Origin of the sequence: Marinomonas transparens (assembly GCF_016463975.1) — a bacterium.
Lineage (GTDB): Bacteria > Pseudomonadota > Gammaproteobacteria > Pseudomonadales > Marinomonadaceae > Marinomonas > Marinomonas transparens.
In genome coordinates, this window is sequence record NZ_JAEMNX010000018.1 from 1 (window position 1) to 57,671 (window position 57,671).

The window sequence follows — 57,671 nt, forward strand, 5'->3', positions numbered from 1 at the left end:
TGGGTATCGATCACCAAGGTGCCTGTGGTTTCACCCGCGGCTATCGTAATCTCACCTTGATCTGTAGTAATAATGAAATCGGTTTCAGCGGGATTCGACAAAGTAGCAGTGAAAGTCACATTCGCTGCGTCTTCGTTCACATCATTGGTTGTCAAGGCCAAGGTCGTAGTGTCGATGGTATCGCGGATTTGTGCGGTCGCCGTCGCTGCGCTGAAATCCACCGCTTCAAAGTTGCCACCACTCACACTACTAACGGTTACTGTGACACTACTCGCATCCAAATAGACATCGCTATCTTGAGTATTTACTCTCAATACGCCTGTCGTGGAGCCCCGTGCAATCTCGATATCACCTTGATCCGTGGTAATAGTTACATCAGTTTGTGTGGCATTCGACAGGGTCGCAATGAAAAGTGCGCTATTTTCATCTTCGCTTGTGTTAAACGCTCTCAAACTTAAAAAAGTCGTATCTATGCTGTCCGTAATCTGCGCGGTAGCACTCGCCGAACTAATGTCTACGCTTGCATCCACATCTATCACGGTCGCTGTGATACTAGTCGCATCCAGATAGGGATCACTATTTTGGGTATTAATCACCAAGGTGCCAGAAGTATCACCGGCTACGACCACAATCACCCCTTGATCTGTGGTGATGGTCATATCGGTTTCTACGGCATTTGACAAGGTGGCGGTGAAGGTCACGCTAGCGGCGTCTTCACTCACATCACTGGTGGTCAAGATCAACGCTGGGATATCTGCAGCTAAAATACTGCTTGTTTCGAATGTTTTTTGATTGTCGCTCATGCTAAATCACTCCTTGATTTAAATAAATGTAACTGAATGTAAATCCAGTGCGCTAGAGTATAAAAATTAAAAGTAAATATCTATTGCTCTTTATTACAATCTAGTCCAAATACTTACTTCCACTCTAAATACTCCCTAAGAAATTGAAATTTTTACTAAAATATCATTTTTTATTTCCATTATTAATCAGCGTAGAGCGGATTCTATCCAAAGCCCATTCTATTTTTATGCCTTCTATTTCATATACTCCTGCCTCTTTATATGACGATTTGATTAAATATATGAAAAATAAAATATATGATTTTGCATATATTTAATCCTTCCCATACAATCCAGTCACTCGGTTTAAAGGAACAAGCACAATGACACCTGATCTGTTTTATAAAGCATTGGCTGACGACACAAGGATACGCTGCTTACTACTCATCACCCTTTACGATGAGTTATGTGTTTGTGAGCTCATGGCCGCACTCAATGAAACCCAACCGAAGATTTCTCGGCACTTAGCACAACTGAGAAAAAGTGGTGTACTCAGCGACAGACGGCAGGGCCAATGGGTGTTCTATCAACTTCATTCAGAGCTGCCAATATGGGCGAAAAACGTTCTACACACCACGCTCAATAGCCAAAAACAGTGGTTAGAAAATAATATCCATCAACTTGAATCTATGGGCAGCAGACCAGATCGCCTCATCTCCTGCTGCTAACTAGCTCATCCATTTTTCATAAGGACAACACAATGACCATTAAAGTAGGAATCAACGGCTTTGGCCGCATGGGACGACTTTCTTTTCGCGCCGCCTTTGATTGGGACGATATAGAATTCGTACAAATCAACGACGCCGCTGGCGATGCAGCGACTCTCGCCCATTTAGTCAATTTCGACTCTGTCCATGGTCGCTGGCACCATGAAGCAACCAGTGACAACCACACCATTAGCATCAATGGTAAAACCATTACTTGCACACAAAATCGCAGCATAAGCGAAACAGATTGGTCACAGTGCGATGTTGTCATCGAAGCTACCGGTGTAATGAAAAGCAAAGCCTTGCTGCAAGCCTATTTAGATCAAGGGGTAAAACGTGTCGTGGTGACCGCTCCAGTTAAAGAAGACGGCGTCTTAAACGTGGTGATGGGCGTCAACGATGATGACTACGACCCAAGCCAGCACCCTATCATCACAGCGGCTTCCTGTACCACCAACTGCCTTGCACCAGTGGTCAAGGTGTTACATGAATCCATCGGTATCAAACATGGCTCCATGACCACGATTCACGACATCACCAATACCCAAACCATCATCGACGCGCCACACAAGGACCTACGTCGTGCCCGCGCCTGTGGCAGTAGTCTAATCCCGACCACCACTGGTTCTGCTACCGCCATTACGCATATTTTTCCTGAGCTAAAAGGCAAACTAAATGGTCATGCGGTGCGCGTGCCATTAACCAATGCGTCTTTGACTGATTGCGTGTTCGAAATGAACCGAGCGACAACAGAAGAAGAAGTGAACCAGCTTTTGGAAGACGCCAGTGAAGGCCCACTAAAAGACATTTTAGGCTACGAAGAACGCCCCCTAGTATCCATTGATTACAAAACGGACCCACGCTCCAGCATCATAGACGCTCCTAGCACCATGGTTATTAATGGCACGCAGGTCAAACTCTATGTTTGGTATGACAACGAATGGGGCTACGCTAACCGTACAGCGGAACTGATGCGTAAAGTGGGGCAAATAGATAAAGCGGTTTAACCAATCGCTTTATCTAGGGAAGGTCTGAATAAGTCCTCTTGTCTCAGCATGTGGATAAAAGCCTGTTATTCGAGGCGAGTGCCGAATGTGAATAGTTGTCCTATTGTCGAGGCGCTCAACAAAGAATTCAGGCTTTTAGACCATGCCCTTCGGGTCTTGCAGAGAAAACGCCACATTACGTTGCAACTCTTTGAAAGGTACCTACATTCCTTCAGAGTCGCGTCTTATTTGACGATTTCTCTGCAAGACTGAGTCTTAGTAGACTTATTTAGACCTTCCCTAGCACTAAAATCATAAAACAAACAAGGCGACAGATAATTTTATGTTTTCCCAGCTATCAAAAAGTGTTCGTCAATACCTGATCGTCACCGGCAACTATTGGTGCTTTACCCTGACCGACGGTGCCCTGCGTATGTTGGTCGTATTGCACTTTTACGAGCTCGGCTATGGCGCACTCGACATTGCCTTACTGTTTTTGTTTTACGAGGTATTTGGCGTTATCACCAATCTCTTCGGCGGCTGGCTTGGCGCAAGGTGGGGGCTCAACCGCACCATGAACATAGGACTCGGTTTGCAAATTGTCGCCCTTGCTATGCTCTTGGCGCCAGCGACTTGGCTCACGGTGTTGTGGGTGATGCTGGCACAAGCCTTATCCGGTATCGCCAAAGACCTGAATAAAATGAGTGCCAAAAGTGCCATTAAAGTCTTAGTACCAAAAGGTGAAAGCGGACAGCTTTATCAATGGGTTGCCCTACTCACTGGATCGAAAAATGCACTAAAAGGCATAGGCTTCTTTCTTGGTGGCCTATTACTCACCGCGGTAGGTTTTCATCAAGCCATCCTCATCATGGCCGTCGCCCTAACAGTGGTCTGGGTATTTAGCCTTTGGCAATTAAAAGAAGATCTAGGCAAGTCGAAAAGCAAACCTAAGTTCTCTGAAATCTTCTCGAAAAGCAGGGAGATCAACATACTCTCCGCGGCTCGACTCTTCCTCTTTGGCGCACGGGATGTATGGTTTGTCGTCGCTTTACCTGTCTATTTAAGTAGCCAGTTTGGTTGGGACCATTGGACAGTTGGTGGCTTTCTCGCGCTTTGGGTAATTGGTTACGGCATAGTGCAAAGCCTAGCGCCACACATCACGGGCAAACGTAAACAGAAAGTCCCCAAAGGCAACACAGTGACTTTATGGGCGCTCGGCCTAACCACTTTACCTGCTGCCATTGCCATTGGCTTACAGCTTTCTTTTTACCCGCAAATCACCTTATTGGGCGGACTCATTCTCTTCGGCGCCGTGTTTGCCATCAACTCATCCCTACACAGCTATTTGATAGTGCAATACGCCAGTAATGATGGTGTTTCCATGGATGTAGGTTTTTACTATATGGCCAACGCCATGGGGCGATTAATCGGCACGATACTATCCGGCTGGGTGTATCAGGAATTTGGCTTAATTAGCTGTTTATGGGTCTCATTTGCCTTTCTACTTTTCACCAGTATCATTTCTATTTGGCTTCCTAAACATCAATAGATCTTGTTGCTAATAAGGTCCACAAAAATAGAACAAAAAAGCCGAACTAGACACATCATCTAGTTCGGCTTTTAGCAGAGTACAAAAATCTCTAGCCATCAATATGAATACTGTACTCTTGATCGTTAAAAATAACCTTGATCGAATCCAAGCTATCTACAAAGCCACTCATGTCAGAATCAAAGTTCGAATCCTCTCCAAAGCTAGCAACGGCCTGACCATCAATCTCAACATTCTGATCCGTCACGGTAATATGAGCAGATAAAAAATCCGCAATGGCATCTGTGCCAGCATCACTTCCTGGGTTACCAGCAATGCCTGTCAACAAATCTGTTAGGTCCAATCTATCGTCTTTAGCATTAAAATCGGTCAGTAAATCAACAGACCCACTTTTATGAATAATAAAGATGTCTTCCCCTGCGCCGCCAGTCAATGTATCAACATCACCATCATCTTGATTAAACATGCCACCAATCAGCAGATCATTGCCATCAGCACCAATTAATGTATCAGGCCCATCATTACCGATAAGAATGTCATTACCACCCTTACCATCAATATAATCGGAAGAGTTACCCTCTGCCCCTCTCAAATTATCATCTGATGTGCTAACAATCACACCAGAAGCGGCTGATACGTCTTTAGTCAGAATATCAAATGACTCTGCAGAGCCTACGTTTCCATGATTGTCGACAAAATTAACAAGAATCTGCAACTCACCATCGGCCAAGGTCGATACATCAGCACTTTTTTCAAACGTCGCCCAGCCGCCCTGACCATCATCAGACGTTTTTGTAATCCCCTCTGTCATTGTCAATATCTTCCCTTCACTATCGGTAATCCTAATGGAAGAAATAGAGCCCCCTGAATGAAGCCAAGTTTCAATAGTGACATTACCGACATCATCAACACCAATGCTCGTATCACCCCAACCGTCTCCACCGTAGGCATCAACGTCCGCCTCTGCGGCGGTATCAACAAAATACGACTGGGTACTTGAAGTCGAGAATGGGTTACCAGCCTCATCCTCTCCTGATACAGTGACGGTAACAACGTTGCTAGTCTTACCGGTATCAAGACCCGAACCTAACGCCTCAACAGAATATAGATAATATCCATTAGCATCTTGCTCTTCAGACACAACGCCCGTTCCAATATCAACACCCGCGACGCTAACAGTGAGTGCATCACCCGGTCTCGCGGCGCCGCCAACAAAGCCAGTAATGGCCACTTTGTTTCCAGCGGCGGCTTCCTCAGCGTTGATGTATTTATCATCCGTCACTTGATTGACAGCGATATTACCAAACGCGGTCAAATCAACGCCATGTGTAGAAGTCGTCGTAGTGGTTATCCTATTGCCAGCCGCATCACTTGAAGTAACCACCGCATCAAACGCCGTGTCGGCAGCCAAGTCGCTCCCTGCCACATCGGCAGACCAGGTTCCATCCGTTTCCACTCTGGTTGTGTAAGTCGTACCATTAATCACTAAAGTGACAACATCGCTTGATGATATATCACCACCAGATGCTGTACCTGTCACGGTAATGGTTTGGCCACTTTCCGCTTTATTAATCACATCATCTGAGGTGATTTTATCGATGCTCACGGTTCCCGCATCCGCTGAGATGTCGACCGTATGAGTTGAAGAGCCTGTGCTTGTTACCGTGTTACCGGCCGCATCGCTTGACGTCACCACAACATCGAACACCGTGTCGGCGACCAAGTCGTTGCCTGCCACGTCGACAGACCAAGTGCCACCCGCATCTACGGTGGTTGTGTAGCTCGTACCATTAATTTCCAAAGTCACAACATCGCCTGCTGCGATATCACCACCGGCAGCTGACCCTGTTACTGTAATCGTCGCTTGATTACTTTCTGCCCCGTTGATCACGTCATCCGAGGTAATCGCATTCACACTCACCGCACCCGCTGTCGCAGCAAGATCAAGCGTATAAGTAGAAGTGGTTGATGCGGTAAAAGGGTTACCCGAGCTGTCTTGGCCAGTCACGCTAGCGACAAAAGAAGTACCTTGAGCTAAATCGCTACCCGCAACATCGGCACTCCAGCTTCTATCATCAATGACTGTGGTGGTATAGGTAACACCATTTATCTCCATAGAAACTGTGTCACCAACAGATGCATCAAAGCCAACACGACCTGTTACAGTAATGGTTTCACTACTTTCCTGCGAAGAAATAACATCGTCTGAAGTAATCGCATTCACTCGAATAGTGGCTCTCGTCGTTGTATCGACTAAATACTGTTCAACACTAGTAGCCGAGCCTTGCTGACCGCCCTTGTTGGAAACGACTAGGCTACCTGCAAGGACATTATCTGAATCAGCGACTAAATCCGCACCAGCAACACCAATAGAAAAAGTCCCGTCGCTAACCTCTCCTACATAGCTAACACCATTAACAACCAGAGTAACGACTCCTGAGTCAAAGGCATCCCCTGTTACACTACCCGTTACCAACACATCACCATCCGCTTCTAACGCATTAAGAAGGCCATCATTGGTAATTGGGTTAATATCCAGCTTGACCTCTAGGGGCTGGTCGACGTTAAAACCTGTCGTGGGGGCAGAAGTAAAAGCGCTCGTGATTGTTGCTAATGATGAAAACTCAGGACCAGAGATAGAGGGTAAAGCCTCACCACTTGAATCATAGCCATAGTAAGGTAAGTTACTAAGGTAATCATCACTGCTATCAAAACCATAATCCGGCAAACTGGCATCACTGTTACGTGAAACAGTCACATCAACTCGATGTTGCTCATCACCAATGACTTCTTCACCTGCCGCTGGCGCTTCCTGAATAGTGGTTGGATCCACACCCTCTGCGATAGCTTGTTGCAACGCATCAATATCTGCTCTTGAATCTTGAGACAAGGTATCTAAATCTACAATATTGAAAACTTCTTCCGTCATTTCAACAATCGCATCCGGACCAATCACAATTTCTGTATGGTCAATAAAGACAATCGTAATGCTACCGCTACGACTGGTAACGACAGTCTCAGCAAAAAAGATAGGGTCGCCTATATTAACCAGTCGATCTTGACCATCAATGGATTGAACCGTCGCTGTGCCGCTCAGTTTAGATACATAACCAATTGGGCTACCTAAGGTAGCAAATGATAACTGACTGTCGCTCACGGTGGCATTTCCTAATATAGACGTAATAAGTGTTCCGATAGCGAGTAAGATAGGACAATGCAAAAGAAGCCACTATTGTACCTTGGTACAGCGAAAGTATCTTTTTGTACATAGGCTAACGTGAGTGTGTAGTTTTGTGAAAATCGTCAAGTAATCCCTTGAATTATACTCGGTCATCGCGTTTCACTTACTGACTTTTACACAAAAGTCTCAGCCATTAAGTTCGAATGAGGTCACTAGACCGCCTATGTTAAGGTCCATTTTAAATAATCTAACCTAGTAATAAGCTGCTATTTATAAACAGACAATAAAAAAGCACTAAGTGAGAGATACCCCACTTGGTGCTTCGACTTTAGTACTTTTATTTGGTCTATTTTATTCTAGAAACGCCTTTACTCAGCCTCAAGTGCTTGAATATGAAAAGCCCCCACTTCGGCTTCCGTCACTTCCACTCGTGTTCCCGCCTCAATAGGCGTTAAACTAATAAGCTTCCAATCCACCCCAGAATAATGATACGTCCCCACTTGTAGAGGCGAAACGGCCTCTTGCAAGATAAAACGATGACCGACCAAATCGCCCTGTGCTTTTTTAGGGCTCACATGCGATTGCATGCGTTTTAAAGGTCGCCACAACATCACGGCGGCAATCAAGGTTAGCATTCCAGTGCTGAACATAGCACTCAATCCGGTATTAGGGATAATATCCACATACAATAAAACACCGGTCACCATGGCAGCCAAACCAGTAAAAAACAGCACAAAAGTGGAAAAACCCAACACGGCCACTTCAATCACCAATAGGATCAAACCAACAACAAACAGGCTTTGTGCCAGATTATTGGTAAAGAAATCCATACTTAACTCCCTTTCGACAATGTCTGAATAATGGTCATGGCTTGTGCCACAACAGCTGACGCCTCAGTGCCAGCATCTGGAAGCAAGACCACAGAAGACTCTTTGGCAATCGCACGTTTCGCTTCAATGGCCTTGGACGCCAGATCCAACTGAATGGCTTTTTGGCCTTCTTCCGTTGCAGCGGCTTCCCCTACCTGACGCAAGGCTTCGGCCTGAGCGGTTGCTACCGCAACAATCGCCTTAGCTTCACCTTCAGCACGCAACACTTGTTCTTCTTTATCCGCTTCTGCCGCTAATACCACAGAGGCCTTTTTACCTTCAGCCCGGTTAATCGCCGCTTGACGATCCCCTTCCGATTCCAAAATCTGCGCACGCTTTACTCGCTCCGCTTTCATTTGGGCTTCCATCGCTTCCATCACAGATTGCGGCGGCATGATGTCCTTGATTTCATAACGCAATACCTGAATACCCCAAGGACCAGCGGCATCGTTAATCGCCGCAACAATATTGGTATTCAACACGTCACGCTCTTCAAAGGTTTTATCCAGTTCCATTTTACCCAGTTCAGACCGCATGGTCGTTTGCGCTAACTGAGTCACCGCGAAAACATAATTGTCTACGCCATAAGTCGCTTTATAAGGGTCAAGCACACGGAAATACAACACCCCATCCACATGCAATGAAATATTATCTTTGGTGATCGCACTCTGTTCAGGCACATCCACCGCTTGCTCTTTTAACGAGCGATCGGCTGAAATTCGGTCGATGAAAGGTAAAATGAAATTCAAACCGGCTTCTTTGGTCGATTGATACTTACCAAAACGTTCAATCACATAAGCCTGATTCTGCGGTACAAACTTGATCGAATTTTTAAGCAGCACAACCACTAGCACGAGTACAAGAACCTGCACGTTTAACACATATTGAAGTAACTCTTCCATACCTATAAATCCTTAAACATTCGAAATAACACATAACCTGTATTCTGTTTTAAAAACGCACAAAAATACAAGCGGGACGATCTATTTATCGCTACCATAGTAGGCACTTTTAACCAGCAAAAGTCATTAATAAAAATCATTTACAAAATAAAACACCAACCGCTGAATAAAACACCGAACAGGGAGCCATAACATGTCGATAAACGCGACCTTTCGCTATCAACATATTGAAGAACTACCGGGCTTGGTGGTCAGCGAAGCAGCATTAACCCAATTTTCATTTCAACCCCACTTCCATCTGGGCTACCACATAGGACTGGTGACCCAGGGCGTCTTACACCAAACGTGGAACAATCAAAAATACCACCTCACAGCAGGACAAATTTGCCTAATGCCCCCCGGTGTAGTCCACCATGGTACCGGCCAAGGGGAAGACATTTATCACCTCACCACCTTCCGTGTTACTCCTGAACGACTAAATAGCAGCTTTTTTGATTGCGAATATAGAGGCACTGGCCATCAGCTCGCTCCCATAGTGATCGAGCAAGCTTCACTGGCTCAAAGTTTCATTCAGCTAAAAAACCTGTTTGCCTCCAACAATGAGGCTGACCAGCTCCATAGGGATAGCCTTTGGACCAGCAACATGGCCGAGCTACTGCGCATCGCTGAAAAGAAGCCACAACAAGAAGAAAACTACGGACTAAGCAAGCAACAGCTCACCACCATACGAGACTATTGCGAAGCCAATCTGCACAACAAAATCAGCCTCAACCAACTGGCAACTCTAAGCGGCTTAACTCGTTTTCAATTTATCCGCCGCTTTCAAAAGCAAACTGGCCTTGCGCCTCATGCTTGGCTAACCTGCCTGAGATTAGAACGAGCCTGTGCCAGCCTAACCTCCCCCAACGCCATGATTGCTGACATCGCCGCCGACATGGGATTCTATGATCAAAGCCACTTCAATCGTGTATTCAAAACCGCTTATCAGGTCGCGCCTTCCCAATACCGTTTACAGGCTTAAAACTTTTTTCAGTTTCTTTAAAAGAACAAGCGGCGATGGCATCACCATCACCGCTTTTAATCAGAACTCCTAATCAGTACGACATTCAACTCAAAGTCTAAAGACCTTGTTGCTGAGCAAACTGTCTCGCACTCTCAACAAACGCCTCCACACCTTCTTTTGGCGTACGAAAAGACGTCACCAAGCGAACCACGCCCTTCTCCCAACGACCCGTATAAAACGCAAAACCTTCTGCTAATAAATAATCTGCCATGCCTTCTGGCAAGGTACAAAACAACATATTGGCCTGCGCTGGCGTATTAATGGTGATACCGGGAACCGTTTGTAAGCCTGCTTGCATCAGCGCCATCATAGCGTTGGCCTGTTCGGCATTGGTGCGCCACAACTCATCGGTTAAATAAGCGATCATCTGAGACGACAACAAACGCATTTTCGACAGCAAATGGCCACCACGCTTACGACGAAATGCCAAATCTTTGGCTAACGCCTTGTTAAACACCACAATCGCTTCCGCCGACATGGTGCCGTTTTTGGTCGCACCGAAGGACACAATATCGACCCCGGCTTTCCACGTCATCTGCGCAGGTGTACAACCTAAAGCCAGCAAGGCATTGGCAAAACGAGCGCCATCCATATGCACAGGGAGACCCGCTGCTTTGGCGACCCCAGTCACAGCGTGAATCTCTTCTAACGAATACACACTGCCCACCTCTGTGACTTGCGAAATACTCACCGCAGACGGTTGACAAGAATGCACATCACCCACTTTCTGGTTAATCACTCGCTCAAGCAACGCCGGATCCATTTTGGCGTCCGCCCCACCAATGCCGACAAACCGAGCACCGCCGGTATAAAACTCCGGTGCCGTGCTTTCATCACACAATAAATGGCTTTCCTTATGACACAAGACACTGCCCCACACAGGCGTCATAGCACTGATGCTCAACACATTCGCCGCCGTGCCAGTGGACACCATAAAGACATCCACTTCACATTCGAATAGCTCAGACAACATACGCGTTACCTGTGTCGTGTATTCATCACTACCATAGGGCATAGCATCGCCCTGGGACGCTTCCATCATTGCTTGCCAGACAGACTCTGATGCACCAGCAATATTGTCACTTGTGAACGCAACCTTCATCAAACCACTCCTTAATAAATTCGCCCATAGCCATAAAAAACAATCACATCATCATGCCAGCACAAGGCTCGGTGCGCTTGTATTTTTGTGCTTCTCTTTTTTGACAGGTAAGGAAGTGGGAGTGGCGACTAAGAGTCGATTTTGAAATGACATAAAAACAATTTTAGTTGTTTGAATTGATTTCCATTCAAACACTTTGTATTCCTAATGCTTTATTCCGCCCTATTGCATAACAAGAACGTCATCTGGGTTGCCAGATGTGCAAATGACAATACTGAAGCACTAGGTTTCTTTCTATTTTTACTTGAATTTAAGACACAAGAAGAAGGAAGTTTTGGCTTCACTGGCATTGCCTTATTAAGTGATAACGAGACACTAGTATTGTCCTTTTCTCCACCTCTTTGCGGTTATTTTTTCTAGCTTTCTACGATATTGCTGTGGTGAGAATTCGGTACTCTCTCCGCGAACAACATCAAAGAGGTTTTCACTAAGAATGGCACCGATGGCATGAATAGCATCGTGACGGTCAAGCCCTTGTCGGATCAATTTTGTAATGGCCTCCGAGACAATTTCGACACCCATAGCCAGTTGATTTTCTACTATGATATGCACCCTACTATGTATAGATAGAGCGTCATTATCTAAATCGTTATGGCTACACTCATGGAACCACCTTACCGCATTCATTCGATCATCTTCCGACAACTCTAACCAATCATCTTTATTTGGTTCAACTAGTGGATTATATTTAGTCATATTATTCACCTATACACTGTCAAACAACCACATTCATTAATGTCATTCCTTTTGACCATATATAACACCTCAATGAAGAGGCTCACTTTTTTCATTTAACACTCTCGATATAGTATGAATGTCCACATGAATGAAAAGCAGTTTTCTTAACGAACAAACTCAAGGAGTCGAAAGGGGTTTGCCCGATCAAAATCGAGCCTAGCCCTATCGGCAAAATCAAGGCTTATGAATCATAATCATAGGTATAGCTATCGTTCTCTATATCAGCAGGAGGCAATAACTCAAGTTGTATTGTTTGCTTTTCTTCATTCGTAATTTTGTAGTGTTTTATCGTTTGCGTGCCATCAACAAAGTATTCATCCCAAATGGTGATGTCATCGCCCATTTTTGCAGGTACGGTCGCCCAGCCTTTCTCATTGGTTTTTACGGTGAAAACATTATCTGCAACATAGATATAGCCAATCATGCTGTCGTGGATATTGCAGCCAAGCACCACTAGGCCTGATTTATCAAATAAGATCGGAGCAATATCAGAGCCTTTATAAAGTTTTAATTCAAAGCTTTTGGGTTTTGAAAAGCTGTAAACGTGGTGGCGAATGTCGTCACTGTTCGGAAAGCTGACATACTGACCTTTTTGAATCACAAGTACTCGGGGTTCATAGGAGGTATCAATTTGATCCATCACAGCCACGGTCTTGGCGGTAGCCATAGGTGCACTTAAAAGGGAAATAACGGCATTAGACACGGGGTTATTATCCTGATCTACAACCTTAATCTGTACGTCGGCGTAAGCCGTTTGAATGGCAAAAATACTGAATAGAACCAGTAAGTAGCGCATGCTATGTCCTTTATTTTAATGGATTACAGGTAATTTCCCTATTGTGACACCAAAAAGCATTTTGCATCACGAGATTTTCTGTAACACTTAGTGAGTAAACGAGACCTTTGCACGAAGTCACGAGCGAAGCCAAAACGAGGCAAAAATAAACGAAAAAGCGGAGTTTATGGGTTATAAATGAGCATTTTGAGTCTATTTTTAACAAAGTGTTGACGAGCACAGTAGTCGTGCAAAGGTCTCTAAACAAATTAACATATTAAAGAAGATGAGGAAAAACCAGTGCGCGACCATATAGAGGTCATTAGCTATCAAGAAACGGCGGCAACGCATTCGCACCAACACACACAAATTGTCTTACCTCTGACAGGCCATTTAATTCTGGATGTGGAGAGCCGACAACAGCCTGTTGAGTTTGGACAAGCCTGTTTTATTTCCCAAGGACAAGCCCATACGCATTTAGCGGAAACAGACAATCGCTGCCTGATTCTCAATGCCTTACCCGTATGGGATGAAGAAGTTCAAAGTACAGACAATTTCATTAATCTGACGCCTCAGGCACAAGCCTATTTGCCTTTTTTATCTAGCCTAATCGGTGATACAGCGAATGAATTAGCCATGGCTCAGGCACTAAACCTATTAGAACATTTATTGCCGATTCCACAAGACAATACGATCAAGGCGGACTCACGTTTAGAGAAAGCTCAAAAAATACTGAGTCATGATTTTCAACAAAGTTGGCCGCTGGCTAAGCTAGCAGAAGAAGTGCACTTAAGCCCAAGTCAGTTAAGCCTTTTATTTAAACGAACACTGGGTATAACCCCGAAGCAATACTTGCTAAAACGTCGCCTTAAAGAAGCTCAAGTCTATTTAGAGTCAAGCGATTACCCCTTGGAAGCTATCGCGCAAAAAATCGGCTTGCACGATGCCAGTGCCCTCGTACGCCTCTTTACAACCTTTTATAAAGTCACTCCGGGACATTATCGCCTAAGCAAACGTCAAGAAAGCCAAAGCCATAACCGGGTCAAGCACTAGTCATCACTATTCAGCTCTAGGGCGATTTCCCAGTTTTTAATAAAACGACGTTGCTTGGCGTAATCACGGCCCACCAATAATTGCTGATCCAGCTCAATCACTCCAGTTGGTCCCGGCGCATTCACTAGGTAACGTTCATCGACCACATTCTCCGCTGGATAAAGAGGAAATAGTAGGCCTTGAGTTTGCATCATACGCTGCCCTTTCCCTGATAACAGGAAATCTAAGAAGGTACCTGCATCTTCAAGATTCGGTGCACGTTTGGGTATCAAAGCCACTCGCATCAGCATTAGGGTGTAATCTTTTGGTAAAATCATTTTTAACCTTGCATCATCACGTACTCGCTGTAATGCGTAAGACCCAAGCAAGTTGTAACCTAGTACCAGTTTTCCGCTCGCCACGTCATCAATGATCTCGTGGGTACAGCAATAGGTTTGAATATCATGACTACCAAAAGCCTCCAATAAACGCCCCCAAGTGGCATCCGCTTGACGTGCATCCTGACTGGCCAACAAGTACCCCACGCCACTTTTACGAATATCATAGGTGCCAATGCGTCCTGTCACTTGCGCTTCATGTTGACGAATCGTCTGCAATAAGGCCTGACGATCCTCTGGCAGAGGGCCCGGAAAAGCCTGTTTATTTGCCAGCATGACAATGGGTTCAAGGGAAAAAGCAAACACTTGATTACGCCATTTAAAGTGGTCTGGCAAGCGCTCGGTAAAAGCAGACTGATAGGTTTGAGCATAACCATCATTGACCAACTTAAGCTGCAAATCCATGGCGCTACTGATGACTAAACTGGCCATCGGTTTTTGCTTTTCATTAATGGTTTGGTAATACAGCTCTAAGGTATTGATGTCTTGATAGGCAACCCGAATCTCAGGGTATTGCGCCACGAAAGCCTTCAGCATGGGCTCAAAAGAGTTTAAATCAATGGCCGAGTTAATATGCAATGTGCGTGGCGCATTCTGGCTACCAAACCAAACCGGTGTTGATGCCATGGCGGTTTGCAGTAACCCCATAGTCCAAACGCCAAGGACTAGAATCAAAAGCAATCTCATACAGGCTTCCTACTAAACGCAATTTTGGCGATATCCACCTGAAAAGTGGTGCCTTTTGGCTGGGTATCCAGAATCACAATGCTGGCCCTATGGTGATCAACAATGTCTTTTACCATGGCAAGTCCAACACCACTGCCCGCTATATCATAGCGCCCTCGATAAAAGCGTTCGAAGACTCGCTGCTTTTCAGCATCAGGAATACCATCGCCATAATCAATCACCTGAATACGATAAAACGCATCAAATGCCATCACTTTTACAACGACTTCCGTGGCATGCTCCACACCCAAACCACTATAACGCACCGCATTTTCGATCAGGTTCTGCATCATCTGCTGGATGGCAAAAGCATCCCCTAACACCCTAGCCTCCTTCAGTTCACAATCCAGTGACAGCTTAATGCCCTGATGCAAAGCGGTCACCGCCTGTTCTCGACAAGAAGCGTTAATCGGCTCAAGCAAATTAGTCGGTGCTAAGCGTTGCGTTTGTAAACGATGGGACACCACCGCTTGGTTCAGCAATAAGGTCACCGTTTGGCTAAGCGCATCACATTGGATAACGATATTTTCTAATGCTAGGTTTTGTTTTTCTGGTGACACAGCGTCCTTGGAAACAGTGTCATTCGATATATTGTCACGAGCGTTTTCGGCTAAAGCCCTTAGGCTAGCAAGGGGGGTACGCAACTGATGGGCCGCATCCGCCGTGTAGTTTTCTAACTGTTCCAAGTTTACCTGCAGACGCGCCATAAAGTGATTGATGGCGACTTTGAGATGGTGAGTTTCTTTTGGAGTATTAATATCGATTGGTGTTAAGTCACCATGGGGGCGCTCTTCTAAAGCTCGCTCTAAGCGATGCAAAGGACGCAGTACCATATGGCTACCAATCACGATCAAGGCAATCGCGACCAAGGCAACCAGCACCACCACTTCGATGGCTCTTTGGGTGACCGCTGAAGCCATGGCTTCTCTCGACAGCCGTGTTTGTCCCAATACAATACGCACAGTTTGCGCCGTATCTGGCTCGGTCAAACGTCGCTCTAGCCAAGCAAAGCGTACCATTTCGCCTGAATATTCTTGATTATAAAATTGCATTTCATCTAAAACAGGAGACTTAGGAGGCGTGCTATTTAAGTCCTGATAACCGGTAATAAAGCCCTGCTCCAAGCTTTCTACCTTATAAAAAACCCTGTCTTCATCCGCTTGCGCCAAGGTAGCAAAAGCCGACCAAGGAATGTCGATGCTGATCTCATTGCGAATCAGGCCCACATTCTCGTCCATCTGCAATAACGCACTGCGTAACAAACGATCATAAGATAAGTCTGCCAGTTTACGGCTGGAATCAAACACCAAATTAATCGCTAAGCTCGCAATCACTCCAATCACCAACACGCCCGCCAGAATAAAACGAAAGCGCAAAGACGGCGCTTTTTTCAACGCTCGGCGCTCGGCTGCTATTTCACTTGGGCTTGTATCACTGTGCTTTAGATGTGATTTCTGCCACATAGCCAATTCCCCTAAGCGTGCTGATCACCAGGTCACCCTGAGCGAGTTTTTTACGTAACCGCCCCACGTACAATTCTATGGCATTTGGCCCCGGGGTTTCATCAAAGTTAAACAGATGGTCGGTGATTTCATCTTTACTTAACACGCGCCCAAGATGACCTAAAAAGATCTCCAACAGACGAAATTCTCGGTTGGTGATGGCGGTGAGTTCATTGTTAACAAACACTTGGCGGCTATCTCGATTAACCAAGATGTTACCGTGTTCTGTAATATTTGTGGCATAACCTTGTTTCCGACGTAGTAAAGCTCGACAGCGCGCTTCTAGCTCACCAAAATCAAAGGGCTTGGTGAGATAATCGTCTGCGCCTTCGTCTAATAAGCGGATGCGATCTTCGATCTGGTCTCGTGCTGTCAAAATAAGCACGGGGGTCGCATCATCTCGCTGACGCAACTTTTGCAGTAACTGTAAACCAGACAAACCGGGCAAATTGAGGTCCAGCAAAATCAAATCAACCGTTTGGTATTTGAGTAATTCATCGGCACGCTTGCCATCCCCAATCAGGTCAACCCCATGACCTAAGCTGGTAAGTCGCTCGCAAATGGCTTGCCCCAACACTTGAGTATCTTCTACTACCAGAATCCGCATAACATTTCGGCCATTGTCATTATTATTGTTTTGTCGCAGAAACAACAAAGTTCGAGGGCCTAAGACACTCGAACTTTGCTCATACATTAAAAGTAATATTACAACGCTTAAGCCTCTTTAGCAGCGTCCTTTGACCTCGCCATTTTAGCGCGAACAATAGGACCAACAATAATAGGTAAAATAAGACCTAGAATCGCCACTACCCAAAGGCCAATGCTCAAACCACTGTTTAGCAACACGCCCCAATCCCCGTCAGATAACACCAAAGCATGACGAAGGCTTTTCTCCATTTCTGGCCCAAGCAGCATGCCTAAAATAATCGGCACGAGAGGAATATCTACCTTACGGAAAATATAACCCGCTACACCGAATCCCACCATAAAATAAAGGTCAAGCGCACTGTGGCTAACGGAATAGATACCCACTGAAGCGATCAAGGTAACAATCGGCATCAGGTATTTAGGTGGAATACTCAGTAACTTAACGAAAATGCCCACCATAGGAATGTTCAACAGTAACAAAACGAGGTTACCAACAAACATGGCTGCAATCACACCCCACACCAAATCAGCATTTTGCTGGAACAACATAGGGCCGGGGGAGATATTCAACGAGATCAACATCGCCAATAACACCGCAGTCGTACCACTACCCGGTACCCCTAAGGTCAACATGGGCACCAGTGCGCCCGATGCCGCACCGTTATTGCCTGCTTCAGGTGCTGCTACACCGCGAGGATCACCTTTACCAAATTCGCCTTTATCGGACGTGCGCTTTTCTAAGGTGTAACTAATAAAGCTCCCTAAAGACGCCCCCGCTCCCGGAAGCACGCCGGCAATAAAGCCCAACACGGCACCACGAAAAGAGGCTGGTAAGACTTTAACAATGTCTTTCGGAGATAACTTTAGCTTATTAATAGCGACTTGCTTAAGACCATCGCCAGCATGGCGTTCTAAAAAGAACAAGAGTTCACTAATCGCAAACAAGCCGACAATAGCGATAATAAAATCGACCCCTTCAAACAATTCAAGGGTATTAAAAGTATAGCGTTGTACACCCGTTGAAATATCAATACCGACAGTGGCGATCATCAAACCAATCGCTGCCGCCATCAGAGTTTTAAACTGGTTTTTCCCCGTAATACCACCCAAGGTAGCAAAAGCTAGGGCAAACAAAGCAAAGTATTCAGATGGGCCAAAGCGTAGGGCAAATTTCGCCAAAATAGGCGCTAAAATCACCAAACCAATGGTGGCAATGAAACTACCAATAAAAGATGCAATCGCGGAAATGGCTAACGCTTCTGCCGCCTTACCTTTCAATGCCATGGGATAACCATCTAAACAGGTCATCATGGCGGGCTCATCGCCGGGAATATTCAATAAGATAGAAGAAATTCGACCGCCGTACATGGCGCCAGCATAAACAGACGTCAGCAAAATAAGCGATGAGGTAGGAGACAAACCTAAACTAAAGGCCAATGGAATCAAAATCGCAACGCCATTCGCAGGACCAAGACCCGGCAGAGCACCAATCAAGGTTCCCAAAATCGCACCAATGACAGCAAACATAATGCTTTCCGGCGTCAGTGCAACCGAAAAACCTTGCATCAATAAGCTCATAGTATCCATAAGTTAGAACTCCAATAGACCTAGAGGCAGTGCTAATTCAAGCACATTATTAAATAGGAAGAAGATAATCACCGAGCTGGTTACCCCCGTAATCAAACTCTTGGTCACGCTCGCTCCCATTCGCCAACTTAAAAAGCTCACGATTAAAGCAGCGGCAGGCATAAAACCAATAGGTTCAATCGCCCAAGCAAAAGCCAGCAAAGCTAACACCACAATGCTGAGTTCAATCAACATAGCCATAGGCGACCATTTTTCATCTGGGTCAGGACGAACAATGAGATAGATAGAACTGATACCTAAAACAATAGATAACATGATAGGAAATGTTTCTGGCCCGACACTTTCCTGTCCGCCAAATGGAATGGGGAATTGCGTTGCTTGCCAGCCATAAGCAACAGCCAGTATTAGCATAAGCATGCCAAACACACGATCATTAATACGCATGTAGTTGCTCCGAGTTAGTCATAGGGAGTAAAAGAAAACAGGAGGGACACAAGGTGCCCCTCCGAAGATCGGCTAGCAATTACTTAATTAAGCCGATGTCTTTAGAGAGAAGCTGAATATCTAAAGTTTGATTTTTCACAAATTGAGTGAACTCGGCACCCGTTTTGTGAAATGGCATCAGACCATTTTTCGCCATAATATCTTTCCACTCTTGCGTGCTATACAACTCATCGATGGTTTTCACCCACCAGTTGTAAGAATCTCCACTGGCTTTACCCGGTACATAAAAACCACGCCAGTTTGGTGCTACAGCATCAATACCCTGCTCCATTGCGGTTGGGATAGTGTTGAATGGGGCTGGAAGACGTTGCTCAGACATGACAGCAAGGACACGTAAGTCACCGGATTCCATGAAGCCTTTTACTTCAGAAATATCACCCGTAAAAGCATCCACATGACCACCTACTACTTGCACCAAGGCTTCTGAGCCACCGCTGTAAGCTAGGTAGCGAATTTTAGGCAAGTTGCTTACATTCGATTTTTGCGCAGCGATCAATACTTTAAGATGATCCCAGCCGCCCGATGCACTACCACCCGCGAACTTCACTGCGCTGGTGTCTTGTTTAAGGGCATCCATGATTTGTGTAAGAGAAGTATATTTTGAATCTTTGCCTACCGCGATAACGCCGTAGTCTGCCCCTAAAGTGCCAACCCATTTTACTTGGCCTGAATTCATCCCCGGGAACTGGCCTTGAGCAAGGCGAGTGGTTGTCGCGGTACTAGCGGCAACAATAAGAGCGTCATCTTTAGCACGTTTACTGACCGTGTGAGCAAAAGCAACCCCACCACCAGCACCGCTCATATTCACGGTTTGTACGTTACCTTTGATGTATTTTTGGTCAACCAGTACTTTACCCACACTGCGACAGGTAAAATCCCAACCGCCACCGGGGTTAGCAGGTGCAATACATTCGGCACTGCGAGCCGGTTCGTAGGCGTACGCCTGCCCTGCAATTGTCAGTGCCGCAGCACCGGAAATGAGAACAGACTTTAATGACATGTTATTAAGCATAATGATGCTCCTAATTATTTTTTTTATTGGTTTAGTCAAGCCACTTAATTTAGGTTAGTAAGCTCGATCCGCTAAACCTTACATGGCAAACCTGTCACTAGCCTGTCATCGTTAATTTTTAATTTTAAGGTTTTTAAAGCAGCCCCCCAACACACTCGTTTTTAACAATACAAGTGCACTTTTTTTGACAATGTTTTTGTAGGGCAAACACGATATTCTGCCTTTTATTAAATAGAGACCTTTGCACGAAGTCACAAGCCAAGCCAAGCCAAGCCAAGCCAAGCCAAGCCAAGCCAAGACGAGTCTATTTTTAACAATGTATTGGCGCGCACAGCAGTCGTGCAAAAGTCTCGAATAATTTTTTAGGATAAAGGATAAAATATGTCCCATAACCCAAAAGCCACCATGATTGGCAGTATTGCGATTCTCCTTTGGAGCACCCTCGCCCTCTTCACTACTCAAGCGAATGTCGTTCCACCACTTTTACTGCTGACCCTAACCTTTGGCGTCGCAAGCCTCTTGTTTTTCTTGGTATATTTAATAAAAGGCGAGTTAAAAACCTCTTGGAAACAAACACCCAAAAGCGCCATCATCATGGGGGGACTCGGATTTTACTTTTATCACTTTTGTTATTTCTATGCCTTTCAACACGCCCCCCCCGTTGAAGCTGGATTGATCGCTTATCTCTGGCCTTTGTTCATTGTATTAATGGCGGGCATGACAAAAGGCAATTCGCTTTCTTGGGCCCATTTAGCGGGTGCCATCATCGCCTTTATTGGCACTGGCATCATGCTGCAATCAAAAGGCAACATAGAGGATGCAGGAAACACGACTTATCATTGGACAGGTTACGGGGCAGCCTTTGCCTGCGCGTTAATTTGGTCTAGTTATTCCGTTGCGAACCGCCGTTATCAGTCGGTGCCTTCTAGTGCGGTGCTTTGGTATTGTTTAATCACAACACTTTTAGCAGGGGCGTCACACCTTACTTTGGAGGAACAAGACTGGTCGCTTCCCCTAAGCACTTGGATGGCTATTTTGGGGTTAGGGTTTGGCCCCGTGGGCATAGCGTTTTTTTGTTGGGATTTTGGTGTCAAAAAAGGCAACTTGTCATTATTAGGTGTGCTGTCTTACACCGCTCCAGCCCTTTCTACCGCTTGGCTTGGGCTATTTACCGATGCGATATTAACCACAGGGCAGGTAATCGCTTGTCTTCTTATTACCGCTGGGGCCTTATTTGCCAGCTTGATGCCAAACAAAAAAATGCCTTCCACTTCTGAAGCGAAAGGCATTTAGTGGTTACTATCAATGGTATCGTAAAAGAAAAACTAAGCCACTTGGTACAGAGTACGTGGCACACTTTGCAAATAGCTTTCCATAGCCGCCATGCCATTTGGCTGATCTACTTTCACACCGAGGTCACGCATCGTACTGCCAAAGGCATGTAGTGTACGGAATAAATTATGCTCGCGGCACTGCTCGCCCATTTGACCAATACGCACGATAGGCTGGCCAAAAGAACCAGCGATTTCGACACGATAAACGTCAGAGATGTGTCGGCAAATTTGCACGGCGGTTAATCCATCAGGAATATTGATCCCCACAACGGAGTTTAAACGCGATGAAGGCTCAACAAATAACTCTAAGCCCATCGCTTCAACACCCGCTTGCAACGCTTTGGAGCAGCGTAAGTGACGCGCAAAGCGATGTTCTAGGGTTTCATCACACACCAGCTTTAAGGCTTCATGCAGCGCCATGATGCCAGAAACAGGCGCCGTATAATGGTAGCCGTCTTTATGCCAAAAATTTTCCGCCAGCTGGGCGTCAAAACACCATTGTACGGTTGGCTGAGTGCGGTTTTTGACTGCTGCCCAAGCGTCGTTTGAAAACACTAATAAAGACACACCGGGAATAGAAGACAAGCCTTTCTGACCACCAGTGATCACCACATCGACCTGCCATTCGTCCATTTTTAACGGCATGGTGCTCAAAGTACACACGGCATCGACCACCACCAAGCAACCATAAGATTTGGCGATCTTGGTGATTTCTTCTAATGAGTGATTAAACACGGTGTTCGACGTTTCCCCCTGCACTAGAGTCAGCACTTTAGGGCGAACTTCTTCAATGGCTTTTCTTACTCGCTCTGGATCTGCGGCTTCATGCACGGCCACATGCAATTCATGCACATCCGCTCCTACTCGGGTCGCCATTTCTGCCATACGGTGGCTAAAGAAACCGTTATTGATGCAAAGGACTTTTTCACCTGGTTGCAATAAATTGGCAACCGCCATTTCCATCGCCGCTGACGCCGGACCCGCTACGCCCAATACCCATTTGGATTGAGTTTGAAAAACATATCTAGCCATGGATTTTACTTGATCGATCACCTGCGCCATCACACCACCTAGGTGGTTAATGACCATTGAGTTGGCTTTCGCCACACGCTCAGGGATAGGTACTGGGCCTGCGCCCATCATGAGTAAAGGTTCATGGGGAAGTATTTCGTCTAGCGATTTCACCTGAGGACGGGGAATGTCCATTGGCGATGAAGCGGTCATGGTTATGCATCCTTTTTTCATAGTAGAAAATATCGTTTTTTCTTTTTAAACAAAATAATATTTTGCAATAATACAATATTCTGCTTTATAAAATAGTCATCAAATGGAAAACAGTGTAATAAACTGTCTTCACTCTATCTCACCTTAGATCCAACGGGTTTCCACTTGGGCTAGCAGTCTTTTTTACTCTGCGTGTTCGTTAAGAATTGTGCGATAATGGATGAAATTATTTTTCAGGATCACCTAATGATTACTTGTGGTATCGAAATCAAAGGCAGTGAAGTCATTCTTTGCTTACTTTCTAAACAAGACGGGCTGTTTCAAATCGCTGACTGTCGCCAAGTTAGACACCCCTTACACAACCCAAATGACAGCGAAAGCCTGCGCAAGTATCAATTCATGCTTAAAAAACTGTTTGAAGACTACAAGGTAGAACGTGTGGTCATTCGCGAGCGCCCAACCAAGGGCAAGTTTGCTGGTGGTTCGGTAGGCTTTAAAATCGAGGCGGCTTTGCAACTGATCGAAGGCATTCAGGTGGACCTATTTCACTCCTCTAAAACCAAAGAAATCTTACAGCATAACCCAATGCCGATCCCATTTAAGGACACGGGCCTACGTGCTTTCCAAGAAGGCGCTTTCACCATTGCCTATGCCGCACTATCTGAACCTACCGCAGAAATTTAATTGCCAGTAGATAACAAAGTGGACGAAAACTTTCTCGTCCACTTTGAATCATTTTCACTCCCTACTTCGACGCACAAAAACAAAAGCGCACCAAAACAAAGCAAAAATAGACATTATTTTTTCCTTGCGACAATGACTAACAACACCCCCCCCAACACACCTACCGTTGCATAAATCAGATGTAAGGTGATCAGTTCATTAGCAAACAGCACACCGCCCAACGTCGCAATAACAGGTACCAAGAGCTGCAACACGGCTGCCGTCGAAGTACTAATACTGGGTAAAACGCCATACCAAAGTGCATAACCTAAACCAGACATCACGGCACCAGACAGTATCGCCAGCAAAATCCCCTCAGTACTGGTCTTGGTTTCAGCATAAATAAATACCAACAATATCAATAGTATGGGAATAGTACGAAGAAAATTAGAGGCCGTCGCAAACAATGGCTTTGAGGACAACTTGCCGCGCCATGTATAAGCCCCCCAAGCAATCCCTGCCAACGTCATTAAAACAAATCCGCCCAAAGAAGAAGTCAATGACACTTCATTCTCCCCCAAGCTAGGCAACACCAAATAAACAAAGCTACCAAAGGCAATGATCAACCCAAGCCACTCAAGTCCAAGCAACTTTTGCCCTGCCCATATCGCTAACAGAATCAAGGTAAGCTGTACTGCACCAAATAACACCAAGGCTCCCAAACCTGTCGATAAGGAAACATAGGCATAAGAAAAACCGAGTGCATAAATAAACAGCGAGAAGGATGACAGCCAACTGCCTTCTAGCCAGACAGTTTTCACCTTGATCTTGTTCTCCTTAAGGAGATGATAAAAGCACAGTAAGACGAGCATGAAAGCACCGCTCGCCAAGCGCCATAGGGTAAAGCTTGCTGGATCAATCAAGCCATCCTTAAGCGCTAGTCGACATAAAATAGAGTTACCAGCAAAGGCAAGCAATGCAAGAAAAATAAAAACACACAGACGCAGGGAGATTGTCATCATTTTGTTTCAAAACTCAGTTAATCTTGAGGGAAATGTCTTTATGGAGAAAGGCTTACCTTTACTTACTGGCATTGGATTTGCAAGTCTAACCTCAACGCCTACCAGTTATTTATGGTGGACCACTATATGGAAACTACATGACCAGTCTATTGGTATTTTCAGATCTCGATGGTACTTTGCTTGATCATCACACATACAGCTTCGCCTCTGCGCTACCCGCGTTGCAAACACTTAAAACCTTTGCTATTCCCTGTGTACTCAATACAAGTAAGACCTTTGCTGAACTGGCTTCTCTCAGAAAGCAACTCAATCATCAAGACCCTTTTATTGTTGAAAATGGTTCTGCTGTCTACATCCCCAAACATCTCTCTCTTTATGTTGACGAAGCCTTAGAAGATTGTGGTGACTATTGGCTAAAGTCCTTTGGACCAAAACGCGACGCTTTGATTAAGCTCACCAACGACCAGCAAACCACCTATAATTTTAAGCGCTATAGCGATATGACTTGGCAGGAGCTTGTGTCTATTACTGGTCTAGAGGAAGAAAACGCCAAGCAGTCTATGCAACGGGAATTTACCGAGCCCATGATATGGCATGACTCAAACATTGCCCTTACCGCCTTCAGGAAATATTTAGCTGACTTCGATATTCAAATTCAAAAAGGCGGTCGCTTTGCTCATTTAATGGGGAAATATTGCGACAAGGCCAATGCTATGCTGTGGCTCAAGCAGGTATATGAAGCTCAAGGTGACGAAAACATGACGACCATGGCATTAGGCGATGGAGAAAACGATGTTGGTATGTTGAGCAAAGCCGACATTCCTGTGGTCATTCGATCTCCTGTTCATGCGCCACCAGAAGTACCCAATCGCAGTGACGCTTGGCTAACCGATGCTTATGGACCAGAAGGCTGGACGCAGGCAATTAATTTGGCACTCAGTAAACAGGGCATTCTTTAAGAGACCTCTTTAAATAGTTTTTTATCTTGACAATGGACTGACACACATTCGAATTCATTTATTAGGAGCAGCAATACTATGGGCGATTTTCATCAAAACGGTATCATCACCACACTTCACAATTTAGCACACCGTCCGCTAGAAGAAATGGAAGCAGAATTATGTGAGTTTGCAAAATCACGGCCTATGTCACTCATCCTGCCATGCCTGTATTCCGAGCTGGAAACAGATGCCATGCCTAATATTTTAAAACATCTTCAACAAGTGCCTTACCTGTCTGAAATCATCATAGGATTAGACCGAGCCACAGAAGAACAATACCGACACGCGCTTGAATTCTTTAGTGTCTTACCGCAGAACTACAAGGTACTGTGGAACGATGGCCCCCGTTTAAGAGCCATAGACGGTGTGCTAAAAGGCGAGCATCTTTCGCCTTCTGATCCGGGTAAAGGCCGCAATGTTTGGTTCTGCATGGGCTACAACCTAGCCGCAGGCAAAGCCGAATCCATTGCCATGCATGATTGCGATATCGTCACTTACGACAGAGAACTGCTCGCACGTCTTATTTACCCTGTTGCCAACCCAAACTTTAACTACGAATTCTGTAAGGGCTTTTATGCCCGTGCCGCCAATGGCAAAATGAATGGCCGAGTTAGTCGTTTATTAGTCACGCCTTTGCTGTATTCATTAAAAAAAGTCTTTGGTCATTTGGATTATTTGGATTACCTAGACAGCTATCGTTATCCACTCGCGGGGGAGTTTTCCTTCCGCCGTGACGTGATGACGGATTTGCGTATTCCGAGCGATTGGGGATTAGAAATTGGTGTATTGAGTGAGATGTACCGTAACTTTTCCACCAACCGTTTATGCCAGGTAGACATTGCCGATATTTACGATCATAAGCACCAAGACCTATCTGCCGAGAACGACGATGGTGGTTTATCTAAAATGTCTATAGATATTACCAAGGCCATCTTTAGAAAACTGGCCACTAATGGTACGATTTTCAACCAAGAGACATTCCGAACGATAAAAGCAACGTATTACCGTGTGGCTTTAGACTTTATTGAAACCTATCGTAATGACGCAGAAATCAACGGTTTAAAACTGGATGTTCACGCTGAAGAACAAGCCGTTGAACTTTTTGCTGCCAATATTATGAAAGCCGGCAATCAATATTTAGAAAACCCAATGGAGACGCCATTTATTCCAAGCTGGAACCGGGTTGTAAGTGCGTTCCCTGGCGTCATGCAGCAACTGGCGCTTGCGGTCGAACAAGACATGGCAGAATTTTCACCGAAGTAGCCTTTGGCTAGCCATTAAAACGTAACGTTATCATCGAAACCTGATCAAAACAGGTTTCGATTTTTGCTTAATAACATCATCAAGGTAGGTAGATATGGAAAATGCATTACCATCTCACTTAGAACAAAGGCTTGTTAGCCATCTTCAAACACTGTATCCCCATGTCGACGCCTCTGAACTTGCACGTAACTGCCTAACTAGGTTTCACCTAGACCCAAATACTGAGTCCCCAAGACCGCACACAAATATTTGGGATCAATCCGACATCATGCTCATTACCTATGCCGATACACTACGAGCAAAAGACGAACCGCCACTAGAGACATTGCAAAAATTTGTCAAAAGCAAACTCTCCGACAGTATTTCAGCGGTGCACCTGTTGCCCTTTTTTCCTTACAGCTCTGATGATGGCTTTAGTGTGATGGACTACACCACCGTTAATCCTGCCAGCGGCAACTGGGATCATGTTTCTAAGATAGCGGAAGACTTTAAGGTTATGGGTGACTTGGTCATCAACCACTGTTCAAGCCGAAGCATGTGGTTTGAAAACTTCAAAGCGGGTGTTGACCCCGGTTCCAAATTCTTCTACGAAGCGGACCCCAACGCTGACCTAAGCGCAGTCGTGCGGCCTCGAACTTCCCCTCTACTAAGAGAAGTACAGACCAAGAATGGCGAAAAACACGTTTGGTGTACCTTTAGCCATGATCAGATAGATTTGAATTTCGAAAACCCTGAAGTGTTGCTGGAGTTTTTAGGCATTATTCGCCTTTATCTTGAAAAAGGCATTCGCTGGTTCCGTTTGGATGCAGTGGCTTTCCTTTGGAAAATCCCCGGTACAACCAGTATTAACTTACCTCAGACCCACGAAATCATCCGTTTACTGCGCCTAATGATTGAACATTACGCGCCGGATGCGGTAATCATTACGGAAACCAATATTCCAAACCAAGAGAACCTCACCTATTTTGGTAATGCCAACGAAGCCCATTTGATCTACAACTTTTCATTACCCCCCTTGCTGATCAACAGTCTAGTAACAGGCAATTGCAGCCATTTAAAACAATGGCTCATGAGCATGCCGCCGGCACAACAGGGCACAACTTACCTAAACTTCATTGCGTCACACGATGGTATTGGTTTGCGCCCTACAGAAGGCCTGCTATCAGAATGGGAGTTAGAAACCCTCATCAATACAATGAAACGCTTTGGCGGCAAACTCAGTTCTCGTACCACTCCACAGGGAGACGCCAAGCCTTACGAAATCAATATTAGTTTATGGAATGCCTTATCAGGCTCCGCGCAGCAGGGCCCAGATCAGTGGCAGTTTGCTCGCTTTCTCTGTGCCGCTGGCGTCATGATGGCACTAGAAGGCGTTCCAGCCTTCTATATTCACAGCTTATTTGGCACGGAGAATGACCTAGAGCGTGTCGATAATACCGGTCATTTTCGTTCTATTAACCGCCATATATGGGACATGGAAGACTTACAGCATGTACTAAATACGCCAACTCATCACCAAAAAGTATTTCAGAGCATCACCAAACTTACCCAGATTCGTCGTGCTCAGCAGGCTTTTCACCCCAATGCAACGCAATATGTTTTGCACATGGGAGAAAATCTGTTTGCTTTCTGGCGCCAGAGTTTGGATAGAAGGCAAAGTCTGTTTGCGGTATACAATATGACCGATCAGCCCCAACATTTTAACTTATCTGAGCTCAATCTTATCGCCACAGATGATTGGACAGACTTGATCACCGAGCAGGTTTATGAAGACCGTTTGGGTAAGGTCACCCTGATGCCTTACCAGTTTGTTTGGTTGACGAATAAAAAAGGCAAGCTCAAAACAAGCTAATACCCAATCGCCAAACCTACAGAAAACGCGACCTACCTAGGTCGCGTTTTTTATGCCCCTCCAATAAATGCCCCTCCAATAAGAAAGAATAAAACCCTAAAAAATAGACATTCATAAGGCTCAAGCACTTGTCTATTCCAAGAAAACAAATAAAACAAACTTTATTTATATTTTTATAAAGAACAATCGACTTTATATTGCATTTTATTTACACTTTGTGTGCACTTTTTTACAAAAAATCAACTTCCCTGTGACTCTAGGAATTTTTTAATGAAAATAAAAAGTATAAAAAACCTTTTTAAAAAATATACATATGACCTGAAAGCTAGGCTCCTTGCTGTATGTCTGGCATCAATGTTGTCTGGATTTTCCGCAAATGCCCAAGCCGGTATTTTTGATGATATAGCAGATGTTTTTGACGACATAATCGATCAAATAGAAAATCTTTTCTCTTCCGCCGGCAATGTCGCGGAATCGGTTGTCGAAAAAATAGATACTACCGTCATTGCGAACATAACCGGTCGTTGTACCACTGTGAAAGCCGATGATGACTCAGGTAATAGCGAAACAACCAATGTGGTGGAACAATGTGGCCATAGCATTGTTGAACTGAAAGACGTGTTTGAAGATCTAGGCGGCGAGATTGCTGAACAAGCACAGGCTGTTGAAAATAGCTTAGGCGAAATTGCACAAGAGGAATGGGAAGATGCAACGGAACCCTTTACCAATGCCTCAAAAGAAGTCGTTGCGTTTTTAGGAGACACCAGCTTTAACGCAGTCAAAGGCGTCACGACTGATTTGTTAACGGCCATGCAAGACCCGAAAACAACCTTAGCGAATATCCCCATTCCCCTTGATGAGTTTGCTAGCACAACTGATTTGGATCTCACTTATACCATTCCTTTAGGAGCTGCTGCTCTGGAACTCGGTTTAAGGGGAGCAGGGACTAAAACTATCGGTCAGGATGGCGTAAATTTCGTCGGCTTAACGGGAAAATTATTTGTTCGACTCAGGACAGTTGCAGGTTTGGGTTACACTCCAATGGCTTGGGCGCAAATCACTTATGCTAATCCTATTATTAAAATTGAAGATGATCGCATTACCGGCATTTTTGTCATGCAACCTAACGGTTCAATTTCGCTCTCTGCTGTAGGTCTACCGCTGCAATTCTCAGCAAGCTTAGAGCAACTAGTGAAAGCACCGGGGCTTCAAAAAATCACTGTTTTACAAAAGCTAGCTCAAGCGGTTTCTTTTGATGCCGATGTTGGCACAGTGGCGATCAGTTTCCCTTTAACCAACCAAACGGATACCCGCTTTAACTTCGATTTAGAGATCTCTGCAGGTGTAGATGCTATCGTAAATATTTTCGGGGGCTGGAATGTAAAAATTCTAGAACGGGTAAGTTGGAGCCGGAACTTCACACTTGATGTACCACCTTTACAGTTACCACTGTCTTCTATTCCAGCGGGTCTGCTAGGCGAACTTGAAGCCAATTCTGAAGCAAGCTATGCGGAGAAAATTGCGTCTTATACATTTGATGATTCAGGTTCTAATTTGATTGAAGATATGTCAGGTTACGGTAACCATGCCACCTTGGTTGGCGGTGTCACTCTGCAAGACGGTGCAGCCTATTTAAACGGCAATGACGGTTACATCGATTTGCCTGACAACCTAATGGCCAACGCCGATGCCATTACTATCTACTCTGAGATTTACATTAATGAAGAACAAGCCTCGCCTTACTTCATTTATGGCCTAGGTAACAGCAATGGTGATTGGGGTGATGGCTACCTCTTTACCACAGGCGATATCTATCGCAGCGCACTTTCTAACTGTAACTGGACCTGTGAAGAAAGTACCTTTGAAGAGCGTTTAAAAGTACCACGTGGTTCATGGCAGCAATTGGTTTACACAGTGGAAGATAACGTCGCTACCACCTATTTGAATGGCGATATTGTCAGTCAAAATACCAACATAACGATTAAACCAAGTGATATAGGTAACGGTAATACCGCCGCTAACTACATTGGTCGATCACTGTATAGTAATGACCATTACTTTAACGGTGCAGTTCGTCACTTCGAAATCTGGAACGGTGCACTGACTCACGACGAGATCATTAGTAAATTTGGCGATACAAATACCATCACAGTAAGAGCTCGAGGCACCAATGGTAGCGAACAAGTCAGCTTGATTATCGGCGGTTCAACGATTGATACTTGGACCATGTCAACATCAATGCAAGACTACAGGGTCAATACGTCTGTCCGTGGCGATATTCGCGTGGCGTTCCTTAATGATGGCGGTGATGTTCAAGTCGATTACATCAGTGTAAATGGCCAAGTTCGTCAATCTGAAGATCAAGACGATAATACTGGTGTTTGGGGCAATGGCTCTTGCGGTGGCGGAACCTATTCTGACTGGTTACATTGTATTGGTTCAATCGGTTACGGTACGGTACTCGACCAAAGCACCATCACGGTCAATGCACGAGGCACCACTGGCAGTGAACAAGTTAGTTTAACCATTGGCGGTTCAACCATTCAAACTTGGACCCTGTCGACATCAATGCAAGATTACACTGTTACAACGCCCGAACGTGGTGAAGTACGTGTAGCTTTCATTAACGACAATGATGGCGACAGGGACGTGCAAGTTGACTTCATCCGAGTTGATGGTCAAGTTCGACAAGCTGAAGATCAAGATGATAATACCGGTGTTTGGGGAAATGACTCTTGTGGTGGTGGAACCTATTCTGATTGGCTAAATTGCAATGGCTCAATTGGCTTCGGCTCAAACTAATACAAGGTAATAAAACAAGCATTAAAAACGCGACCTAGGTCGCGTTTTTTGTATTTCATAACCTATGCCCTAAAACGATTAATGAGCAATGGTTTTCGAAAAAACATTAATCACCACGACACCAATGACAATCAAGGACATGCCAAGACAGGCAGCGAAATCGAGCTTTTCATTGGTAAAGAAATAGCCGAACAAAGAAATAAGCACAATACCAAGACCGGACCAAATGGCATATGTCACCCCAGTCGGCATGGAACGCATCACAATCGTCAGCAAATAAAAAGAAATACCATAACCAGCGATAAGCACAATACTTGGCCCAAGCTTAGTAAAAGAATCCGATGCTTTTAACGCAGTTGTGGCAATCACTTCTGCCAAAATAGCCAAAAACAAAAGAAAATAGACCATAACTTGTCCCCTGTTAGCCCTCCGAAAGAAATAAGAGCAGCACTTCAAAAAAACACAGCTCTATTGAGATATCAAAACCGACCACTCATTCTTTGTTTTTTTTTATTTTTAGGAAAAATAAAAAACGTCTAAGCTTCCAGTTCTAACTCTACATCTTCCGCTAAGAAACCACCTGTTTGATGCGCCCAGAGTTTGGCATAAATACCCGTCTGTTGAATAAGCTCCTCATGGGAGCCCTGCTCCACGATGCACCCTTCATCCAACACAATCAAACGATCCATCGCTGCTATAGTAGACAGGCGGTGGGCGATAGCGATAACCGTTTTCCCCTGCATCAACTTATACAAGCTATTTTGAATCGCAGCTTCCACTTCAGAATCTAATGCTGATGTAGCCTCATCTAAAATCAACAGTGGCGCATCTTTCAATAGCACACGAGCAATGGCAATTCGCTGACGCTGGCCACCAGAAAGTTTAATGCCTCGTTCGCCCACCATGGCATCATAGCCAGTATTACCAAATGGATCACTCAAGGTTTGAATGAATTCATGAGCTTCGGCTTTTTTCGCAGCAGCGATCATCTCTTCATCGCTGGCATCAGGCCGACCGTAAAGTAAATTCTCACGCACAGTCCTGTGCAACAAAGAGGTGTCCTGTGTAACCATACCAATGTTCTTGCGCAGAGAATCCTGTTTCACCTCGCTTATAACTTGCCCGTCGATGCGAATTTGCCCTGATTCAATATCATGAAAACGCATCAGCAAATTCACTATAGTGGATTTCCCTGCCCCAGAGCGTCCGACTAAACCAACTCTTTCACCCGCCTTAATAGACAAGGTTAAATTCTCAATCACCTTGCTATCTTGCTTTCCGTAATGGAAGTTTACCTGATCATAGTCAATGACTCCTTTAGAAACGAGCATCTCAGGCGCATCTGGCTGATCTTTAATATCAATAGGCTGCGACAAGGTTTTCATACCATCATTTACCATACCTATGTTTTCAAACAAGGCACTGACTTCCCACATAATCCATTGCGACATGCCATTCAAACGCAGTGCTAAGGTCACCGCTATGGCAATGGCACCCACGCTAATAATGCTACCTGTCCACAACCAAATAGCTAATGCGGCAACCACAAAAGTTAAAAGATAATTGTTTGCTTGCACACCAACATTAAGCCAAGTCACCAAACGCATTTGCTTATAAACCGTTTGCAGAAAACCATCCATGCCTTCTTTGGCATAAGCGGCTTCACGCTCATTATGTGAAAACAGTTTTACAGTCGAAATATTGCTGTAGCTGTCAACCACTCGCCCTGTCATGGTAGAGCGAGCATCGGCTTGCTCCGAAGAAACTCTTTTAAGCTTTGGCACAAAGTAAAGCTGTAATGATACGTAAAAAATCAACCAACCTAACATGGGAAACATAAGTCGGTAATCTGCACTGGCGATCAACACGACCATGCCAACAAAATACACGGCGATATAAACCAAAACATCCATCAACTTCATCACGCTTTCTCGAACAGCGAGGGAGGTCTGCATAATTTTTGTCGAGATACGTCCAGCAAATTCATCCTGAAAAAAGGACATGCTTTGACGCAAAATATAGAGATGAGACAACCAACGAATTCTCATCGGGTAATTACCCAATAGAACTTGATGCAGAATGGCCGAATGCAAAAAAGTAATCAAAGGTATGACAACCAAGACCATCAAAGACATGAGCAATAAACTCCCACCTTCTTCCGCAAAAAAGGTACTAGGATCCTTGTCAATCAACCAATCCACTAGCTGCCCCATAAAACTGAACAAGGTCACTTCTAAAGTGGCAATCATGGCCGTTAGGATCGACATAATGATCAGTGGAAGCTCTACACCTTTAGAATAATAGCGGCAGAAAGCCACCAAGGTATTTGGGGCTTGTATTGAATCAATGTCCGGATAAGGCTCTATCCATTTTTCAAAAAAACGTAACATGTTGCATCCTTAGTTAAGGTAATTCTCTGCACGATAAAATAGGTAACTAAACAGTCGATTGCTTATTAATTTGGTGCAAAATTGAAACACGCCCTCAAAATGAACACCAGAAAAGAAACTCGTGATTGATTTACCCATCCGTACTTTCTAACTAATTACACAATTATCTCTTAAAACAGCTTATAATACTGACTTGCGCAGGGGTCTATTTTAGCCTTACTCATTAAAAACCACCTTTCCATAATAAGTAGCTAATAAAATGAAACTGACTTTACCTATCATTTTGGTTTTAGGATTGCTTGCAGGACTAACACCGCTAGCCATTGATGCCTATCTACCAAGCCTCCCTTCTATAGCAAAAAGCTTAAATACAAACATTAGCCTAATACAAATGACGATCAGTCTTTATTTGCTAATGTATGCTTTTCTACAAATATTCTTCGGCCCTGTCTCTGACGCTATTGGCCGTCGTAAAGTCATTGTCGGTGGACTCAGCATTTTTGCTGTAGGTAGCCTTATTTGCTCTGTAGCTCAACACTTCGAAATATTACTCATAGGTCGAGCCGTCCAAGCTATCGGCGGTGCCGCTGTTTCAGTTTGTATTCCAGCGCTAGTCAAAGACAGGTTATCAGCCAATCAATTTGCTAAAGCCATGTCGATGATCATGCTAGTAATGGCACTCGCCCCATTAGCCGCCCCTATTTTAGGTGGGGCTATCTTAACGATTCTTGATTGGCGCTATATTTTCGTTTTTATCGGCGGAATGACCATACTCGCAATAGTGCTATTTTTGCGTACCATCCCTGAAACACTCGCAGTAGAAAAACGCACCACGCTGTCTTTTTCAAATGCCATCCACAACTACATCACCTTATTGAAAACCCCCTCTGTAATGGGCTATATCCTTTCATCTGCCTTTAACTTCGCAGGTATGATGTGCTTTGTAACCGGCTCTTCTTTTGTCTATATAGAGTTATACGATGTTCCTCCTGCCTACTTTGGTTTTTTTGTCGGAATCAATGTCCTGTGTATGATGCTAACAGCCACCATAAATAGCCGATTCGTTGAAAAGTTGGGGACAGAAACTCTATCCAAGTACACCAGTTATGCGACCTTATTCGCCGCAAGCCTAATGATAATACTGACCTTTTTTGAGCACCCACCATTAGCTTTCATCATACTTGCAGGAATGCTATTCATTGGTCCGATGGGGATTTTAAGCAGCGCATTTATGGCCGGTGCGTTGAAAAATGCAGGAAATAATAACGGTAGTGTAACGGCACTGGCCGGCACCTCACGTTTTTCCTTTGGCGCATTGAGTGGCACTGTTGTGAGTCTTCTTCATAATGGTTCCTTTACCCCCATGCTAGGTACTATGGCAGCCTGTGGCATTCTGTCATTTGTTTTCTTTAAAGTGACCAGCCACTATTCAACACCAAAAACTTAACTTCCCATTTCGCTTTTTATAGTAAAATGCCGTTCTTTCCTTTTCGAAACATACGCCAAACATGGAGCCCCAATGTCAAATACTCAAACCCTAGTTGAGAAAATCAAAGCCACACCGGAACAAGTGCAATTTAAAGAAGTCATTGAAGCCATTGATCAGATGTACGATTTCGTCCCAGCCTCTTTTACTAATGGTGAGCAAACTAACGGCGTTAACGAAAACAACGGTTCTTGCAAAGTTTTTGCTTTTGCTATTCTTCACCATCTATCAGAACAAGAAACGCTACACCTGTTCGGCAACTTTTATCGTATCGATGTCTTAGAAAACCCCAGCAATACTGACCACCAAAACATCCGTCAATTCATCAAAAACGGCTGGGCTGGGGTTGCGTTTAATAGTTTTCCCTTAGTTGCCAAGACCTAACCGAAACGGTTGCACGACTACTGCACTTGCTAATACTGCGTTAAAAACAGGCCAAAAATGCTCATTTATAACTTACAACAAGAGTTGAACTTACCTCCCACAAAGTGCGATAGTGCTGACACATTGACAAGAGGTGATTATGGAATTAGTGGCATTTGATTTAGACGGCACCTTGTTAAACAGCCATCAGCGTCTTTCTGACTATACCATTGAGACGCTTGAACGCTTAAAAGCCTCTGGTATTTTCTATACAGTCGCAACGGGCCGCACCCACCTTGCTGCTATGCCCTGTATCGCAGGCCATCATTTCCCTGAATGGCAAATTTTTAAAAATGGTGTCGAATGGTGGCATCCCCAACAAAGTCAATATCGCCATAGACACCTACTCTCCCCTGAACTCATCGCTGGCATGCTGTCCTCTTTCGAAGAGCACCAAGTAACTCCCTTTGTATTCTGCTTAGCCGATGATGGTTCCCATCAGGTTTATCACGCCCCTTTAACAGGTCACCTCAGCGATCATATTGCTAACGAGTTAGGCAACCATGACAACATGAGCCTACACCCACTACATGAGCTGTCTGAAAACGCACGCATTACCAACATTAGCGCGATGGGGCACCCAGATTTCATTAAAAAACTCGTACTGGACAGCCAAGGCCATGTGCATTTAACCGCTTACTCAGGCGGTGGTATTTATAACCCTGACGCCTATTGGCTAGACATCCACCACAGCAATGTTTGTAAAGGCTCAGCCTTGATGGAACTAAAAGCAGAAATGGGTGCCGAACGAGTCATCGTATTTGGCGATGGCGATAATGATCTCTCTATGTTTGAAAAATCTGACGAGAGCTTTGCAACAGAAAACGCCCCCTTGCATATCAAAGAAGCAGCAACAAATATAATTGGTCACCATGACGAAGACGGGGTCGCAAAGTACTTAAGACAGCGCTATAACCTCTAGCACTATTTACCGTGAATAAACTAAAGGGTTGATTTCAATAAAAGCATCACCATTAACTCATTAGGTACATTTCATTAACTAAAAACAACATAATTCACTTTACCCAACTCGAATTATGAACCATGATTATTTTAAAGAATAATTGATTTGGAGAGACGCCATGTTTGAATTTTTACTTTTCATAGCTGCCTGTGCAGTTATTGCTTTCTTGGTAGCCAATATTCAGCAGCTGGTTGCTCAACCAAAAACCAAACTCAAGCCGATTAGAATTGAGACTGAAGAAGAAGAAAAGCGTCGCTTGAATCTAAGCAAAAAACGCCCTTTCTAAGTCTTACCCTTTACTCGGTGTCAGATTGATGCAACAGCTATCAATCTGACACTCCAGTTGTTATTCCATATTCCTTCAATTTATTCGCAATGGCACTGTGGCTCATGCCCACCGCTTTTGCCAATCGCCTTGTGCTTGGATAATCCGGGTAAAGTTGTTTAAGTAACTCGGCCTCCCACTGTTTCACTGTTGTATCTAAAGAGTCACCAATCAAATCTCGACTCACTATAGGGGTGTCGTCAGGCAAACGAATATCATCTGCTTGCCATTCTTTACCTTTCGAGACCATTAAGGTCTGCAAGCAGATATTTTGCAGCTCCTTCAAATTTCCGGGCCAAGAATACAGCTTCAACTTTAACCACGCACCTTTCGACAGACTGGGCATAGGCAACCGATGACGCTCAGACATTTCCAGTAAAGATTGTTGCAGCAAACCGGCAATATCTTCTTTTCTCTCCGCCAATGAAGGTACATGCAAACAAAGTCTTGCCAAAGAAAAATACAAGGACTTATTAAAAGTAACGCCATTGGCCAGTGCTTGCTCGCTCAAAGAAGACAAACTAATGAGCCTAACCGATGAAGTAAAGCTCGTTGTATTACCCGGTTGACCGGTTAACCAACGGGCTAAATTTATCTGCACAAGGGAGTCTAGATGCTCAATATCCTCTATGGCTAGCCAACCAGAAAACTGATCTAACTTAGCAACATCTTCTGATGTGAGATCACTAGCATGCTTTATAAGCAATTGAGCCCCATTGTTGGCTTGACGCTTCTGCCAATATTGAAACAAGGCCAGTACCAAATCACGCTTCCCTGTCCCCACGTCGCCCTGAATAAACAACGGCATAGTCAGTTCGGCAAAGGCCTTGGCTTGTACCAAAGTACGTGCCATGGCAGCACTTTTTATCACTTCCGCCTGAAAGTATCTTTCGAGATGGTTCTCAGCATTTGGAGCTTGCCTTAAACTGGCAGCCTGACGATCTAAACGAGCCTCCGACTTTAAATGAATAACGGTTCCAGCAAGATTCGTCACATTATTTTCATCAGAGACAAAGATAGGTTTCATCTCTAGCAATAAAGTCTTATTACGAATTTTAATGCGCTTGCTCATGCCTTCTTGACGACTTTCCCATGTCACCTTGGCAAAGCTCATGCCTTTGATAAATTGCTGTAGCGGCTTATGTAGAAGCTCTGTAACAGAGGAATTTAGATCTTCTGCAGCCAATTCCGTTGCCATGGTGATATGCCCTTTTAGATCAACGGAGATCACCCCATCCGGCAGCGCTTCAAGAAGAGTATAAAGCGCATTATGCTCCCGCTCAGAAGGGGTGAACATCACAGTTTTCACACCCTCAACCCCATCTAAACGGCGAATTTCAGCCAATAAAATTTGCAATTGCGTAAAACGGATATCGGGAAAACCACAATAAATACAACGACGCTCAGTATCCGCTTCAATCAGACGCATATCAATTTGATGAGGAATAAATAAATCCAGTACCTCTCGTACCATGCCAATTCTATCTTCGCACTGTATTTCTAACCTCATCTTGGTCCTCTATTTGCCTTTAGACTTATCTCTAGAGTGTAGTAATAGCAAGTTTCGTTGCGGCGCAAAAGTTTGATAGAGCGGCAGCACAGCTGCACCTAAGGCTCCCGCCGTATAACCCGTCTGCGCCGCACGTATTGCTGGGAAAGGTAACAAACTATGAGATTGTTGCGTCTTCTTTATACTCTCAATCAAAGGCCATAAAACCCCTTCTGGTAACCGTCCGCCAATTAAAATGGCCTCAGGGTCATAGAGAGCAACCACGGATGACAAAGCAGGTTGAATTTCTAATGCCACCTCTTCGACCCATTGAGCCACTAATGGTCGATAGCTCGTATTAAGCCATTCCCCATCCACTAATGGCCATGTCACTTGCTTCATAGCCAAAAAACGACGCAATGATGAAACAGACAAAGCCTCTAGAATCCACTTACCATGCTTGCCTGTCGCTGTTGGGATCAAACCAAAGCTGCCAGCCCGACCATGGGCACCAAAATAGCATTCCCCATCGGCGATCAAACTGCCTCCACATGCCGTACTCACAAATAAATAGAAGAGATGATTTTTAGGTGCATCAGAAACCAATAAGAGCTCACTGATCACTGCTGCAACAGCATCGTTTTGACAATAACAAGGCAAACCAGTTTGCTCTGCCAGCCACAGTTCAAAAGCATCAGATTGCCAGTATAACAAGGCATTTTTCAGCGTTTCTAACTCTAATTTTTGCTCTTCGTCTGTGACCAATGACTCTAGCCAAGAATCCATATAATCTGGTCGTGATAAGCCAATACCTTGTACTTTACCCCAGTCCTCCGCCAAGGTCGTCTTCACTTCATCAATCAAATCTTGGGCAATTTCTTGTGCTACTCCTTCCGTGGGAAAAGACACAGCTCGCTCCAAAGACAAAACACAGACGCCACTAAAGTCTAGCAAGACCGCACTAATGTGATCCCGATCTACATTAATACCTAATCCATATGCACCTATGGCGTTAATGCTTAATTGAATGGAAGGTTGACCACGACGCCCTTTCACCTTACCAGTAACATGAAGCAGTTGCTGCTCTAATAATGAAGAGGTAATAACAGAAATAGTTTGCGCACTTAATCCCGTTTTTTCGGCAATACTGACCCGTGAAATACCCGGGTTTTGCCTCGCCAACTGAAGAATGATTCGTTCGTTATAGACACGACTCTGTTCTGAAGTACTGCCCGACGATGTCATATGAACACTCTCACTCGAAACCAATGAATTGACTAGCAAGGTTTAATAAATCTAGTTGATTTAATATCATAACCTATTAAGATGCCAGTAACCTCGTGATAAAACATCATGGAAGTCCAACTTTTAATAAAGGATTAAAACCATGTCTTCATTGCCTAGTTTTAAAACCACACATTTCTTAACTGACCATATTCAATCCACCATGGCATTCTACCACCCTAGATGCATTGACCCAGCAGGCGGTTTTTTTCAGTTTTTCAAAGACAATGGAGATATCTACGACGCTGATACTCGTCATCTCGTGAGTAGCACTCGCTTTATCTTTAATTATGCAAAAGCTTATAAAGCAGAAGGTAGAGAAGACTATTTGAGCGCCACCCGTCATGGTCTAGAGTATTTAAGAGTACGCCACTTACAAGCCAATGGCGGCTATGTCTGGCTATTAAATAAAGAACAAAACCTTGATGAAACCAACCATTGCTATGGCTTGGCTTTTGTTCTGCTCGCCTATTCCACCGCATTAGACGCTGGAATAATAGAAGCAAAATCTTGGATCAAAGAAACCTTTGATCTAATGGAAAAGCATTTTTGGGATGAAGAATTCGGCCTCTATAAGGATGAAATTTCTAGCGATTGGCAAACAATCTCCCCTTATCGCGGACAGAATGCCAACATGCATACCTGCGAAGCACTCATCGCAGCCTATGACGCCACCCAAGAAGAACCCTACCTTGAACGCGCTTATTTGCTTGCAGAAAACATTTGTCTGCGCCAAGCGGCTCTTGCTGGCGGCGAAATTTGGGAACATTACAACAGTGACTGGCAAGTAGACTGGGACTACAACAAAGAAGATCCTAAGAATCTTTTTCGTCCATGGGGATTTCAGCCGGGGCATCAGACTGAATGGACTAAGCTACTGCTTTTAATTCACCAAAGACGGCCTAAAGATTGGCTAGTAGCAAAGGCAAAGTTCCTGTTTGACAATGCATGGAAAAAGGCTTGGGACCATGAAAACGGTGGCCTCTGTTATGGCTATGATCCACAAGGAGCCATCTGTGATGGCGATAAGTACTTTTGGGTACAAGCAGAATCCTTCGCTGCCGCCGCACTGCTGGCATCCGTCACGGAAGAAAACCACTATTGGGAAAAGTATCAGCAGCTCTGGCAGTACAGTTGGTCACATATGATAGATCATAGATACGGCGCTTGGTTTCGTATTCTCCGCCAAGATAATCAAGCCTTTGATGATTGTAAAAGCCCTGCCGGTAAAACGGATTATCATACCATGGGGGCCTGTTACGAAGTCATCGAACAGCTCGTAATATAACCCTAACAATTCTACAGATAGGGGGTAAATCATTCTATTCATAGTAAAAATGAAGTATGATACAGCCCCCATGTTAGCGGATCCCGGCCTCTTTTTTTATGCAACTAGATAAAATAGATCTCAACTTACTTCGCTATTTAGACTCTCTTTTACGAGAGCAGAATGTCACCCATGCAGCCAATCAATTAGGCATTACTCAACCAGCTATGAGTAACGGGTTGAGACGCTTAAGAGATTTATTTCACGACCCGCTACTGGTTCGCACCAGCGACGGCATGATGCCAACCGCGTTATCCATACAGTTAAAGCCTCGCGTGGAAAACATTTTACAAGCGGTCGACGAAGTCTTACACCTTGGCCAAAGCTTTGAAGCAGAATCCAGTTCCCGTGTCTTTCGCATCATGGCCAGTGATTACGCAGAAGCAACTCTCATCCCACCGCTCATGAAGAAACTACAAAATGAAGCTCCGGGGGTCATTCTCGATGTCATGAACCCAAGTGATGTGAGCTTCCATGACGTAGAGAAAGGCAAGGTAGACTTAATCATTAACCGATTCGAAGCCTTGCCTCAATCCTTCCATCAAAAGTCGGTTTGGGTAGATCATTTTTCATGCTTAGTCCCTGCAAATTCAGATCTCGTTAATAATTTTAGTCTCGATACCTACCTTGCCTCCCCCCATGTTTGGGTGAGCAAGACTGGCTTTGGGGTCGGGGTTGGAATACAACCAGAAGAAGTCCAGAAACTTGGCTGGGTAGATAGCACTCTAGCGAATTTAGGCTTTAAACGTAATATTCGCTTATTTACCCGTAACTATAATGTTGCCATGCGTGCCACTGAGCAGCTTGGTCTGGTTGCGACCTTACCTTCACTAGCAACAAAGCTCATGGAAAAAAATTCTGCTGTTGTGGTTTTACCACCGCCCTTTGACATACCACCAGTCGAATTAAAAATGCTGTGGAGCCCATTATTACAACACGACCCAGGGCATATTTGGTTGCGATCAACCATAGCAGGCTGCGCAAGAACCATTGCTGAAAACAATAATTTATAAGTGTCTCTACTCATTTCAAATACTAAAAAACGAGCTCAGGCTCGTTTTTTAGTATTTATTCTCTCGTGATTAAATGGTGTTTAATCGCTCCGACGCCTCTGCCCAATTCGACACCGTCACTTCTAAGTCTTTAATATGTCCATCGTCTATACTGTAACACCAGCCGTGAACATGTAACTCCTGCCCAACATTCCAAGCATTTTGCACGATACTGCTTTGACAAACATTAGCAACTTGTTCGATCACATTCAGCTCGCACATACGGTCAAAACGTACATGGTCATCCTCGATCGCATCAACTTCTTCTCTGTGTAAGCGATACACGTCTTTAATGTGGCATAACCAGTTATCTATCATACCGTGCTCTTTTGTCTCCATAGCGGCTTTAATACCACCACAGCCATAGTGCCCAACCACCATGATATGTTTCACTTTTAACACATCAACCGCAAACTGAATAACCGATAAGCAATTCAGGTCTGTATGCACCACCACATTGGCGATATTACGGTGCACAAATACTTCACCAGGAAGAAGGTCTACAATCTGGTTAGCCGGAACACGACTATCAGCACAACCAATCCATAGGTATTCAGGGTTTTGCTGTTTAGATAAGGTCGTAAAGAATTCTGGGTCTTCCGCCGTCACCTTAGCGGCCCACTCTCTATTCTTATTAAAAAGTTCATCTAACTTTTTAGACATGATTCGTTTCCTGTGTTGTCTTACGGTACCAACGGAGTTTTACATCCGCAGTCAAAGTAATGGATTGAAGAAGTTTTACTGCTTCACGCCCCTCATAAGAGGCTTTATGGATGTGAGGGGTCATAGCCAACAATTGCTGAATGTCGGCTTGGGATGGCAAAGTAAAAGAATAGTTCGCTGTGCTTTCACTCACTAACTCAAAATGTGGAACACCATCCGCGTGAGTTGGCTTATAGTCATGAATAGATGGATAAAGTATTTTGCGTAACTCAATTAAATGATCGGCTCCAGATTCAACGAGTAAAAGTAACCCAGATTTACTTAATACCCGAGCAAACTCGCTAAAAACAGGGAAACCAAATAAACATAGAACCACATCGACTCGATCACTTGGCATAGGCAGACTAGCATTGCTGCCCACTATCCAGGTGACATCCTTATCTCGCTTACTGGCCGCGGTCACGGCCCATTTCGAAATATCTAAACCAAGCCTTTCTAGTGCTCCCTTTTGATTCGAGAAAGCCTTACCAATTTGGCTCAGGTAATAACCCTCTCCACAGCCTGCATCGAGCACCCTTATCCTAGCTTGGCTTGGCATATTATCTTGAGGCCAAGACTTTACAATTTGATCTACAATCGGAAAATAATGCTGTTGATTTAAAAACGCCTGTCGCGCAGCCACCATCTCTTTACTATCACCCGGATCTTTAGAGCGCTTATTTTGCACAGGAAGAAGGTTAATATAACCTGTTTTGGCCAAGTCATAAGTATGGCCACGAGCGCAAATCAGGCTGCGCTTGTTAAGGCTGAGTGGCGTGGCATCTAGGGGACAAGATAAGTGTTCAAACGTCGACACAATGTTTCCATCTGGTATGAAGTGGTGCTTAGTCTATGGGGATATTCACTCATTCACAAGTAGCCTATCAGAAAGCCAACCCGCTATTCATAAAACATAGTATGAGAATCCATATAGCCTAAAAAGTCTTGGCTACTCATGGGTTTAGCAAAATAGTAACCCTGTATTTCATCACACTTATACTCCTTTAAAATATCCACTTGAGAACGCTTTTCTACCCCTTCAGCAACGACTTTTAAATTCAAACTATGCGCCATCACAATTGACGCTTTCACAATAGCATTATCATCACAGTTCACACCTAAATCCTTGATGAAGGAACGATCAATTTTTAATGCCTGTATAGGGAATTTTTTTAAGTAAGCCAAAGAAGAATAACCAGTGCCAAAGTCATCTATCGACAAGGTTAAACCCAACTTTCTAAAGTTATGGAGCTTAACAATGGTTTGCTGTCCGTCTGCCATAAGCATGCTTTCGGTTAATTCCAACTCAAGATATTTAGGATCAACTCCTGTTTCATCTAGCACCTGCTTAACCATGTCCACCAGATTGGTTTGCATAAACTGTCGACCAGATAAATTCACGGAGACACAAATAGGTGGATAGCCTAATTCACGCCATTCTTGTAATTGGCGACAAGCCCGACGAATCACCCATTCTCCAAGAGGAAGAATCAAACCACTTTCTTCTGCCAATGGAATAAAGTTATCTGGACTGATCATACCTAACTCTGGATGAAACCAACGAATGAGCGCTTCAGCGCCGACTGTGGTTTCATCAGATAGACGAATTTTGGGTTGGTAATACAACTCAAATTCCTCTTCATCAATAGCCTTGCGTAGACCACCTCCTAAGGTGAGGTGGGCATTAATGTTTTCCGCCATACGATTTTCGTAAACGAAATACATATTATGACCCATAGACTTAGCCTGATACATGGCCGCATCAGCGTTCTTAAGTAAGCTATCAATATCATTGGCATGCTGAGGATAACAGGCGATACCGATGCTTGAAGTGATCATCATCTCCATTTTGGCGACCGGATAAGTGCTGATCGCATTGCTCATAATCGCTTTCGCTATGTCTTCTAATTCCTCTATGCTTTCGACATTTTCCAAAACAACAACAAACTCATCCCCTCCCAATCGATACAAGCAACTGCGAGTAGGAATACTGCCTTTGACTCGCTCAGCAACCCGTTGAATTAACTCATCTCCTACTCGATGACCAAATGTATCATTAATCACTTTAAAACCGTCTAAATCTAAGTACAAAAGACCAAACTGACGATTGCGTTTTTTGGCATTAATGAGCGCTTTTTCGAGTTGCTGGTAGAGGAGGTTGCGGTTGGGAAGACTGGTCAGGTTATCGTAGTTATGTAGTTTAAAAAGAGCGACTTCATGATCCCGAGCCTCTTGTATATCATCAACTAATAAATAGGTATAGGCTGATATTTGGTCACTAAATGCCTCAATCCTATGCCAACGGACACCATCCAGTGTTAACAGCCTTATTTCTTGTGACAAGCTTTCTTGCTTCGCTAGCCGCTCAACAAAACTGTTTGCGGCACTAGAAGCCTCAAAAATCCCCCGTAGATTAGTAATGTCACCAAACAGGGAAACAAACCGTTCACTACAACTCACGCTATTTCCCTCTGAGTCAAAAATAGCAAATGGCAGAGTTTTGAAACGCTTGAAAATCCCCTCCTCACCTAACAAAGGGTCATCTAGATGAGTCACAACTGGTAAGGCTTGGTCAATGACAGGATGAGCTTCAACCGCTAGGCCTTTACGTCCATCGCTTAAGGAAACGACTGAACCATGGCAGTTATAATGCGTGCCATCTTTGGCAATGAAGTGCCATTTAAAAGCAAGCGGACTACCTTCATCATAACGTTCTAAATGTGTTAATAGGCGCTTTTTTAATGAACCACCTATTGCTCGATTACCGGATTCGATTTCTGTTAGAGAGTCCTCTAATAGAATTTCCGCCGCTTTGTTACACCATGGAATTGTTGAGTGTTCAATATCAATAATCCACACAGCCGTCCGCATTTTTAAGCTAAGTAATTTTGATAAGTCGATCATTTATTTTCAATACAACAAGAATAAATTTACATACATTACTTATAGACTAAGAATTTCACCATAAGTCAGGTACAACAAAAACACTGAAATCTGATAATTCAAAACACGCATGATCTCGCCAAAGACAAAGATGTTTAGGTCGGCTATCAAGCAAAAATTCGCTTACCAGATTGTAGGGATATTCAGATGAAAAGAAAGGGGTATTATGAGTTAAATTAGGTGAAGCGAGCCAATGGGGCTTTTGCAACACAGAATAATGCGTAAAACTGGGTATTAAATGAACTAAATCAGAGACATAAACCCAAGCACCAAATTTACTCTGCTGTAGCCAGTTAGCAACACTTTGCGAACTATCTAAAGCCATATACAAACGACCAAAAATCAACAAGCTTGATTGAATGGCTCTCCCCTTAGCGACCTTTTCCACCACTAAACGCCCTTCTTTTGTTTGTAAAATAGATAATTGATGCTCTCTTGCCCGCGTTACCTTTTTCAATAAACTGTCGTTTTTGTTTGGACCAATCCAATCATGGGGATGAAGGTCCGGTCGCTGCAAATAAAATTTAATTGCAATTTCAAACTGATGCAATTCACCCTCAAGGGTTTCCACCAGCATATCCACCTCACCCAATGTTTTGCCATTCGCCTCTATCTGAAAATGCTCATCCACTATTTTTAAGCTCGAAAGATGCTCAATCGCAAAAGAAAAAAGAGCCTCAAAGTAACTCCCTAAAAAATGGGACTTACAGGCCACAACTTTACCTTCAAGCAAGGTAGGAGAATCAGCTAATTCCAACAGCCTTGCTTCAACATCAGGCAACCAATAGGGAGTGAGATCAAAATCTCGTTCAATATAATGCCCTTCCACCAGCCAAGCTAAGTCTTTAACAAAAGGATGTTTTATCTGACCAGAAATCACACAGCACCACTCAAATGAGCATCAATACGATTCAAACAAGCCACTAAATTCGCTACGTTTTCTGCTGGCTTTGACTTAAAAGCATCCTCTGCCATGGGCGCAATCTGACACCTTGCGGGGAGATCAGTCCCCGTTTCTAGTAATATTCTGAAGCGTTCCATCATCACGTACCTAAGCCATTGTTCAAACGCCATAGTATCGATGCAAAAAGGCTCATTGCTGGCTAAAGCTTGTTCAGTAGGTGACTCACAATCCCAAACGTCACAGTTCTGCATAGCAATTTGTAAATCTAATAATAAATCTGCTAACCCATGATGAGCAGAAAAGGCTTTTTTCAACCTGATTTCTCCCTTAAAAAACGGTAAGATGCGGCATCGTCTTACTAAAAACAACAGCTAACCGATAGTAATTCAATACGACCTTACTATCGGCAACGTGAGCCTATAACTTAACATGAACAAGATTGAATCTCTTTCTGACTTATTTGATATGGTTGGCTGTGATGCTAACTATTACGACCTAGGTCGCTGTATCTCTAAACTCACGCCACAACAAGTCATCCAATTTGACCGTAAGCAACAGGCCTATCCATTGCCTTTTCGTCAGCATGCCTGGCTGGCTTGTTTGTTGAAAAATAAAGACGCCGATAAAAAAGACATAGTGGCTGATGGTGTCATTTGGTTTCTTAAATTACCGTTAGATGAAGCTGGATGTCTAAATCTCGGTACTCGCGATCATTTTATTAAAAGCATTGTTGATAAAATCCTCCATAAAGGTGAAGAGGCGGGATTATCTGAAGCAATGGAAGACAGTCCCTATGCCTTTAAGCCAGACCAAGAACGGATGGCCAGTTTCCATGCCATTTTAGGAAGACAATTAAATACACCACCGTCGCAATATTTTGATGCCGTCGAAGCTTACCTTACAACCGATTTATCAAAGCAAAACGACGGATGGCAGACCTTAGGTGTGCAGGGAATAGCGGAGTTAGCATCAAAAGTTGGCGAACAAAAATATGCAATTCTCATAAAAAAGGCAGTGGAACAAGCCGCTTTCCCTGTTGTCAGCACACTTTGCCATGCATTGGAACACGAAGTACTACCAAGTGATCTTCAACAAGTGTTCATCGACAAGCTCGTAAAAGAAAGCGATGCCTTGATGCAAGCGAGTTATCTACGCGCAATATCAAGATCTGATTTGAACAACGACTTACTGCTGCCACTATTTGCCCTACTTGGCAGCCTGAATGAATGCCCTGATGAGCAAACACATAACATTGCCGCTTTAGCCGCAAAATGCCCACACTGGCTAGCACAAAGCCCTCAACTGCTAAGAATCATCATGGAAAAATTGGCCCATCGGGGAGACGGTTTTATTGCTTTTAAGCAAATCACCGCAGAGCTAAGCCAACATCCAGAAACAAGACAACCACTTTGGGCCCTACTGCGCGGCGAACATGTTAGCCAGCAACTTGCTCAGGCCGTGAGCCATATTTTCACTCAAACACCGAAATCCCTTCAGTAAAGAGCATAAAAAAAGCCCCATACTTTCGGTTAGAAAACATGGGGCTAAAACCACAATACAAAGGAAAACCACTTCAACTCTAATGCTGCATCGGTTTAGTCTCGTGCACCTGACGCATTTTTTTACGATGAGCAACAAATTCATCACTCAACATGTAATCACCTTGCTTGGTATGTTCAAGAGCGCCTCGATTGACCAAAGCATCTAACGTCTTAGGTAGAACCTTTTGACGCCGTTCACCTTTCACAAAATAAAACTGCTCATCAAATTGCATTAGCTTAAAGCCGGATTCTAAAAAACCAACACACAAATTCTGAGTTGGCGTTAATTTGAGTTTCATAATACCCTCTCTCATAGCCGTCTCTGTTTTGATTACTTGCATTAACTATAGACAAGTTTCTCAATAACAAAAATTTTACTCGCCTTGTGTTACAAAAAATAAAAAAGGAAGGCCAAGCCTTCCCTTCTATAGACAACACAATCGATAAAATTACTCAGCAAAGACGACCGTTTTGTTGCCATGCACTAACACCCTATCTTCTAGGTGATAACGTAGACCGCGAGAAAGCACCAACTTTTCAATATCTTTACCTAGACGAACCATATCTTCGGCAGAGTGACTATGGCGTACACGAATCACATCTTGCTCAATAATAGGGCCAGCATCTAAATCTGCGGTTACATAATGGCAGGTTGCCCCGATCAATTTAACACCACGTACAGCGGCTTGATGGTACGGTTTAGCCCCTATAAAAGAAGGCAGAAAGCTATGGTGTATATTAATGACTCTGTGGCGGTATTTTTCACAAAGGTATTCAGGAAAGATCTGCATATAACGCGCTAAAACAATCGTATCTGCCTGCGCGTCATCGATACAGGCTTCAATTTTTTGGAAGGCTGACATCTTATTTTCTTTTGGCACAGGAATACAATGGTAAGGAATTTTATACCACTCCACCATAGAACGTAGTTCTTCATGGTTCGCAATCACACCAACGATTTCACAGTTTAACTCCCCCGTATGCCAACGATGCATAATGTCATTTAAACAATGAGATTCTTTCGTCGCCATCAAGATAACCTTCGGGCGGTCTTCGCTGTCTTTAACATACCAACGCATATTAAATTCTTCGGCAATCGGTGCGAACTCCTCACGAAAGGTCTCCACATCAATATTAAGACTGTCGGCATCAATCTCATGACGCATAAAGAACCATTTTTGCTCAATATCTGTATGATGGCTGGCTTCAATAATCGAGCCTTGACGTTCATTCAAAAACTGACTAACTGCTGCAACTAACCCCACTCTGTCGGGACAACTAATAACAAGTCGAAATGTCTTTTTCATATTAAAAACTCATAAACCTTTTTAAAAATACTTTCTAAAAATGAAAGTGAATCAGCTGTTTTTATGCTTAATCACATAACACTGGTGAATTTTGCTATTACGATCAAAGTCCGGGTCAAACGTCTCATTCGTGATGTTTTTCACCTCAAACTCTTGCTCTAAATCCGCATCCAAAATAAAGCGGCGATAATTATTAGAGAAGATCAACTCTCCCCCCTTTGCTAACCTGGCCATGGCCAGACGCAGTAACTCCCCATGGTCTCGCTGTATATCTAATACATCGGCCATTTTTTTCGAATTGGAGAAAGTAGGTGGATCCATAAAGATCAAATCAAATACATCACGACTTTGCTTTAACCATTCAATGCAATCAGCCCGCTCTACCTGATGATGAAGCTCAGAAAACTCATTCAGTTCAATATTACGACGCGCCCAGTCGGTATAAGTATTCGACATATCCACACTCAATGAGCTACGCGCGCCACCTTGACCCGCATGAACGGATGCCGTCGCCGTATAACAAAAGAGGTTTAAGAAGCGCTTACCATTGGCTTTATCTTGAATCAGTTTGCGCACTGGCCGGTGATCCAAAAACAAACCTGTGTCTAAATAGTCTTTCAGGTTGACAATGAAATCACAGCCGTACTCTTCCACTATCATTTCGTGTTTGGACTGATCCAGCTTCTCATATTGCTCTTTACCAGATTGTCTCTGGCGCTGCTTCAAGATCACATTCGATTCGGCAATGTTTAACGCCGTTGGAATCGCAGACATCACTTCAAACAAACGCTGCTTGGCTTTTTCTGGATCAACACTTTTTGGCGCTTGGTATTCCTGTACATGGGCCCAATCTTTATAAATATCAATCGCCACTGCATATTCCGGCATGTCGGCATCGTATACGCGGTAACACTGGATCTTATTTTTTTCGACCCATTTGCGCATTTTTTTGGCGTTTTTTTGCAGGCGATTAGCAAACATCTGCGCACCCGGTGTCATCGCCGATTGCGCGACAACATCTTCTTTAATGTTGCGTGCTGTCAAAGGAAAAAGATAAGCCCGACACTCAATGCCACCGTTAATAACACGGGTGCTTTTTTCTGGTCGTACCGGAATTTGACGAGCCAAATGCTCATTGCTGGTTAGCATCATAAACTGCCAACCGCGCACGTTATTGACAACCCACTCACCTAATTGACCATACAAGGCGATCAAAGCCATTTCATCACCAATCCGCTCACCATAAGGTGGGTTACAAATCACCAAACCGGGTAATTCTGAGTTGATGTCAAATTCATGCTCTTGGAAAGAGATCATGGTCACATCAATCACACCGACCAAGCCTGCCCGTTTGATGCTTTCACGGGACGCGGCAATCGCTCTCTGATCACGATCCGTTCCTTGAAAGCGCAAGCCTAGTTCAACAGGGTCTTTTTTACGGTTTTTGGCAAAATCCATCAACTGTTGCCACATGCGATGGTCATGCTGTTTCCAGCCTTTAAAGCCCCAGTATTGTCGGCCAAGCCCCGGAGCCATATCCAAAGACATCATCGCGGCTTCTACCAAAAAGGTACCTGAACCACACATAGGGTCGATCAATTGCGTCAAACCACACTCTCTTCCCCAACCAGCACGCAGTAATAGGCCTGCCGCGAGGTTTTCTTTCAGTGGTGCCATACTGCCCTGTTGACGATAGCCTCGACGATGCATACTTTCGCCTGATAAATCGATACTTACCGTGACCACTTCACGCTTAATGCGCAAGGCAATACGTACATCTGGTTGCTCTTTTTGCACATTAGGACGCTCACCAGACAAGCCGACAAAATAGTCGGCAATCGCATCTTTAGCGCGTACGGCACCAAATTGGGTATTGCGAATATGATGGTTAGTACCATGGCAATCTATAGCGATAGTATCGTTTGCTGACATATGGTCAGACCACTGAATCGCTTTCACGCCATCATAAAGTTCGTCGGCAGAATCAATTTTGAAATTCGCAATCGGCAACATTACACGAGTCGCAACACGAGACCAAAGGCACACTTTATAAATGCCTTCTAAGTCCGTGGTTAACTTGATTTGCCCTTCCCCAAAGCGAGTATTAGTCAAGCCTTCACCATGCAGCTCCGCTTCCAAAACATTCTCTAGCCCTAAAGGACAAGTTATCTCTAAATCATAAAGCGGATTTTCAGCATCCGTGGTTGGTAATATTGTGCTCATTTTTAATTACTTTTTTTAAATTTCTATGGAAGTGTTAGAGCAAAGTGTTTTTAGACAATTCTTCGCTTCTCAACTATTAATTAAAGCTCGACATCAAAAAGAACGAAGAGGAAAAAATTCATGAAGAAGCAAAAAAGAAATCTTCATCATCGTGCCTACATCCGCGGCTATCGCGCTGGAATGGATGGCCGTTCAAAAGGTCTGTCTGTGCAATGCCAAGAACATGCTCGCCTGGATTGGCTTGCAGGATGGCGAGAAGGCCGCAAAGACATGTGGGACGGCATGACTCCAATAGAAGGCACCCACAAAACTTTTAGCCTGACACATTAACCTTTTTTGTTTCGACTCTTAACATTCAGTTTCTGGGGAACTTTCCCTAAATAAGCCCTGTTAATAACAAGGTAAAATAAATAAGGCGGGATCCAATCCCGCCTTATTTACGACGCCATCCAAATAGACAGCGGCGCTTATATTCCTAACTCAAGTTCACGGTAATAAGCATCTGTACTCGCCACCGCTTCTTTAATTAACTCTGGTCCATGATAAATAAACCCAGAATAAATTTGTACCAACCTCGCGCCAGCTTGCAGCTTCTCAACCGCATCTGCCCCACTTGAAATTCCTCCCACGCCAATAATTGGCAAGGTCTCTTTCAAATGTTCCGCTAAAACACGTACCACATGGGTTGAGGCATCACGAACGGGAGCACCACTCAAGCCACCCGCTTCGTTTTCTAACGGATGACCCACCACAGCATCACGAGACAAGGTTGTGTTGGTAGCAATGATACCATCAACACCCTGTGCTACCAGCGTATCGGCAACTAATTTAATTTCATCGTCTGTCATATCTGGGGCTATCTTCACCGCCAGAGGAACACGTTTACCATGTTCCGCTTCATAACGGTCTCTTGCTTGCGCCAACGGTGCGATGAGCTGAGCCAAACTGTCTCCAAATTGTAAACTACGCAGCCCCGGTGTATTGGGAGAACTGATATTAGCGGTAATGTAATCCGCATAAGGAATAACCTGAGTTAAACAAGCCAAATAATCCGCCGCGGCATCTTCCACTGAGGTCGTCAAATTTTTACCTATATTCACCCCAAGAACACCATCATAGCGACGAGACTTAATGCGAGAAACTAAATGGTCGACGCCTTTATTATTAAAGCCCATGCGATTAATAATGGCTTCATGTTCAGGCAAACGAAAAAGGCGCGGTTTAGGATTACCAGACTGCCCTTTTGGTGTCACGGTTCCGACTTCTACAAAGCCAAAACCTAATGATCCGAGCGCTTCAAAAGCATCGGCATTTTTATCTAGACCAGCCGCTAAACCAACCGCATTAGGGAATTGTAGACCCATCACGTCTATAGGTTTCGTCGAAGGCAAACTACCCAGCAACTTATTCAAGCCCAATCGACTACTTGCGGCCAAAAGATCCAACGACACATCATGGGATACTTCAGGGTCCAATTTAAAGAGTAACGAACGAGCTAAGTTGTACATAAATGAGCTTCCTAAACATATCAGAGGGTGGACGTTTTATGAGACCTGCGTTACGCCAACCAATTTATTCTTTTCATCAAATTCTACTTCAAAAAAACCGTATATGCCTTGATGAGTCACAAAACGCTGAAAAGCACTCAGAGGCAGTTGCACTTTACGTCCATCCAGACTCGTTGCGACCAATTTTTTCGCTGTGCCAGCATACATTGCTTCATATTTAAATGCAGGCAAGGCCACATTTAATACAAGTTTTGCCATTTTTCGTTCCTATGCTTACGTTACCCTTACAACGTTCGCCCTGTGCGTAAAGATTTGAATTCGATAAGATGATGGCTATTATATTGCCTCGCTACATTTTTTGACAGAAGTATAAGGAACCTAGGTTCAATGGAAACTCTAATTGACCGATTAAAAGACCACCTAAATCGCGCCATCATTGGCCAACCTGATTTAACCCATGAACTGCTCGTCGCTTTAATTGCCAATGGTCATGTACTGCTCGAAGGCCCACCAGGTATTGCCAAAACCACCGCAGCAAAAGCCTTAGCGAATGCCATCGATGGTCACTTCCAACGTATTCAGTTCACTCCAGACTTATTGCCCGGCGATGTCACAGGTTCCGACATCTATCAGCAAGAAACAGGGCAGTTTAGTTTTATCCCTGGCCCAATTATGAATGACATTGTGCTGGCCGATGAAATTAACCGTGCCCCCGCCAAAGTACAATCGGCCCTGCTTGAAGCTATGGGCGAAAAACAGGTTACTGTCGGCAATAACAGCTATGCCCTACCCGCTTTATTTTTTGTTATCGCTACTCAAAACCCGATCGAGCAAGAAGGCACTTATCCTTTACCAGAAGCCCAACTTGATCGCTTTATAATGAAGATCAACCTTGGCTACCCAAGCGCCGAAAGCGAATTGGAAGTATTGAGATTGGTTAGGCAACAAGACCTTCACAAAACCCAACAGAGCAAACCACAACCTCTATGCAAAGCCGATGACATTCTTGACCTGCAACAAAAAGCGCTTGCTTTGTATATGTCTGAATCCGTCGAGCACTATATCGTTCAGCTGGTGATGGCGACAAGACACCCTGAACGTTACTTAGATGACGCGACAACGAATAGCAACCTAATCGAATTCGGTGCCAGCCCTAGGGCAACCTTAGCCCTTGATCGTTGCGCACGCGCCAATGCCTTACTTAACGGTAGAGACTTTGTTACACCAGATGATGTTAGACAAATCGCCCTGCCCGTATTGCGTCATCGAGTGATCACTTCCTTTGAAGCACAAGCTTCTGGTTTATCTACCGATGATTTGCTTAGCCGATTAATCAGCCACGTACCGGCACTCTAGAAGAATGAGCCCTTTACTATCACCCGACTCCCCAGAGCTTGATGAAGCACATTTAGCGCTATTGGCTCACTATGCCAAATACCTAGGTCGTGCCCCCAAGGCGATGCGCTTTGCTTCCCATAGTGGTGAGCGTCGCTCACGCCAGAAAGGACACGGTATGGAGATGTTGGAGCTGCGTCTTTATCAGGCCAGTGACGAGCTTCGACATATTGACTGGCGTGTTACTGCGCGAACAGGGCAAGCACACACTCGAATTTATGCGCAAGAAAATGAACACCAGCGTGTCTTATTACTTGACCTCTCCAACGGCGCCTACTTTGGTACACGCCATACCTTTATTTCTACTCGCTTTATACAACTCGCAGGGCTCATTGCTTGGCGCTCAGAACAACAGGGCGATACTTTATCTTATCGATTAACCTATGGCACAGAAGATCAAGCAAGCAATAAACATGGCACACTGCCAAGCCTGTTAAATCAACTTAAAGAAGCCTCAAAGCCTGCCCATCGGCAGAAATACGCTCGCTCATCCAGTGTATGGTCGAACTCTATTGTGACCGCGAAAGCACACAATAAAGATGTGATCATCATGACGGACAAGCAAACTTGGGATGACAAAGAAGAACTCGCCTTAATGCGACTTGCCAAACACAATCAAGTACATTGGATACAAATTATCGACAGCAACGCCTTTAATTTACCCTCGGGCCAATATCAATTTGCAGATAGCCAAGGCTCCAAACTGGTGAATGTTAGTAAACGCAGTATGGAGCAAGCCAAAATAGAGTTTTTCGCACAAAACACCAAAATGCGCCAAAAACTCACGTCTTTAGGCGTACGCCATCAGATGTTTGATCTCACCGAGTCCCCTGAAAAAATTGCCCGTTACTTGCTAGCTCAAGGAGCGTTGCACTAATGCCTACCCAAGTACCACCAACCAGTATCGAGTTACCGCACAAAGCTTATATGCTGCCCGAGGCTGTTGCCATGTGGCCACCTGTTTGGTGGACATGGTTAGTATTAGCCTTCTTGATATTGCTGTTACTAACAGGCATAGCTTTACTCTGGCAACGCCATAGAAAACGGGCTTACCGACGAGAAGCCTTACAAATACTGAAGGATACAGTAGCTGATTTATCCGATAAGGATTGCATCATGCTCTGCCATGAAATGATTCGCCGTTGCCTCATCAGTGAAGGAAAGCGCCAACTTGCGGCATTACCCACTGAGGCACTAGTGCTTGAGTTAGATGAAAAAACAACGGCCAAATATCAATTTTCGACACTAAGCCATAACTTTATCAGTGGCCCCTACCGCAACCGTATCAAACTGTCGGTAGAACAAAGACAACACATCCTCAACGTCACACGTTATTGGATAAGGAAACATCATGCTTGATCTCACTTGGCCTTGGTTTCTTATTCTGTTACCTCTGCCTTTTTTCATTTATTTTCTGCCAAAAACCAAACCCAAAGGCGATGCTATTTGGTGGTCTAACACCGAACTATTAGTCCATCATCAAGACATGAAAAGTGTCGCTCATCACTCATACCTTACTCCCTTACTATTAGCCTTAGCTTGGGTACTCTTGGTTTTCGCTATTGCCCGTCCTTTTTGGCTCGGTGAACCAACAAGAGTTGCCCCATCAGGACGCGACCTGTTAATCGCTCTCGATCTATCTGGTAGTATGCAAATCAAAGACATGGAATTAAATAGCCAAATAGCCAATCGCCTAGAGGCCGCAAAATCAGTATTAGCTGACTTTATTCAAGAACGCCGAGGAGACCGGGTTGGTATCATTGTATTTGGTTCAAAAGCTTACCTACAGGCACCACTAAGCTTTGACACTGCCACCATTAATCAACTAGTCCAAGAAGCTCAGATCGGCTTTGCGGGAGAGCAAACCGCCATTGGCGATGCCATTGGGCTCGGCATAAAGATGTTAGAAGACAAACCCTCGGACAAAAAAGTCCTAATATTAATGACAGACGGAGCCAATACCGCTGGGCGCGTACAACCTAAACAGGCGGCCGCTTTTGCGGCATCACAAGGGGTAAAAACTTACACCATAGGTGTTGGCGCAGATAGCATGGAAGTACAAGGTTTTTTTGGCCCTAAAACCGTCAACCCATCCAGTGACCTCGATGAGGCCCTGCTTCAAGACATCGCCGATCAAACAGGCGGACAATATTTTCGAGCTCGCAGTACAGAAGATTTGAGAAATATATACAGCCTATTGGATACCCTAGAACCCACCCCTTCACAGGAAGTCTGGCAACGGCCTAAAACCAGTTTTTTTCACTGGCTTGGCCTAGCTTCCATCTTATTGTTTGGACTAGCCCTATTATCCAGTGGACAAATTAGCTGGCGCTTAAGGAGAAGTCTATGACTCTCTTTGAGCTGATTCATTTTGCACGCCCCTATTGGCTTATTTTTATACCACTCACCCTCTTAGTAGTTATCTTCACTCGCACAACAGGGTCAACAAAAAACGCCCTCAACACAGTGGTTGATGAAAAACTGCTCGTTCATTTGAACTATAAGAACGAGCAAGCCTCTTCCCATTCATGGTTAGGTGTTGTCACCATCCTACTCTGCTGGCTCGGCTTGGCGGGCATTAGTTGGACGAAAGCGCCAACCACCATGTTTGAAAATACCAGTAAAACAGTCTTCGTCGTCGACCAGTCACTGTCTATGTACGCTACGGACATCAAGCCAAATAGACAAACTCAATTAAAACAATCAATCAGGGATATTCTGCAACAAAGCAAAGAAGGGGATATTGCTTTAGTCGCTTTTGCCGGGGAAGCCTTTGTTATAAGCCCCTTTAGCCAAGATAGAGAAACCATTACTCACTTTCTACTGGCGCTAGAACCTATCATCATGCCCGTGTACGGCAGCAATCTAACCAGCGGCATAAAATCCGCGCTATCTCTTAATCAAGATAGTTCTGCTCCAATGCACCTTATTGTCTTAACCGACAGTTTGGATGACAAAGACCAACAACAAATTTCAGCGCTGCTAGCAGATAAAAACATCAAACTCGACCTTATTGCCATCGGCACCCCAAAAGGCGCTTTCATAAAACTTCCGGATGGCCGGA

At 44.3% G+C, this 57,671-nt stretch carries 53 protein-coding genes (1 of these 53 running past the window's edge); 24 read left to right on the forward strand and 29 right to left on the reverse strand.

What is annotated here, in order from left to right; all coding sequences use genetic code 11:
* Window positions 1-803 (reverse strand): immunoglobulin-like domain-containing protein (locus I8J31_RS13945; RefSeq protein ID WP_325101212.1); only part of this gene is annotated, 803 nt, incomplete at its 3' end.
* Window positions 804-1,165: 362 nt separating this feature from the next.
* Between I8J31_RS13945 and I8J31_RS13950 the strand changes: the two genes are divergently transcribed.
* The 3 genes from I8J31_RS13950 to arsJ all read left to right on the forward strand — a co-directional run bounded on the left by I8J31_RS13950 (window position 1,166) and on the right by arsJ (window position 4,084).
* Window positions 1,166-1,510: a metalloregulator ArsR/SmtB family transcription factor gene (locus tag I8J31_RS13950; protein ID WP_199469196.1), complete on the forward strand. Its 345-nt coding sequence runs from the start codon at window positions 1,166-1,168 to the stop codon at window positions 1,508-1,510.
* A gap of 32 nt (window positions 1,511-1,542) precedes the next feature.
* Window positions 1,543-2,556, forward strand: coding sequence for an ArsJ-associated glyceraldehyde-3-phosphate dehydrogenase (locus tag I8J31_RS13955; protein ID WP_199469197.1), 1,014 nt, complete (start codon window positions 1,543-1,545; stop codon window positions 2,554-2,556).
* A 322-nt stretch (window positions 2,557-2,878) separates the two neighbouring features.
* Window positions 2,879-4,084, forward strand: a complete 1,206-nt coding sequence (gene arsJ, locus I8J31_RS13960) for an organoarsenical effux MFS transporter ArsJ (protein WP_199469198.1) — start codon at window positions 2,879-2,881, stop codon at window positions 4,082-4,084.
* A gap of 91 nt (window positions 4,085-4,175) precedes the next feature.
* On the opposite strand, the gene I8J31_RS13965 is transcribed toward arsJ, so the two are convergent.
* From I8J31_RS13965 to I8J31_RS13975, 3 genes are all read right to left on the reverse strand, one after another.
* Complete coding sequence (locus tag I8J31_RS13965; RefSeq protein ID WP_199469199.1) at window positions 4,176-7,241, reverse strand: retention module-containing protein; 3,066 nt, start codon at window positions 7,239-7,241, stop codon at window positions 4,176-4,178.
* A 392-nt stretch (window positions 7,242-7,633) separates the two neighbouring features.
* A complete protein-coding gene (locus I8J31_RS13970) occupies window positions 7,634-8,095 on the reverse strand; it encodes an NfeD family protein (protein ID WP_199469200.1) in 462 nt (153 codons plus the stop codon).
* 2 nt (window positions 8,096-8,097) lie between these two features.
* Complete coding sequence (locus tag I8J31_RS13975; protein ID WP_199469201.1) at window positions 8,098-9,036, reverse strand: SPFH domain-containing protein; 939 nt, start codon at window positions 9,034-9,036, stop codon at window positions 8,098-8,100.
* Between the two features lie 193 nt (window positions 9,037-9,229).
* Here I8J31_RS13975 and I8J31_RS13980 point away from each other — a divergent pair, with 193 nt between their 5' ends.
* Complete coding sequence (locus I8J31_RS13980) at window positions 9,230-10,057, forward strand: AraC family transcriptional regulator (RefSeq protein WP_199469202.1); 828 nt, start codon at window positions 9,230-9,232, stop codon at window positions 10,055-10,057.
* Between the two features lie 97 nt (window positions 10,058-10,154).
* Here I8J31_RS13980 and I8J31_RS13985 read toward each other — a convergent pair whose 3' ends face one another.
* From I8J31_RS13985 to I8J31_RS13995, 3 genes are all read right to left on the reverse strand, one after another.
* Window positions 10,155-11,201, reverse strand: coding sequence for a threonine aldolase family protein (locus I8J31_RS13985; protein WP_199469203.1), 1,047 nt, complete (start codon window positions 11,199-11,201; stop codon window positions 10,155-10,157).
* Window positions 11,202-11,576: 375 nt separating this feature from the next.
* Window positions 11,577-11,957 (reverse strand): hypothetical protein, encoded by a 381-nt coding sequence (locus I8J31_RS13990; protein ID WP_199469204.1) that lies wholly within the window; start codon window positions 11,955-11,957, stop codon window positions 11,577-11,579.
* Between the two features lie 223 nt (window positions 11,958-12,180).
* Window positions 12,181-12,795 (reverse strand): methylamine utilization protein, encoded by a 615-nt coding sequence (locus I8J31_RS13995; protein WP_199469205.1) that lies wholly within the window; start codon window positions 12,793-12,795, stop codon window positions 12,181-12,183.
* A gap of 279 nt (window positions 12,796-13,074) precedes the next feature.
* Between I8J31_RS13995 and I8J31_RS21125 the strand changes: the two genes are divergently transcribed.
* The gene (locus tag I8J31_RS21125) at window positions 13,075-13,827 is read left to right on the forward strand and encodes an AraC family transcriptional regulator (protein ID WP_199469206.1); all 753 of its coding nucleotides are present in this window, start codon (window positions 13,075-13,077) and stop codon (window positions 13,825-13,827) included.
* On the opposite strand, the gene I8J31_RS14005 is transcribed toward I8J31_RS21125, so the two are convergent.
* The 6 genes from I8J31_RS14005 to I8J31_RS14030 all read right to left on the reverse strand — a co-directional run bounded on the left by I8J31_RS14005 (window position 13,824) and on the right by I8J31_RS14030 (window position 20,183).
* Window positions 13,824-14,891 carry an ABC transporter substrate-binding protein gene (locus I8J31_RS14005; RefSeq protein WP_233402786.1) on the reverse strand — a complete coding sequence of 356 codons (1,068 nt, stop codon included), beginning with the start codon at window positions 14,889-14,891 and terminating at the stop codon, window positions 13,824-13,826. The genes I8J31_RS21125 and I8J31_RS14005 overlap by 4 nt on opposite strands.
* On the reverse strand, window positions 14,888-16,393 hold the full coding sequence (locus I8J31_RS14010) for a sensor histidine kinase (RefSeq protein WP_199469207.1): 1,506 nt from the start codon (window positions 16,391-16,393) through the stop codon (window positions 14,888-14,890). Before I8J31_RS14010 ends, I8J31_RS14005 begins: the two co-directional genes overlap by 4 nt.
* Complete coding sequence (locus I8J31_RS14015) at window positions 16,362-17,039, reverse strand: response regulator transcription factor (protein WP_199469208.1); 678 nt, start codon at window positions 17,037-17,039, stop codon at window positions 16,362-16,364. The genes I8J31_RS14010 and I8J31_RS14015 overlap by 32 nt, the downstream gene beginning before the upstream one ends.
* 107 nt (window positions 17,040-17,146) lie before the next feature.
* Window positions 17,147-18,667 (reverse strand): tripartite tricarboxylate transporter permease, encoded by a 1,521-nt coding sequence (locus I8J31_RS14020; RefSeq protein WP_199469209.1) that lies wholly within the window; start codon window positions 18,665-18,667, stop codon window positions 17,147-17,149.
* 3 nt (window positions 18,668-18,670) lie between these two features.
* On the reverse strand, window positions 18,671-19,111 hold the full coding sequence (locus I8J31_RS14025) for a tripartite tricarboxylate transporter TctB family protein (RefSeq protein ID WP_199469210.1): 441 nt from the start codon (window positions 19,109-19,111) through the stop codon (window positions 18,671-18,673).
* Between the two features lie 79 nt (window positions 19,112-19,190).
* Window positions 19,191-20,183: a Bug family tripartite tricarboxylate transporter substrate binding protein gene (locus I8J31_RS14030; RefSeq protein WP_199469211.1), complete on the reverse strand. Its 993-nt coding sequence runs from the start codon at window positions 20,181-20,183 to the stop codon at window positions 19,191-19,193.
* 381 nt (window positions 20,184-20,564) lie between these two features.
* On the opposite strand from I8J31_RS14030, the gene yddG reads away from it, so the two are divergent.
* Window positions 20,565-21,476 carry an aromatic amino acid exporter YddG gene (yddG, locus tag I8J31_RS14035; RefSeq protein ID WP_199469212.1) on the forward strand — a complete coding sequence of 304 codons (912 nt, stop codon included), beginning with the start codon at window positions 20,565-20,567 and terminating at the stop codon, window positions 21,474-21,476.
* 32 nt (window positions 21,477-21,508) lie between these two features.
* Here yddG and I8J31_RS14040 read toward each other — a convergent pair whose 3' ends face one another.
* A complete protein-coding gene (locus I8J31_RS14040) occupies window positions 21,509-22,741 on the reverse strand; it encodes a pyridoxal-phosphate-dependent aminotransferase family protein (RefSeq protein WP_199469213.1) in 1,233 nt (410 codons plus the stop codon).
* A gap of 216 nt (window positions 22,742-22,957) precedes the next feature.
* On the opposite strand from I8J31_RS14040, the gene I8J31_RS14045 reads away from it, so the two are divergent.
* Window positions 22,958-23,425 carry a DUF3010 family protein gene (locus I8J31_RS14045; protein ID WP_233402787.1) on the forward strand — a complete coding sequence of 156 codons (468 nt, stop codon included), beginning with the start codon at window positions 22,958-22,960 and terminating at the stop codon, window positions 23,423-23,425.
* 113 nt (window positions 23,426-23,538) lie between these two features.
* Here I8J31_RS14045 and I8J31_RS14050 read toward each other — a convergent pair whose 3' ends face one another.
* The gene (locus tag I8J31_RS14050) at window positions 23,539-24,426 is read right to left on the reverse strand and encodes a DMT family transporter (RefSeq protein WP_233402788.1); all 888 of its coding nucleotides are present in this window, start codon (window positions 24,424-24,426) and stop codon (window positions 23,539-23,541) included.
* A 137-nt stretch (window positions 24,427-24,563) separates the two neighbouring features.
* On the opposite strand from I8J31_RS14050, the gene I8J31_RS14055 reads away from it, so the two are divergent.
* The 4 genes from I8J31_RS14055 (at window position 24,564) to I8J31_RS14070 (ending at window position 31,344) form a co-directional block, all read left to right on the forward strand.
* Complete coding sequence (locus tag I8J31_RS14055; RefSeq protein WP_199469214.1) at window positions 24,564-25,385, forward strand: HAD-IIB family hydrolase; 822 nt, start codon at window positions 24,564-24,566, stop codon at window positions 25,383-25,385.
* A 78-nt stretch (window positions 25,386-25,463) separates the two neighbouring features.
* A complete protein-coding gene (locus I8J31_RS14060) occupies window positions 25,464-26,690 on the forward strand; it encodes a glycosyltransferase family protein (RefSeq protein ID WP_199469215.1) in 1,227 nt (408 codons plus the stop codon).
* Window positions 26,691-26,784: 94 nt separating this feature from the next.
* The gene (locus I8J31_RS14065) at window positions 26,785-28,542 is read left to right on the forward strand and encodes an alpha-amylase family glycosyl hydrolase (RefSeq protein ID WP_199469216.1); all 1,758 of its coding nucleotides are present in this window, start codon (window positions 26,785-26,787) and stop codon (window positions 28,540-28,542) included.
* Window positions 28,543-28,896: 354 nt separating this feature from the next.
* Window positions 28,897-31,344, forward strand: a complete 2,448-nt coding sequence (locus I8J31_RS14070) for a carbohydrate-binding domain-containing protein (protein ID WP_199469217.1) — start codon at window positions 28,897-28,899, stop codon at window positions 31,342-31,344.
* Between the two features lie 78 nt (window positions 31,345-31,422).
* Here the strand turns inward: I8J31_RS14070 and I8J31_RS14075 are convergent, their stop codons facing one another.
* Window positions 31,423-31,752 carry a DMT family transporter gene (locus I8J31_RS14075; protein WP_199469218.1) on the reverse strand — a complete coding sequence of 110 codons (330 nt, stop codon included), beginning with the start codon at window positions 31,750-31,752 and terminating at the stop codon, window positions 31,423-31,425.
* A 128-nt stretch (window positions 31,753-31,880) separates the two neighbouring features.
* The gene (locus I8J31_RS14080; RefSeq protein WP_199469219.1) at window positions 31,881-33,734 is read right to left on the reverse strand and encodes an ABC transporter ATP-binding protein; all 1,854 of its coding nucleotides are present in this window, start codon (window positions 33,732-33,734) and stop codon (window positions 31,881-31,883) included.
* A 259-nt stretch (window positions 33,735-33,993) separates the two neighbouring features.
* Between I8J31_RS14080 and I8J31_RS14085 the strand changes: the two genes are divergently transcribed.
* The 4 genes from I8J31_RS14085 (at window position 33,994) to I8J31_RS14100 (ending at window position 36,893) form a co-directional block, all read left to right on the forward strand.
* On the forward strand, window positions 33,994-35,181 hold the full coding sequence (locus tag I8J31_RS14085; protein ID WP_199469220.1) for a Bcr/CflA family multidrug efflux MFS transporter: 1,188 nt from the start codon (window positions 33,994-33,996) through the stop codon (window positions 35,179-35,181).
* Window positions 35,182-35,253: 72 nt separating this feature from the next.
* Window positions 35,254-35,604 carry a HopJ type III effector protein gene (locus I8J31_RS14090; RefSeq protein ID WP_199469221.1) on the forward strand — a complete coding sequence of 117 codons (351 nt, stop codon included), beginning with the start codon at window positions 35,254-35,256 and terminating at the stop codon, window positions 35,602-35,604.
* 139 nt (window positions 35,605-35,743) lie between these two features.
* The gene (locus I8J31_RS14095) at window positions 35,744-36,565 is read left to right on the forward strand and encodes an HAD family hydrolase (protein ID WP_199469222.1); all 822 of its coding nucleotides are present in this window, start codon (window positions 35,744-35,746) and stop codon (window positions 36,563-36,565) included.
* Window positions 36,566-36,725: 160 nt separating this feature from the next.
* Entirely contained in the window at window positions 36,726-36,893 is a 168-nt protein-coding gene (locus I8J31_RS14100) for a hypothetical protein (RefSeq protein WP_199469223.1), read from the forward strand.
* 40 nt (window positions 36,894-36,933) lie between these two features.
* Here I8J31_RS14100 and I8J31_RS14105 read toward each other — a convergent pair whose 3' ends face one another.
* Window positions 36,934-38,442: a TyrR/PhhR family helix-turn-helix DNA-binding protein gene (locus I8J31_RS14105; protein WP_199469224.1), complete on the reverse strand. Its 1,509-nt coding sequence runs from the start codon at window positions 38,440-38,442 to the stop codon at window positions 36,934-36,936.
* Between the two features lie 9 nt (window positions 38,443-38,451).
* Window positions 38,452-39,666, reverse strand: coding sequence for an ROK family transcriptional regulator (locus I8J31_RS14110; RefSeq protein WP_199469225.1), 1,215 nt, complete (start codon window positions 39,664-39,666; stop codon window positions 38,452-38,454).
* Between the two features lie 142 nt (window positions 39,667-39,808).
* Between I8J31_RS14110 and I8J31_RS14115 the strand changes: the two genes are divergently transcribed.
* Window positions 39,809-40,993, forward strand: coding sequence for an AGE family epimerase/isomerase (locus I8J31_RS14115; protein ID WP_199469226.1), 1,185 nt, complete (start codon window positions 39,809-39,811; stop codon window positions 40,991-40,993).
* Window positions 40,994-41,091: 98 nt separating this feature from the next.
* A complete protein-coding gene (locus tag I8J31_RS14120; protein WP_199469227.1) occupies window positions 41,092-42,045 on the forward strand; it encodes a LysR family transcriptional regulator in 954 nt (317 codons plus the stop codon).
* Window positions 42,046-42,114: 69 nt separating this feature from the next.
* Here I8J31_RS14120 and can read toward each other — a convergent pair whose 3' ends face one another.
* The 5 genes from can to I8J31_RS14145 all read right to left on the reverse strand — a co-directional run bounded on the left by can (window position 42,115) and on the right by I8J31_RS14145 (window position 46,947).
* Entirely contained in the window at window positions 42,115-42,747 is a 633-nt protein-coding gene (gene can, locus I8J31_RS14125) for a carbonate dehydratase (RefSeq protein ID WP_199469228.1), read from the reverse strand.
* The gene (locus I8J31_RS14130) at window positions 42,740-43,603 is read right to left on the reverse strand and encodes a putative RNA methyltransferase (protein ID WP_199469229.1); all 864 of its coding nucleotides are present in this window, start codon (window positions 43,601-43,603) and stop codon (window positions 42,740-42,742) included. The genes can and I8J31_RS14130 overlap by 8 nt, the downstream gene beginning before the upstream one ends.
* Window positions 43,604-43,686: 83 nt before the next feature.
* Entirely contained in the window at window positions 43,687-45,690 is a 2,004-nt protein-coding gene (locus I8J31_RS14135) for a sensor domain-containing protein (RefSeq protein WP_199469230.1), read from the reverse strand.
* Between the two features lie 55 nt (window positions 45,691-45,745).
* Window positions 45,746-46,609, reverse strand: a complete 864-nt coding sequence (locus tag I8J31_RS14140; protein ID WP_199469231.1) for a DUF1853 family protein — start codon at window positions 46,607-46,609, stop codon at window positions 45,746-45,748.
* Window positions 46,606-46,947, reverse strand: coding sequence for a YqcC family protein (locus I8J31_RS14145; protein WP_199469232.1), 342 nt, complete (start codon window positions 46,945-46,947; stop codon window positions 46,606-46,608). The genes I8J31_RS14140 and I8J31_RS14145 overlap by 4 nt, the downstream gene beginning before the upstream one ends.
* Window positions 46,948-47,062: 115 nt before the next feature.
* Here I8J31_RS14145 and I8J31_RS14150 point away from each other — a divergent pair, with 115 nt between their 5' ends.
* Window positions 47,063-48,133: a DUF3549 family protein gene (locus tag I8J31_RS14150; protein WP_199469233.1), complete on the forward strand. Its 1,071-nt coding sequence runs from the start codon at window positions 47,063-47,065 to the stop codon at window positions 48,131-48,133.
* A 79-nt stretch (window positions 48,134-48,212) separates the two neighbouring features.
* On the opposite strand, the gene I8J31_RS14155 is transcribed toward I8J31_RS14150, so the two are convergent.
* The 3 genes from I8J31_RS14155 to rlmKL all read right to left on the reverse strand — a co-directional run bounded on the left by I8J31_RS14155 (window position 48,213) and on the right by rlmKL (window position 51,704).
* Entirely contained in the window at window positions 48,213-48,473 is a 261-nt protein-coding gene (locus I8J31_RS14155; protein WP_199469234.1) for a formyltetrahydrofolate deformylase, read from the reverse strand.
* Between the two features lie 150 nt (window positions 48,474-48,623).
* Window positions 48,624-49,481 (reverse strand): formyltetrahydrofolate deformylase, encoded by an 858-nt coding sequence (gene purU / locus I8J31_RS14160; RefSeq protein WP_199469235.1) that lies wholly within the window; start codon window positions 49,479-49,481, stop codon window positions 48,624-48,626.
* A gap of 51 nt (window positions 49,482-49,532) precedes the next feature.
* Window positions 49,533-51,704 (reverse strand): bifunctional 23S rRNA (guanine(2069)-N(7))-methyltransferase RlmK/23S rRNA (guanine(2445)-N(2))-methyltransferase RlmL, encoded by a 2,172-nt coding sequence (gene rlmKL / locus I8J31_RS14165; protein ID WP_199469236.1) that lies wholly within the window; start codon window positions 51,702-51,704, stop codon window positions 49,533-49,535.
* A gap of 120 nt (window positions 51,705-51,824) precedes the next feature.
* Between rlmKL and rmf the strand changes: the two genes are divergently transcribed.
* Window positions 51,825-52,034 (forward strand): ribosome modulation factor, encoded by a 210-nt coding sequence (rmf, locus tag I8J31_RS14170; protein ID WP_199469237.1) that lies wholly within the window; start codon window positions 51,825-51,827, stop codon window positions 52,032-52,034.
* 137 nt (window positions 52,035-52,171) lie between these two features.
* Here rmf and I8J31_RS14175 read toward each other — a convergent pair whose 3' ends face one another.
* The gene (locus I8J31_RS14175) at window positions 52,172-53,212 is read right to left on the reverse strand and encodes a quinone-dependent dihydroorotate dehydrogenase (protein WP_199469238.1); all 1,041 of its coding nucleotides are present in this window, start codon (window positions 53,210-53,212) and stop codon (window positions 52,172-52,174) included.
* A 36-nt stretch (window positions 53,213-53,248) separates the two neighbouring features.
* Window positions 53,249-53,470, reverse strand: coding sequence for a DUF2835 domain-containing protein (locus tag I8J31_RS14180; protein ID WP_199469239.1), 222 nt, complete (start codon window positions 53,468-53,470; stop codon window positions 53,249-53,251).
* A 129-nt stretch (window positions 53,471-53,599) separates the two neighbouring features.
* Here I8J31_RS14180 and I8J31_RS14185 point away from each other — a divergent pair, with 129 nt between their 5' ends.
* The 5 genes in view from I8J31_RS14185 to I8J31_RS14205 are tightly spaced (at most 4 nt apart) and all read left to right on the forward strand, a layout consistent with a single transcriptional unit that may run on beyond the window.
* A complete protein-coding gene (locus tag I8J31_RS14185) occupies window positions 53,600-54,568 on the forward strand; it encodes an AAA family ATPase (protein WP_199469240.1) in 969 nt (322 codons plus the stop codon).
* Between the two features lie 4 nt (window positions 54,569-54,572).
* Window positions 54,573-55,484: a DUF58 domain-containing protein gene (locus I8J31_RS14190; protein WP_199469241.1), complete on the forward strand. Its 912-nt coding sequence runs from the start codon at window positions 54,573-54,575 to the stop codon at window positions 55,482-55,484.
* The gene (locus I8J31_RS14195; RefSeq protein WP_199469242.1) at window positions 55,484-55,966 is read left to right on the forward strand and encodes a DUF4381 domain-containing protein; all 483 of its coding nucleotides are present in this window, start codon (window positions 55,484-55,486) and stop codon (window positions 55,964-55,966) included. The genes I8J31_RS14190 and I8J31_RS14195 overlap by 1 nt, the downstream gene beginning before the upstream one ends.
* Complete coding sequence (locus I8J31_RS14200) at window positions 55,959-56,957, forward strand: vWA domain-containing protein (protein ID WP_199469243.1); 999 nt, start codon at window positions 55,959-55,961, stop codon at window positions 56,955-56,957. The genes I8J31_RS14195 and I8J31_RS14200 overlap by 8 nt, the downstream gene beginning before the upstream one ends.
* Window positions 56,954-57,671 carry the start of a vWA domain-containing protein gene (locus I8J31_RS14205; RefSeq protein ID WP_199469244.1) on the forward strand. Its footprint extends 998 nt past the window's final position, so 718 of the gene's 1,716 nt are visible here — the first part of the coding sequence; it begins with the start codon at window positions 56,954-56,956; the stop codon falls past the right edge of the window. Before I8J31_RS14200 ends, I8J31_RS14205 begins: the two co-directional genes overlap by 4 nt.

What these genes read in the sequence shown, in the direction of transcription:
- I8J31_RS14115 (WP_199469226.1), top strand. Translation starts at nt 39,809, where the DNA reads ATGTCTTCATTGCCTAGTTTTAAAACCACACATTTCTTAACTGACCAT.
- I8J31_RS14200 (WP_199469243.1), top strand. Translation starts at nt 55,959, where the DNA reads ATGCTTGATCTCACTTGGCCTTGGTTTCTTATTCTGTTACCTCTGCCT.
- I8J31_RS14185 (WP_199469240.1), top strand. Translation starts at nt 53,600, where the DNA reads ATGGAAACTCTAATTGACCGATTAAAAGACCACCTAAATCGCGCCATC.
- I8J31_RS14095 (WP_199469222.1), top strand. Translation starts at nt 35,744, where the DNA reads ATGGAATTAGTGGCATTTGATTTAGACGGCACCTTGTTAAACAGCCAT.
- I8J31_RS14190 (WP_199469241.1), top strand. Translation starts at nt 54,573, where the DNA reads ATGAGCCCTTTACTATCACCCGACTCCCCAGAGCTTGATGAAGCACAT.
- I8J31_RS14015 (WP_199469208.1), bottom strand. Translation starts at nt 17,039, where the DNA reads ATGCGGATTCTGGTAGTAGAAGATACTCAAGTGTTGGGGCAAGCCATT.
- yddG (WP_199469212.1), top strand. Translation starts at nt 20,565, where the DNA reads ATGTCCCATAACCCAAAAGCCACCATGATTGGCAGTATTGCGATTCTC.
- I8J31_RS14180 (WP_199469239.1), bottom strand. Translation starts at nt 53,470, where the DNA reads ATGGCAAAACTTGTATTAAATGTGGCCTTGCCTGCATTTAAATATGAA.
- I8J31_RS14065 (WP_199469216.1), top strand. Translation starts at nt 26,785, where the DNA reads ATGGAAAATGCATTACCATCTCACTTAGAACAAAGGCTTGTTAGCCAT.
- I8J31_RS13990 (WP_199469204.1), bottom strand. Translation starts at nt 11,957, where the DNA reads ATGACTAAATATAATCCACTAGTTGAACCAAATAAAGATGATTGGTTA.
- I8J31_RS14020 (WP_199469209.1), bottom strand. Translation starts at nt 18,667, where the DNA reads ATGGATACTATGAGCTTATTGATGCAAGGTTTTTCGGTTGCACTGACG.
- I8J31_RS14155 (WP_199469234.1), bottom strand. Translation starts at nt 48,473, where the DNA reads ATGAAACTCAAATTAACGCCAACTCAGAATTTGTGTGTTGGTTTTTTA.
- I8J31_RS14090 (WP_199469221.1), top strand. Translation starts at nt 35,254, where the DNA reads ATGTCAAATACTCAAACCCTAGTTGAGAAAATCAAAGCCACACCGGAA.
- I8J31_RS14010 (WP_199469207.1), bottom strand. Translation starts at nt 16,393, where the DNA reads ATGTGGCAGAAATCACATCTAAAGCACAGTGATACAAGCCCAAGTGAA.
- I8J31_RS13955 (WP_199469197.1), top strand. Translation starts at nt 1,543, where the DNA reads ATGACCATTAAAGTAGGAATCAACGGCTTTGGCCGCATGGGACGACTT.
- I8J31_RS14075 (WP_199469218.1), bottom strand. Translation starts at nt 31,752, where the DNA reads ATGGTCTATTTTCTTTTGTTTTTGGCTATTTTGGCAGAAGTGATTGCC.
- I8J31_RS14100 (WP_199469223.1), top strand. Translation starts at nt 36,726, where the DNA reads ATGTTTGAATTTTTACTTTTCATAGCTGCCTGTGCAGTTATTGCTTTC.
- I8J31_RS14045 (WP_233402787.1), top strand. Translation starts at nt 22,958, where the DNA reads ATGGATGAAATTATTTTTCAGGATCACCTAATGATTACTTGTGGTATC.
- I8J31_RS14110 (WP_199469225.1), bottom strand. Translation starts at nt 39,666, where the DNA reads ATGACATCGTCGGGCAGTACTTCAGAACAGAGTCGTGTCTATAACGAA.
- I8J31_RS13980 (WP_199469202.1), top strand. Translation starts at nt 9,230, where the DNA reads ATGTCGATAAACGCGACCTTTCGCTATCAACATATTGAAGAACTACCG.
- I8J31_RS14135 (WP_199469230.1), bottom strand. Translation starts at nt 45,690, where the DNA reads ATGATCGACTTATCAAAATTACTTAGCTTAAAAATGCGGACGGCTGTG.
- I8J31_RS14150 (WP_199469233.1), top strand. Translation starts at nt 47,063, where the DNA reads ATGAACAAGATTGAATCTCTTTCTGACTTATTTGATATGGTTGGCTGT.
- I8J31_RS14085 (WP_199469220.1), top strand. Translation starts at nt 33,994, where the DNA reads ATGAAACTGACTTTACCTATCATTTTGGTTTTAGGATTGCTTGCAGGA.
- I8J31_RS13970 (WP_199469200.1), bottom strand. Translation starts at nt 8,095, where the DNA reads ATGGATTTCTTTACCAATAATCTGGCACAAAGCCTGTTTGTTGTTGGT.
- I8J31_RS14175 (WP_199469238.1), bottom strand. Translation starts at nt 53,212, where the DNA reads ATGTACAACTTAGCTCGTTCGTTACTCTTTAAATTGGACCCTGAAGTA.
- arsJ (WP_199469198.1), top strand. Translation starts at nt 2,879, where the DNA reads ATGTTTTCCCAGCTATCAAAAAGTGTTCGTCAATACCTGATCGTCACC.
- I8J31_RS14080 (WP_199469219.1), bottom strand. Translation starts at nt 33,734, where the DNA reads ATGTTACGTTTTTTTGAAAAATGGATAGAGCCTTATCCGGACATTGAT.
- can (WP_199469228.1), bottom strand. Translation starts at nt 42,747, where the DNA reads ATGTCTAAAAAGTTAGATGAACTTTTTAATAAGAATAGAGAGTGGGCC.
- I8J31_RS13985 (WP_199469203.1), bottom strand. Translation starts at nt 11,201, where the DNA reads ATGAAGGTTGCGTTCACAAGTGACAATATTGCTGGTGCATCAGAGTCT.
- I8J31_RS14030 (WP_199469211.1), bottom strand. Translation starts at nt 20,183, where the DNA reads ATGCTTAATAACATGTCATTAAAGTCTGTTCTCATTTCCGGTGCTGCG.
- I8J31_RS13975 (WP_199469201.1), bottom strand. Translation starts at nt 9,036, where the DNA reads ATGGAAGAGTTACTTCAATATGTGTTAAACGTGCAGGTTCTTGTACTC.
- purU (WP_199469235.1), bottom strand. Translation starts at nt 49,481, where the DNA reads ATGAAAAAGACATTTCGACTTGTTATTAGTTGTCCCGACAGAGTGGGG.
- I8J31_RS13950 (WP_199469196.1), top strand. Translation starts at nt 1,166, where the DNA reads ATGACACCTGATCTGTTTTATAAAGCATTGGCTGACGACACAAGGATA.
- I8J31_RS14025 (WP_199469210.1), bottom strand. Translation starts at nt 19,111, where the DNA reads ATGCGTATTAATGATCGTGTGTTTGGCATGCTTATGCTAATACTGGCT.
- I8J31_RS14055 (WP_199469214.1), top strand. Translation starts at nt 24,564, where the DNA reads ATGACCAGTCTATTGGTATTTTCAGATCTCGATGGTACTTTGCTTGAT.
- I8J31_RS14040 (WP_199469213.1), bottom strand. Translation starts at nt 22,741, where the DNA reads ATGACCGCTTCATCGCCAATGGACATTCCCCGTCCTCAGGTGAAATCG.
- rmf (WP_199469237.1), top strand. Translation starts at nt 51,825, where the DNA reads ATGAAGAAGCAAAAAAGAAATCTTCATCATCGTGCCTACATCCGCGGC.
- I8J31_RS14195 (WP_199469242.1), top strand. Translation starts at nt 55,484, where the DNA reads ATGCCTACCCAAGTACCACCAACCAGTATCGAGTTACCGCACAAAGCT.
- I8J31_RS14005 (WP_233402786.1), bottom strand. Translation starts at nt 14,891, where the DNA reads ATGAGATTGCTTTTGATTCTAGTCCTTGGCGTTTGGACTATGGGGTTA.
- I8J31_RS14120 (WP_199469227.1), top strand. Translation starts at nt 41,092, where the DNA reads ATGCAACTAGATAAAATAGATCTCAACTTACTTCGCTATTTAGACTCT.
- I8J31_RS14105 (WP_199469224.1), bottom strand. Translation starts at nt 38,442, where the DNA reads ATGAGGTTAGAAATACAGTGCGAAGATAGAATTGGCATGGTACGAGAG.
- I8J31_RS14060 (WP_199469215.1), top strand. Translation starts at nt 25,464, where the DNA reads ATGGGCGATTTTCATCAAAACGGTATCATCACCACACTTCACAATTTA.
- I8J31_RS13995 (WP_199469205.1), bottom strand. Translation starts at nt 12,795, where the DNA reads ATGCGCTACTTACTGGTTCTATTCAGTATTTTTGCCATTCAAACGGCT.
- I8J31_RS14050 (WP_233402788.1), bottom strand. Translation starts at nt 24,426, where the DNA reads ATGATGACAATCTCCCTGCGTCTGTGTGTTTTTATTTTTCTTGCATTG.
- rlmKL (WP_199469236.1), bottom strand. Translation starts at nt 51,704, where the DNA reads ATGAGCACAATATTACCAACCACGGATGCTGAAAATCCGCTTTATGAT.
- I8J31_RS14070 (WP_199469217.1), top strand. Translation starts at nt 28,897, where the DNA reads ATGTTGTCTGGATTTTCCGCAAATGCCCAAGCCGGTATTTTTGATGAT.